At 69.0% G+C, this 40,813-nt stretch carries 43 protein-coding genes, 1 pseudogene and 1 CRISPR repeat array; of the genes and pseudogenes, 9 read left to right on the top strand and 35 right to left on the bottom strand.

Translation table 11 applies throughout. The annotated features are described in order from the left end of the window. Nucleotides 1-315 precede the first annotated feature (315 nt). Complete coding sequence (locus IE134_RS33355) at nucleotides 316-1,923, top strand: hypothetical protein (RefSeq protein WP_189432735.1); 1,608 nt, start codon at nucleotides 316-318, stop codon at nucleotides 1,921-1,923. A gap of 462 nt (nucleotides 1,924-2,385) precedes the next feature. Beyond that, nucleotides 2,386-2,760 (top strand): DUF6193 family natural product biosynthesis protein, encoded by a 375-nt coding sequence (locus IE134_RS33350; RefSeq protein ID WP_189432734.1) that lies wholly within the window; start codon nucleotides 2,386-2,388, stop codon nucleotides 2,758-2,760. 166 nt (nucleotides 2,761-2,926) lie between these two features. On the opposite strand, the gene IE134_RS33345 is transcribed toward IE134_RS33350, so the two are convergent. The 3 genes from IE134_RS33345 to fxsT form a co-directional block, all read right to left on the bottom strand. After that, nucleotides 2,927-4,039, bottom strand: a complete 1,113-nt coding sequence (locus IE134_RS33345; protein WP_189432733.1) for a ParB/RepB/Spo0J family partition protein — start codon at nucleotides 4,037-4,039, stop codon at nucleotides 2,927-2,929. Continuing rightward, nucleotides 4,036-5,280, bottom strand: a complete 1,245-nt coding sequence (locus tag IE134_RS33340; protein WP_189432732.1) for a ParA family protein — start codon at nucleotides 5,278-5,280, stop codon at nucleotides 4,036-4,038. Before IE134_RS33340 ends, IE134_RS33345 begins: the two co-directional genes overlap by 4 nt. A 588-nt stretch (nucleotides 5,281-5,868) precedes the next feature. Continuing rightward, nucleotides 5,869-8,058, bottom strand: a complete 2,190-nt coding sequence (fxsT, locus tag IE134_RS33335) for an FxSxx-COOH system tetratricopeptide repeat protein (protein ID WP_189432731.1) — start codon at nucleotides 8,056-8,058, stop codon at nucleotides 5,869-5,871. A gap of 200 nt (nucleotides 8,059-8,258) precedes the next feature. Between fxsT and IE134_RS33330 the strand changes: the two genes are divergently transcribed. Continuing rightward, the gene (locus tag IE134_RS33330) at nucleotides 8,259-8,705 is read left to right on the top strand and encodes a hypothetical protein (protein WP_189432730.1); all 447 of its coding nucleotides are present in this window, start codon (nucleotides 8,259-8,261) and stop codon (nucleotides 8,703-8,705) included. A gap of 261 nt (nucleotides 8,706-8,966) precedes the next feature. Here the strand turns inward: IE134_RS33330 and IE134_RS33325 are convergent, their stop codons facing one another. The 3 genes and pseudogenes from IE134_RS33325 to IE134_RS33315 form a co-directional block, all read right to left on the bottom strand. Further along, nucleotides 8,967-9,299 (bottom strand): hypothetical protein, encoded by a 333-nt coding sequence (locus IE134_RS33325; protein ID WP_189432729.1) that lies wholly within the window; start codon nucleotides 9,297-9,299, stop codon nucleotides 8,967-8,969. Between the two features lie 9 nt (nucleotides 9,300-9,308). Then, nucleotides 9,309-11,750 (bottom strand): DNRLRE domain-containing protein, encoded by a 2,442-nt coding sequence (locus IE134_RS33320; protein WP_229823832.1) that lies wholly within the window; start codon nucleotides 11,748-11,750, stop codon nucleotides 9,309-9,311. Between the two features lie 562 nt (nucleotides 11,751-12,312). Then, nucleotides 12,313-12,989, bottom strand: a pseudogene (locus IE134_RS33315) (GGDEF domain-containing protein). A 422-nt stretch (nucleotides 12,990-13,411) separates the two neighbouring features. Between IE134_RS33315 and IE134_RS33310 the strand changes: the two are divergent. After that, nucleotides 13,412-14,239, top strand: a complete 828-nt coding sequence (locus IE134_RS33310; RefSeq protein WP_189432736.1) for a hypothetical protein — start codon at nucleotides 13,412-13,414, stop codon at nucleotides 14,237-14,239. 465 nt (nucleotides 14,240-14,704) lie between these two features. On the opposite strand, the gene IE134_RS33305 is transcribed toward IE134_RS33310, so the two are convergent. The 10 genes from IE134_RS33305 to IE134_RS33265 all read right to left on the bottom strand — a co-directional run bounded on the left by IE134_RS33305 (nucleotide 14,705) and on the right by IE134_RS33265 (nucleotide 19,018). Continuing rightward, nucleotides 14,705-15,103, bottom strand: a complete 399-nt coding sequence (locus IE134_RS33305; protein ID WP_229823830.1) for a hypothetical protein — start codon at nucleotides 15,101-15,103, stop codon at nucleotides 14,705-14,707. A gap of 12 nt (nucleotides 15,104-15,115) precedes the next feature. Beyond that, on the bottom strand, nucleotides 15,116-15,292 hold the full coding sequence (locus IE134_RS34365; protein WP_229823829.1) for a hypothetical protein: 177 nt from the start codon (nucleotides 15,290-15,292) through the stop codon (nucleotides 15,116-15,118). An 87-nt stretch (nucleotides 15,293-15,379) separates the two neighbouring features. Next, nucleotides 15,380-15,850, bottom strand: a complete 471-nt coding sequence (locus IE134_RS33300) for a hypothetical protein (protein ID WP_189432727.1) — start codon at nucleotides 15,848-15,850, stop codon at nucleotides 15,380-15,382. After that, a complete protein-coding gene (locus IE134_RS33295; protein ID WP_189432726.1) occupies nucleotides 15,847-16,035 on the bottom strand; it encodes a hypothetical protein in 189 nt (62 codons plus the stop codon). Before IE134_RS33295 ends, IE134_RS33300 begins: the two co-directional genes overlap by 4 nt. 186 nt (nucleotides 16,036-16,221) lie before the next feature. Continuing rightward, nucleotides 16,222-16,500 (bottom strand): hypothetical protein, encoded by a 279-nt coding sequence (locus tag IE134_RS33290; RefSeq protein WP_189432724.1) that lies wholly within the window; start codon nucleotides 16,498-16,500, stop codon nucleotides 16,222-16,224. Beyond that, entirely contained in the window at nucleotides 16,497-16,937 is a 441-nt protein-coding gene (locus tag IE134_RS33285) for an ASCH domain-containing protein (protein WP_030815539.1), read from the bottom strand. The genes IE134_RS33290 and IE134_RS33285 overlap by 4 nt, the downstream gene beginning before the upstream one ends. Further along, the gene (locus tag IE134_RS33280) at nucleotides 16,934-17,611 is read right to left on the bottom strand and encodes a GGDEF domain-containing protein (protein ID WP_097894114.1); all 678 of its coding nucleotides are present in this window, start codon (nucleotides 17,609-17,611) and stop codon (nucleotides 16,934-16,936) included. Before IE134_RS33280 ends, IE134_RS33285 begins: the two co-directional genes overlap by 4 nt. Nucleotides 17,612-17,727: 116 nt before the next feature. Continuing rightward, nucleotides 17,728-18,051 carry a hypothetical protein gene (locus IE134_RS33275; RefSeq protein WP_030816043.1) on the bottom strand — a complete coding sequence of 108 codons (324 nt, stop codon included), beginning with the start codon at nucleotides 18,049-18,051 and terminating at the stop codon, nucleotides 17,728-17,730. Next, the gene (locus IE134_RS33270) at nucleotides 18,048-18,533 is read right to left on the bottom strand and encodes an ATP-binding protein (RefSeq protein ID WP_189432722.1); all 486 of its coding nucleotides are present in this window, start codon (nucleotides 18,531-18,533) and stop codon (nucleotides 18,048-18,050) included. The genes IE134_RS33275 and IE134_RS33270 overlap by 4 nt, the downstream gene beginning before the upstream one ends. A gap of 185 nt (nucleotides 18,534-18,718) precedes the next feature. Continuing rightward, the gene (locus IE134_RS33265) at nucleotides 18,719-19,018 is read right to left on the bottom strand and encodes a hypothetical protein (RefSeq protein WP_189432720.1); all 300 of its coding nucleotides are present in this window, start codon (nucleotides 19,016-19,018) and stop codon (nucleotides 18,719-18,721) included. A 31-nt stretch (nucleotides 19,019-19,049) separates the two neighbouring features. Between IE134_RS33265 and IE134_RS33260 the strand changes: the two genes are divergently transcribed. After that, a complete protein-coding gene (locus IE134_RS33260; RefSeq protein WP_189432717.1) occupies nucleotides 19,050-19,511 on the top strand; it encodes a YrhB domain-containing protein in 462 nt (153 codons plus the stop codon). Nucleotides 19,512-19,521: 10 nt separating this feature from the next. Here the strand turns inward: IE134_RS33260 and IE134_RS33255 are convergent, their stop codons facing one another. The 5 genes from IE134_RS33255 to IE134_RS33235 form a co-directional block, all read right to left on the bottom strand. Then, nucleotides 19,522-20,091: a DUF3885 domain-containing protein gene (locus tag IE134_RS33255; RefSeq protein WP_189432715.1), complete on the bottom strand. Its 570-nt coding sequence runs from the start codon at nucleotides 20,089-20,091 to the stop codon at nucleotides 19,522-19,524. A 78-nt stretch (nucleotides 20,092-20,169) separates the two neighbouring features. Further along, a complete protein-coding gene (locus tag IE134_RS33250; protein WP_189432713.1) occupies nucleotides 20,170-20,877 on the bottom strand; it encodes a hypothetical protein in 708 nt (235 codons plus the stop codon). A gap of 62 nt (nucleotides 20,878-20,939) precedes the next feature. Further along, nucleotides 20,940-21,083: a hypothetical protein gene (locus IE134_RS33245; RefSeq protein ID WP_158726956.1), complete on the bottom strand. Its 144-nt coding sequence runs from the start codon at nucleotides 21,081-21,083 to the stop codon at nucleotides 20,940-20,942. Nucleotides 21,084-21,379: 296 nt separating this feature from the next. Beyond that, complete coding sequence (locus IE134_RS33240; RefSeq protein WP_189432711.1) at nucleotides 21,380-21,760, bottom strand: hypothetical protein; 381 nt, start codon at nucleotides 21,758-21,760, stop codon at nucleotides 21,380-21,382. A gap of 63 nt (nucleotides 21,761-21,823) precedes the next feature. Beyond that, complete coding sequence (locus IE134_RS33235) at nucleotides 21,824-22,315, bottom strand: hypothetical protein (RefSeq protein WP_189432704.1); 492 nt, start codon at nucleotides 22,313-22,315, stop codon at nucleotides 21,824-21,826. A 163-nt stretch (nucleotides 22,316-22,478) separates the two neighbouring features. On the opposite strand from IE134_RS33235, the gene IE134_RS33230 reads away from it, so the two are divergent. Then, on the top strand, nucleotides 22,479-22,643 hold the full coding sequence (locus tag IE134_RS33230) for a hypothetical protein (RefSeq protein WP_189432702.1): 165 nt from the start codon (nucleotides 22,479-22,481) through the stop codon (nucleotides 22,641-22,643). A 9-nt stretch (nucleotides 22,644-22,652) separates the two neighbouring features. Here IE134_RS33230 and IE134_RS33225 read toward each other — a convergent pair whose 3' ends face one another. From IE134_RS33225 to IE134_RS33165, 13 genes are all read right to left on the bottom strand, one after another. After that, nucleotides 22,653-24,755, bottom strand: coding sequence for a chromosome segregation protein ParM (locus IE134_RS33225; protein WP_189432700.1), 2,103 nt, complete (start codon nucleotides 24,753-24,755; stop codon nucleotides 22,653-22,655). 81 nt (nucleotides 24,756-24,836) lie between these two features. Further along, nucleotides 24,837-25,250 carry a conjugal transfer protein TraB gene (locus IE134_RS33220; protein ID WP_189432698.1) on the bottom strand — a complete coding sequence of 138 codons (414 nt, stop codon included), beginning with the start codon at nucleotides 25,248-25,250 and terminating at the stop codon, nucleotides 24,837-24,839. 17 nt (nucleotides 25,251-25,267) lie between these two features. Beyond that, nucleotides 25,268-26,926 carry an ATP/GTP-binding protein gene (locus tag IE134_RS33215; RefSeq protein ID WP_189432697.1) on the bottom strand — a complete coding sequence of 553 codons (1,659 nt, stop codon included), beginning with the start codon at nucleotides 26,924-26,926 and terminating at the stop codon, nucleotides 25,268-25,270. A gap of 616 nt (nucleotides 26,927-27,542) precedes the next feature. Beyond that, nucleotides 27,543-27,776, bottom strand: a complete 234-nt coding sequence (locus tag IE134_RS33210; protein ID WP_189432696.1) for a carbohydrate ABC transporter — start codon at nucleotides 27,774-27,776, stop codon at nucleotides 27,543-27,545. Next, complete coding sequence (locus tag IE134_RS33205; RefSeq protein ID WP_189432695.1) at nucleotides 27,776-28,261, bottom strand: hypothetical protein; 486 nt, start codon at nucleotides 28,259-28,261, stop codon at nucleotides 27,776-27,778. Before IE134_RS33205 ends, IE134_RS33210 begins: the two co-directional genes overlap by 1 nt. Before the next feature lie 171 nt (nucleotides 28,262-28,432). After that, entirely contained in the window at nucleotides 28,433-30,640 is a 2,208-nt protein-coding gene (locus IE134_RS33200; protein ID WP_189432694.1) for a coiled-coil domain-containing protein, read from the bottom strand. An 88-nt stretch (nucleotides 30,641-30,728) separates the two neighbouring features. Continuing rightward, nucleotides 30,729-31,316 (bottom strand): DUF6197 family protein, encoded by a 588-nt coding sequence (locus IE134_RS33195; protein WP_189432693.1) that lies wholly within the window; start codon nucleotides 31,314-31,316, stop codon nucleotides 30,729-30,731. A gap of 105 nt (nucleotides 31,317-31,421) precedes the next feature. Further along, nucleotides 31,422-31,604, bottom strand: coding sequence for a hypothetical protein (locus IE134_RS33190; RefSeq protein ID WP_189432692.1), 183 nt, complete (start codon nucleotides 31,602-31,604; stop codon nucleotides 31,422-31,424). Nucleotides 31,605-31,716: 112 nt separating this feature from the next. Next, nucleotides 31,717-31,941: a hypothetical protein gene (locus tag IE134_RS33185; RefSeq protein ID WP_189432691.1), complete on the bottom strand. Its 225-nt coding sequence runs from the start codon at nucleotides 31,939-31,941 to the stop codon at nucleotides 31,717-31,719. Continuing rightward, the gene (locus IE134_RS33180) at nucleotides 31,938-32,120 is read right to left on the bottom strand and encodes a hypothetical protein (RefSeq protein ID WP_189432690.1); all 183 of its coding nucleotides are present in this window, start codon (nucleotides 32,118-32,120) and stop codon (nucleotides 31,938-31,940) included. Before IE134_RS33180 ends, IE134_RS33185 begins: the two co-directional genes overlap by 4 nt. Beyond that, entirely contained in the window at nucleotides 32,110-32,298 is a 189-nt protein-coding gene (locus IE134_RS33175; protein ID WP_189432689.1) for a hypothetical protein, read from the bottom strand. Before IE134_RS33175 ends, IE134_RS33180 begins: the two co-directional genes overlap by 11 nt. Then, on the bottom strand, nucleotides 32,295-32,687 hold the full coding sequence (locus tag IE134_RS34360) for a hypothetical protein (protein WP_229823828.1): 393 nt from the start codon (nucleotides 32,685-32,687) through the stop codon (nucleotides 32,295-32,297). Before IE134_RS34360 ends, IE134_RS33175 begins: the two co-directional genes overlap by 4 nt. A gap of 174 nt (nucleotides 32,688-32,861) precedes the next feature. Continuing rightward, nucleotides 32,862-33,641 (bottom strand): hypothetical protein, encoded by a 780-nt coding sequence (locus tag IE134_RS33165; protein ID WP_189432688.1) that lies wholly within the window; start codon nucleotides 33,639-33,641, stop codon nucleotides 32,862-32,864. Between the two features lie 299 nt (nucleotides 33,642-33,940). On the opposite strand from IE134_RS33165, the gene IE134_RS33160 reads away from it, so the two are divergent. The 3 genes from IE134_RS33160 to IE134_RS33150 all read left to right on the top strand — a co-directional run bounded on the left by IE134_RS33160 (nucleotide 33,941) and on the right by IE134_RS33150 (nucleotide 37,644). Next, complete coding sequence (locus tag IE134_RS33160) at nucleotides 33,941-34,687, top strand: GntR family transcriptional regulator (protein WP_189432687.1); 747 nt, start codon at nucleotides 33,941-33,943, stop codon at nucleotides 34,685-34,687. Nucleotides 34,688-35,620: 933 nt separating this feature from the next. Next, nucleotides 35,621-36,835 carry a cell wall protein gene (locus IE134_RS33155; RefSeq protein WP_189432686.1) on the top strand — a complete coding sequence of 405 codons (1,215 nt, stop codon included), beginning with the start codon at nucleotides 35,621-35,623 and terminating at the stop codon, nucleotides 36,833-36,835. Nucleotides 36,836-36,987: 152 nt separating this feature from the next. Beyond that, nucleotides 36,988-37,644, top strand: a complete 657-nt coding sequence (locus tag IE134_RS33150; protein ID WP_189432685.1) for a DciA family protein — start codon at nucleotides 36,988-36,990, stop codon at nucleotides 37,642-37,644. Here IE134_RS33150 and IE134_RS33145 read toward each other — a convergent pair. Further along, nucleotides 37,637-38,023, bottom strand: coding sequence for a hypothetical protein (locus IE134_RS33145; RefSeq protein WP_189432684.1), 387 nt, complete (start codon nucleotides 38,021-38,023; stop codon nucleotides 37,637-37,639). The genes IE134_RS33150 and IE134_RS33145 overlap by 8 nt on opposite strands. Before the next feature lie 1,189 nt (nucleotides 38,024-39,212). Beyond that, nucleotides 39,213-40,766: direct repeats of the CRISPR family, unit length 29 nt; unit sequence CGGCTCACCTCCGCTCGCGCGGAGAGCAC. Between the last annotated feature and the right edge of the window lie 47 nt (nucleotides 40,767-40,813).

The raw sequence follows: 40,813 nt of genomic DNA, 5'->3' as shown, positions 1-40,813 counted from the left end.
CGGCGATGACCACCGCACCCGCGACGACGACCCCGATGAGTATGCGGTGCGTGCGTGTCAGCTGCATCGCGGCCACCTACTGTCTCCCGCAGTCACCCGCCGGCCTTCCTCTGCACATGATCGGAAGCTCCAGGTTCCCATGCGGGACATCAGGGGGAACATCAGCATCGCGAATGAGCTGCCTCAGGAGCACTGACTGAGAGGTGGCCGCTCTGGGCGGTTCAGGGTGTCGATCGCGAGGCTGGTGGTGAGTCAACCTGGTGCTCTTGCCGGAACAGACCGCGAGGCCATGCGGAGCTGGGAGAGGATCCCGGCATGGCACGCAATCAGCTACCGCGACGGACTGACGAGGCTCAAATCCGGCTCACACCTCAAGACCTTGAGAAGCTCCGGGCAGTTGTGTTCGACGCCAATGCGTATGGACACGCGCGGCCGGACTTTGATCAGCTCGGCCGCTGGGCAAAGCGTCTTGCCGGCATGGAGATCGAGACGTGGGTGCCGGAGCCCGTCGCCTGGGAATGGGCGGAACATCTCGCTCGCGACTGGGAGTTCGTGAACAGCCAGACCCGGAATCAACGTAAGCAGCTGCAGAGCGCAGGCCTCGAAGTACCAGCGCCATCTGGGTACGCGTCTCGCGACGACGTGATCGCGGCGGTGCTGGCGAACCTCTCCGCCATCCCTCATGTGAAAGTCATCGCGCTGACGGGCCTCAGCGCAGTCGAAGGGCTGAAGGACCAGATTCTCCAGCGCCCCCCGGCGAAGACCAAGGGAGGCAGCGACCCAACGACGAGCACCAAGACGGGCGCGAGCGATGGCGCCTGGCTGCGCGACGTCCTTCAACTGGCAGAGCCAGACGAGATCCTGATCGTCACCAGCGACAAAGATGTCCCCGCTGCGTTCAAGGCGTGGGGCATACCCGCGCCCCATGTTCGGCCGCTGAAGGAGCTGCGTCCCACGCTCTTTGATCTAGCTGTGGATGACGGACATGCGCGCTCCGCGATCATCCGCTATCTGACTGCGCGTCTTCCTGCGGACCAGCAGAACCAGGATGTACTCGACATCGGGCGGGTTGTTGGGCTGCAGACGGCCTACTCCCGTATGTGGGAGTCGCAGGACTATGGTCTCGCCGCCTCAGATGTCTCGGGGGCTTCCGTTACCGGTCTCGTCGCGTTGGCCGGCATAGGCCTGGTTCGTGTGGAAGCAGGAGGAAGCACGGATCAGCAGGTGCACGGTCGGAGGGACGACCCTGGCACGTCGAGGCGGGAGACAGCCGACGCGGTCGTCTACTTCTTAGCGACCGGCGAGGCAACCGTCTCAATCGGCTCCCTCGTGGACGACCACGACGTGACAATGGTGCCCATCAACAATGTGCTGGTGTGTGCCAACCTCACCTTCCAGTTCGCTGACGGAGTTATCACCGCCATGTCGGCCGATACCGACTCTGCGGCCATGCTCGTTGAAAGGGCCTTCAACCAGAGCGAAGAGGCGGAAACCGAGCTCGTCCAGGCCCTCAGCCTCGTCCCCGGCATCACGTTGGAGGAGGGTGAGCTCGCAGAGCGACAGCGGTTCGATATCCCAGGAACGGACAACTTCGTCGTCATCACCGTGGGAGGCAACCACGGGATGGACTGGGGCACAGAGATCGACCTCTGGCTCGGCGACGACGAGGAGGAGGGGGAGCCGGTCGGCACAATCAGTTTGGAGTGCGAGTATGACCCGTCCTCCTGGTATGGCGGCGGCCGAGATGGCTTCCAAGGGCCCGATTCCTACCCCGTGGCCGTCGACGGCGATGGGCTGCATGGGCGCTACGGGATCTGGGCTCTCCCAGCTTGGCTACTTGAGCGCGTCGCCTGGCCCAAGTTCTCTGCTCCCCCGATGGCGACGCAGTCGCCGACAACAGGAGACGAACCCGCCAGCGTCTGACTGTAGGGACGGCGGACGGCTCCGGTGCCGTCGGTGCGGCCTGCTGGCCATGCCGCCGGTCCCGTCCGCTGAGACGACCAGAGCTACCGGGTACTCGGTTTCGGTGTCCCGCTCCCCTACCTGCTGGTGCCCGATCGTCAGAGCCGACGCGTCCCCGCCGTCACCGTCATGTTCGACTGCTGGGTTGACCGGATGTTCATCGATGGCGGCGAGGCCGGGCTCGCCAGTCTCCGCGAGCGGTACTCCGCACTCCAGCTGTCACCGACTCAGAGCACGTCATTACGGCGTAATAATTCCGCAGAGAAGGCGAAGCCTGGCATCCAGGCCTTGCCGACATGACCATCTCACCAAGAGCTGAGCAACAACAGCAAAGTTGGACCCGCCCGGAAACGTCTCGTCCGGGTATGGCCATCCCGATGAGACGGGTTGTGATGACCTGTCTCCGGGCGTCATGATCACGGGATGGCTGAGGAGACCGTGGCCGAGAAGACGTGGCGCGGGATACTGGACAAGCATCCCGGCGCGCGGAGGGGCGAGCCCGCAGTGATAGAGGCTGCCTATGCCGAACCTCGGCTGCGGGCCCTGTTTCCGTTTCCCAGCCATGGAGCGCTCACCCTCCACCGGAACACCGAGTTCCCGTGGAGCAACGACCTACCGTTCATCGTGGGCGACGCGCAAGAGTGCATCGTGTACGCGCCTCTGCACGCATCGGAACGTGTCCTGGGGGAGTCGCTCACCCCTCGAGAGGCGGCCGCGTTGGTGGTGGCCCACCTGCCTGACGACTGCGGGCCGGCCTTCGAGGGGCCGTGGCCCCCACCGAGTCACCTCACCGATTGAGCGAGCCGCAGACCGATCCTGCCCCCCATACACGGCTGATGCGACCCCGAGACGGGTCACAAGCTCCCAGCAAGGAGCCAGGTGGCGACCAGACGCAGATGGCGGGCCCCACATCGGTGGGGCCCGCCATCTGCCATGCGCTGAGTCCTTCGCCGCCTTCCGGCGGCTACTCCCCCGCGCGCAGACCTGTCGCGATCTGCTGAAGGATATCTGCGAGCGAGTTACGCGCGTCGGCAGGAAGGTCTCCTCGCATGTCCGCTGTGACGGCCTCGACCCCAGCGCTCCGCTGGAAGTAGCGGAGGATGAATGCACTTCGCTGCTCGTCGTTGAGCTGAGCGAACGCGGCGTCCATGAGCGCCTCGCCCTGCTGCCGGGACTGCGCGGAGGGAGACACCTTCTCGCTGTCGACGGCCCCTGCATCCGCGTCTGAGGATTCGTCTGCGACCTCTCCAGCGCCCACAACGTCATCGCTGCCGAAGGCGGGCTTCATTACGGCGTAATGAACCTGAGCTGGGGGAGCGGGCGCAGGAATGGCCGGAGGCTTGGGCGCCGCCTTCCTCCGTGGAGCCTCCTGCTCCTTCGCTTTGAGCTGGCGGAGGTGCTCTTCCTGCTCTTCGGGCTTCTTCTTCCCTACACGCCGCAGCAGTGCTGCCGACTCCTCGCCGGACTGCAGCCTTTCCTTCAGCTCCGGCGTCAGGCCGAGTAGGGCCAGGCGCTGTGACACCCATCCTTGGGAGCGGTGAAGGCGTGCGGCGAGGGCATCCTGCGTCTTGTGGATGGCAAGAAGTTGCTGGAGAACCTTCGCCTCGTCGAGGGGGTCGAGGTCCTGGCGGTGGACGTTAGCGACGAACGCGGACTCAAGGATCTCGTCGGGGTTGCTGCCGAGTTCGTCGTCCAGCATCACCTTGATCTCGGTGAGGCCGGCTTCGCGCGCGGCAGCGAGACGCGTATTGCCGTCGATGACGACGTACTTGGTCCCCTCCTCAAGATCATTTTTTCGGTCGGGGTTGCCCTCCAGGTAGGCGAACCGGCTCATGATGCTGATGGCGGTCTTCTGCCCGTGGTCGCGGAGGCTCGCTCCGAGATCGGTCAGGTCACCCAGCTCTTCACGGGGGTTGGCCGGGTTGAGGCTGATGACGTCAACAGGGAGCTTGAGCGGCGGGGGAGCGCCGTCGGTAGGGGCCGCGGCGGCGGCTTCGATCGCGGCACGGCGGGCGCTGATGCCTCCCCTGGCCTGGCCGAAGGACGCACTCGCGCGCAGGGTGTCTGCCTTGCTCATGAGATCTCCCTGGTGAGTGCGCGCATGCCGACGGCCTGGTCGCAGCGGGGGGCGTAGGCAAGAAGGGGCCGCTTCAGGCGGACGGCTTCCTTCTGCTCCTTGAGGTCTCCGATGACGCCGACGACCCGCGGATCCTTTATGTCAATCCAAGACTGGAGGGAGGAGGTGGCGATGTAGCCGCGGCGTGCATCGTAGTGGTTGACGACGATGCCGAGGTAGTCGAGTTCGAGGTGCATGTCGCCGCGGAGGTCCTCGATCTGGTTGGTGAGGAGACCGTAGGCGTCGGCGGAACTGTCTTCGGCCTGGACGATGATGAGGATGCCGGAGTTGCCGGGGGCTTCGCCGTCGCGGCGACGCCCGTAGTAGGCGGCGGCGTCCATGCTGAGGCCGAGGCTCGGGGGGCAGTCGATGATGACGACGTCGTAGTCGCCTTCGACCGTTCCCAGGACACGTTCGAGGGCTGCTTCGCGGGCGCGGACGCTGGAGAGCTTCACGTCGAGGAGGAACGCGTCGGTGCACGCCGGCAGCAGGTGCAGCCGGTCGCCGAAGCGTGCGTCCTCGATAGGGACGATGAGGTCCTTAAGTTCGCCCTTCGCCTCACCTGCCATGTGCTTGGTGAGGGAGTCTCCCTCGATGGGCAGCGGCTCGTGCCCGAGCTGGTTCGTGAGGTGACACTGCGGGTCGAAGTCGACGAGGAGCACACGCAGCCCGAGCCCGGGGAGATCCTCGTAGTCGAGGGGAGAGGTCGGTTCCGTGTCAGGATCGAGGAGCGCGGCGGCGAAGTGCTTGGAGATACGCACGGGGTGCAGCTGGTCGCTGTCCTCCGCGAAAGCTTCACCGACGCCCGCGGCGAGCGCGGTCTTGCCAACGCCGCCCTTCTGGTTGCAGATGATGATCCGCTTGGGATGCTCCGGCCGGACGACACCGGGGGCCGGGTTGGTGTCGAGCCAGAACAGGACGGACTGTGTGAGCCCCTGGATGAGCGAAACCCCGCGGGAGGCGCAGGCCTCACGGAACTCGTCCCACTGGCCTGCCGGGAGGAAGGTAGCGAATGGTTTGGCGCCCGCTGTGTCGGCAGCGGGGAGGTTCGCTCCGAGCCGGCGCCATGCGGTGATTCCGGCTTCGACAGCATGCTGGATGTCGGTGCCGTGCTGCGCTGCTCGGACCTTCAGGGCTTGCTGGAGGGCGGGGGGCAGCTTGGAAACGACCTTCTCGCGGTCGGCTGCTTCAGGAGAAGTCATGCGCATACCTTACTAACGACAGAGATCATTTTGACCAAGGACACGTTAGCTAATGCCCTGAGAGCCCGTCAGCGGGCGGATATTACGGCGTAATACTGTGGCCCCACATGCAGGACGACCAACACCCCATCAACACATACGGCCGTGCGCCCCCAGGCCCGTCCGATTATGAAGAGTCACGCTCCCTGCCTGTGCGGGCTGTTACGGAGGGCGAGCGCATGAGCTGAACCATCGCGCACAGGCCTCATGGGGGAGTGGCGAGTAGTGACAGGCGTGCCGCACTTCGTGGTGGCTCACTGGACACGATGGCTGGCGGTGAACGCCAGGCGGGTTGCGGCACCAGGTCCAAACCCGGGCGCGCGTGGGCTGAGCTCCTTCAGATCAGCCGTATGCGCGAAACACCCCGCGATGCTTAGGATCCCGTAGAGAGAAGAAGTGGCGGGCATCTCCACATAGGTGCCGGGCCGGCGTGCTGGCCCGGCGTGCATCCGCACCCCTTCCTGTGCTCCAGCTCAGGAACAGGTTTGCCCGGGACCGGCGGGCCCCGGGCATGACGGACGACTTCGAGCGGGGCCGAGTCAGCGTGGGCTACTCCGGCTCGCCGGACTGGTCCTCATCATGCCTCCAGCGCTCCAGCAGGCCAGTGGCGAGAGCGACGGCTTCTTCGGTCTTGGCGTGATCTTGGCCCAGCCGGGAGCCCAGGATGAGCGCGCCCCTGTGTGCAAGGATCGCGCCGGTGGGGTCGCCCAGAGCAGACATGACTTGGGCCTTGAGGAGCAGGGCGTACCCGATGTAAAGGTGGTCAGGTGCGTAGTGGGCCTCGCGGATGCTGAGCGCCCGGTAGATCAGCGGCGCTGCTGCACTCGGGTCATTGAGGTTGAGGTAGACGGTCGCAAGTGCGATCAAGTCGAAGCTGACATAGGGATCGTCCTGTCCGTACGCCGTCTCGTCGATACGCAGCGCGCGCTCGGCCAGCGGTACCGCAGCCTTGTGGTCACCGAGCTCACACAGGATGCGTGCCAGAGTCGCGAGATCCGTCGCGATGGCTGTGCTGCCGGATGGTAAGCAGGACTGGTGCAGACTCAGCGCACGTTCCGCCAGCGGACGCGCGAGCAGAGCGCTGCCGCGCTCGCGGTGGATTTGCGCGAAAGTGATCAGATCAAAGCCGATCTCGGCGTCCCTGTCATCAAGTGACTCGTCAATCACCAGGGCACGTTCACACAAGGGCATTGCCAACTGGTGGTCGCCGATCGACAGGAGATACACCGCTGCCAGCCTTAGCAGCAGCGCCGTCTCCGCAACGCACTCAGATGGCGGCTCGTCCCTGGTCAGCATCACAACGTGCGGGAGGAGGATCTGCCATCGCGAGCCCGCGTCAGGAACGCCGTGGATATCGTGGGGGACTGCCCGAAGCAACGCACGGCACAGCCGCACTCGAGCCTCGGCGCGCACGACGACCGGCATCGAGGAGCGAACGGCAGCCTGCACCAGCCGGTGCAGAACGAGGCAAGACCGGGCGCGTCCCGCAAGCCCGAGTCCGGCCAGAGCACCGACAGTCATGTCCCATGCCACCGGGTCTGCCACAGCGGTGACCCCCAGGTCGGCCCTGCTGCTGAAAAGATCCAGCGGGATCGGATCCGGGGCTAGCAGAGAACAGAGTTCCAGCAGCCGTTTCGCCTGTGGGCGCTCGCTTTCCAACCGTCGTACGCTCAGTTGCCACAGAGTGGCAACCACGACGGCCGGACGGTCAGCCAACTCGCCCAGCGCAATCATGTCCTCCAGCCGCGATGTCAGTAGAGCAAGGTAGTCGTCCGGCGGGGTGTGGTTGTAGTCCATGTACCCGGCTGCCTGCTCCAGGGCGAGCGGCAGGTCGCCCAGATGCTCGGCGATCCGGTCCGCCACCGCTGGGGTCATGCCGTCAACCCGCCGGCCCAGCAACTCCGTAGCTTCCCTCCTGGTGAACACGTCCAGGTCGACGACGCCGGCCCGCCCCGACCAGCCGCGTGATCTGGTCGTGACGACGACGTGACCGCTGCCCTCCGCATCGCCAGAAGGAAGCGCGTTCACGAGAGGGCCCGGCCTGTCCGCGTTGTCGAGGATGACCAGCCAGGGGCTGTGATCACGCAGTGCGCCATACACGCGTGGGACGACCTCGTCGAAGGGAACCTCCGCGAGTCCCAACTCCTGCGCGAGTGCTGCGAACTGCGAAGTGACAAGGCCGGGATCCTCAGCGTCCACGAAAGCTACGAACCGATACTGCGACCGGTAGCGGTAGGCGTACTCGACCGCGAGCTGGGTCTTACCGGCTCCGCCCAAGCCGCGCACGGCCTGCACCACAGTCCCGCCCGACGTGAGCCGCTGCCTCAACTCCCGCAGTACGGCGTTGCGGCCGGTGAAGTGAGGATTGCGCGGTGGTAGGCGGACGACCCGGAACCGCGAGCAGAGCGGCGTCGGTGCACATACCTCTGGGGCAGCGGTCTCGAGCAGGTCGGTGAGCGTGGCGTGATCGGCGCGCAGCCGCGCGAGTTCCTCCTCAAGAGCCAATGCGATTCTGCCGGTGTGCGCGGCACGGACGCATGCACCTACATATGCCGCGACCCGCTCCCACGGAGGCGGCTTGATGAACTTGCCTGCCAGCAGATCCGACAGGGACGACCGGGTGAGGACGTTGCTCCTGTCATGGGCCAGCAGTTGAGCCTGAGTGGGTGCGCCAGAGGAGACGTACAGCCGTCGCAGCCGGCCGACAAACCACTTCTGCGGTGCACTTGGTAACTCCACGTATACAAACCTCCCCCACCTGGCTCTCCGGAATCGTCCGGGATCCGCAAGCCCTGAAGGCAAGCCTTCCAACGTGGGAAGCCCGCTGAATCCGGGTTCCTCCGGGCCTGCCGCATCCGAACGACTGCGTCCCGCAACGTAGTCGGCGAAACACATAGCGAGATTCCTCGCACGAAGCATCAACGAGAGAACGGACAACAATGAGAAAGCTCATCGGTAGCCTGCTCGGCATCGTCGCCGGCACCCTTCTGGTCACGGCACCCGGAGTTCAGGCAGCGCCCATGGAGACCGCCGTGGCCAAACCCGCCGGTGCCCAGCAGTCGTGGAAGACCACGTTCTACTGCGGCTCAGCGGACACGTGGACTCGGTGCAGCTTGAACTCAAGCGACTTCCCCCGGCCGGCCGAGTGGCTTCCCGGCGGGTCCCCGAGCGCCCACCTCCTGGTCGACAACCACGCGGCTGGAGGAGAAGCCTGTCGCATCGTCGTCAACGGGGGCCGCTTCGACCCCCGGTACATCGACCCGGGATACAACCGCTGGACATGGCTGGGCAACACAGGAACCGATCCCGCAGTTCAGCTTGAATGCATCCGCAGGAGCCAGAGCGGCGACGCGGGGATCGGAGGATACATCCAGTTCAACTACTAGAAGCTATTCGCCGGACCACTGCACTGCGGCAACGAGACGCTGTTCCGCTACGCCAGGCCCCCGTAGCCTCGCCCACCGCCCGAGTCCCGGGCGACAAGCCGGACGGCCGGGCTGCTGCTTGAGGAGAGGCCGGGGCGCTCCAGGCCGTGCTTGCCGATGAGGTGCCGCGGCATCGCGATCACAGTTACGAGACAGCCCCCCAGGGTTCCCGTCGCACTGACACGGCCCGCCGCACACGAAGCGCGGCGGGCCGGGGAGGGGTCAGAGATAGGGCAGTGGCCCTTCGAGCAGCCAGGTGGTGGAGGCTGCTCCGCACAGGAGACATACGGCGTTCGGGACCCAGCGGAGGGCTCCAAGTTTCGCTGTGGCGTCAGCTGCTTCGGCTGTGATGAGCAGGCCGCTGAGGAGCACGAGGACGCTCGTGGACCAGGTGATTTCCGGGCGTCCGATGCTGAGCCAGCCGGCTGCGATACCGAACAGGCAGAGCACGGTGTACAGCACGGGAGGGTCGGGACGGGTGCGGACCTTGTTGACCCGGCGATGGGTGAGAATCACCGCGAACTGCGCGAGCAGTGCCGCAAGGGCGATCAGCATGGAGTGCTCCTAAAACTTGCAGGCGTTCTTGACCGCGGTGATCCCGAGCAGTGCCGCGACGGCCTTGCGGTGCGCCGAGGTCATCTTCCGTCGCTTGGCGTAGGTGCGGATGAGGTTGGCGGTCTTCTTCACGCCGATGCGCTTCACCAGGCGGACTGCGGTCCAGATCTTGGTGGAGGATCCGGCGGGGGTCAGGGCGAAGACGACACTCGCCACGGTCGCCGCACACTTGGTGATCTTCCAGGTGGTCGACCAGAAGCCGGGGTCGATGACGATCGGGAAGGCGCTGGAGGCGTTGAACTCCACGCTCTGGACGATTCTATTGCCGACGACCTTGTAGCTGGTGGGGATATCCCGGCCGTTGGCGTCCTTCGCCCAGGGGGCGTCGAAGAAGGCTGCGGCTTCCCTGGCCGGCGCAACGTCGGGGTTGGTGTCCCCCGGCGAGTAGAGGGAGACGGAACCGTCGTCGTGCGTCACCACGCTCATGCCTGCGGGGATCTGGAAGCTGGTCTCGTAGGTCTTGGGCGCCGCGCTGTTCTTCAGAATGTTCAGGGTTCGCGATCCGCCGTCAGCGGTGGGTTGGACCACGGTGTCCACAGGGCCGGAGGTGTTGTAGACGACGTTGCCGCCGACCTGCGTGCCCTTGGCGCCGGCCTCCGGGATGGAGAGCTGGTTGGGCATGATGTCGTTCTTGATGCTGATGGACTTGTTCTTGCCGTCCCAGGGGATCGAGACGATGTTGTCCTCGGTCACTGCGATGGAGGCGTACGTGGCGTCCGAGGAAGTCGCTGCGGTGATATCCGCAGCGTCGGAGTACGTGTTGGCCAGTCCCAGGGTGTTCTCCGCCGCCGTGGGCTTCCAGGCGGTGTCGACGGTGAACCGGACCGGCGCGGACCAGCCGTTCGCGTAGTGCTCCCCGTCGAAGGTGGTGGTGCGGAAACTGTAGGTCTTGCCGTTGGTCAGCTTGCCTGCGGGAACCTTGACCTGCGAGGTGCTGTTCGCGGCCGCGGGGGAGGCGTTGAGGGTGGTCACGACCTTCCCGGTCGCCGTGTCGGTGATCTCGTAGGTGCCCACGATGTTGTCGTCGCCGTTGGTGTCCTCGGTGGAGAACCTCAGCGTCGGGGTCGTGGAGTTGACCTTGAAGATGCCGCCGGTGGAGATGAACGGTGCGCCGGCCTGCAGGTTGGTGCCGTTGTAGGGGCGGTAGTTGTACGTCACCTCCAGGGTGGGGATCTTCGTCTGGTCGGCGACGTCGGCGGAGTAGAAGCGCTTCCAGGCGTAGACCTCGTCCTCGTTGGCGGCCTTGAGGGCGATGCTGCCCGTCTCCGCCCTGGCGGAGGACCAGGTCTTGGCGAGCGAGGTGACGTCGGCGGTGGCCCAGCCCTCGGTCTTGCAGGCCGCTGACTTCGTCTCCGAGGACGTGGCGATCTTGTCGGTGCGTGTCGGCTGCTTCGTCCAGCGGGTGTTCTTGTCAGCGGCACCCGAGGCCCACACCTCCCAGTCGCGCTTCTCGCACGACCAGGAGTGGTAGTTCCACATCTTCAGGCTGGCCTTCGACACGAGCGCGTCGGCGAAGTTCGAGGTCCGGAAGGTGAGGAAGGAACGGGCGACACGCTTGGTGCTTCCTTCGTAGTCACCGGGCCAGCCGACCTTCAGGTCGGTATTCACCGACTGGTCAGTGGTGTCGCCACCCTGGACGAACGTATCGAAGAGGACGTCGAGAGCATCAGTGGAGGGGTCAATCGTGACCGGGTACTGGGTGTGCTCGTCGGCCAGCCACCCCGTGTCGGGCCGCAGGGAGAGCTCCGCAGTATTGCCGTTCTGGGTCACCGTCATGGCGACCTTCTTGCGGTTGGTGTGCTCCAGCGAGCGAGCGTCGATCTGGCTGTCCCACATCGTGGGAGCGGGCATCGTCGCCACCACCTCACCGGACGCGGCGCGGAAGTCGACGCCTCCACCGGCACCCTGCTCGGCCTTCATGCCGTCGGGGAGAACCAGCGGCATGACCAGCGGCGCCCCGTCCTTGGGCTGCTTGCGCAGTTTCAGGTACTGCTCGAACCCTGTCCGGGTGGCTTCCACCACCAGGTCGCCGCCGGGCACCGCGTCGGGGTAGGTCGCCACGTTGTCGGTGAGCTGCGGAGCAGGCAGTCCGCCCTTCCACTGCAGCGCGACCTTCTGGTCACCGCTGCCGAGCGTGACCAGGTCGCGGGCGGCGTCGTCAGGTGCCAAAGCCGCGGCCTTCAGTGACCGCGCGATGCTCCCGCCCCCGCCGGCCATACGCAGGCCTTCGGGGTGCGCGGCGGCGGTAACGTTTCCGTCGGCGGAGCGCTTCAGGTCGAGATCGACATCGACCCAGCGCCCGTCCTTGATCATGCGCACAGGGCCTGCTGCGGATACGCGCGTGAGCGTTCCGTCCGCGTTGGCGTAGACCGTATCGGTCTCGGTGCGCATCTGGAGAACCTCTACCCGGCGGTCCTGCACCTTGGCGGCGGTCAGAGCGGCTTCGGGAGTCTCTGCCTCGGATATCGGATGCTCTTCGAGAGCCTGAACGGTCTCGAGCAGGTCCGAGACAGCTTGCTCGGCTTGCTCGGTCGGGCTGTCGGAGGCGTTACCGCGCTCATCCGCAGAGGCCAGGTACGGCGTGGACAGCAGAACTGCGCCAGCCGTCGCGATGGCGACGGTCCCCGTGCGCCAAGAGGTCTTCACTTATGTACTCCCCATCATCACGGTCAGGCGCGGACGCCTCGGTGACCGTGCGGTCTCATGATCAGGGAGGAACTTAACATGTTCATACTTATATGCCCTATATAGCCTCAGGTGACCATCTGGGGCATAGAAACCTAAGAGGGCAACTGTCCGTATTGAGTATCTAGTTGGCTCTTGCGCGGATAGCTTCTACTGGCTCGGGCATCAGTAGGCCACCGACAAGGTCAAGTCCAGACCCCCGAACCTCCCCGTGCCCCGCCGCAGGAGTACGGTCGGGCAGCCGCTGGAGTGCGCGCCGCCGTGGCGCTCATGCGGCCCGCCCCCACGCCGCCGTCCCCGCGCGGCCGGCCCGGCACCCGTTGATGGACGGCACGGTGGCGTGCTGCTTGGTCGCGAGGGCCGCGCGGCCGCGTGCTTGCCGTCGTAGAGCGCGGCGTCAGCGGTCCTCTGCAATGCGGTCAGGTCGCGGGTGCCCAGGGCGTCCGCGGTCGCGGCGCCGATCGAGGCGGCGACGGTGACCGTGCGGCCGTCGTCCAGGACGACCGGGGTATGCAGCATGCGGACCAGCTGCTCCAGGCGGAGCCGGCGGCGGCCCGGGGGCAGGTCCAGGCCTACGGCGAACTCGTCGCCTCCGAGCCTGCCCACGGCAGCGCGCGGGCCCGCCCACACGGTGAGCCGGGCACCGAAGGCGGCGAGTACGACATCGCCCGCCGCGTGGCCAAGGCTGTCGTTGATCTGCTTGAAGTGGTCGGCGTCGACCATCACGACGGCCAGGTCGTCGCCGTGGCGGGTCAGGAGACGGCGGGCGCGGGCGGTGTAGGCGTCGCGGCGCAGGAGTCCGGTGACCGGGTCGCGGCGGGTGGCGGCGAGGCGCTTGTGCAGGGCGACGGCGTGGACCGCCCAGCCCGTCAGCGGAACGGCGGCGGTGGTGATCAGGAGGGTACGCGGGCCGATCCGGCCCGGTACACGCACGGTGGAGTTCATACTGGGGTCTCCCTCTCGTCTTGTACGGGATGGGTGGCCCGGGACGGGCGGATGATTTGGACGTCGTGGCGTCCGTCCCGGGGTAGAACTACAGCTCGTAGGTCGTGGAGTTGAGCCAGCTGTACGAGCTCCTCCAGAGGCCGGCCGTCGCGGCGGACCAGTCGAGGTCCCAGCCGGGCCGGTATCCGCAGCAGCACCAGCCGTCCGCGCGCCCGTGAGGGACCTCGCGTCCGGCCTTCGTCGCGGTGCGTGCCGCGTCGTAAACCTCGTGGGCGATTCGTACGGCGGCGCTGCGGCTGTCGGCCCTGCCGGTGAAGACGTGCAGACCGCTGTGACTGAGCGCTCTATTTGGCCTGCCTGGTCAGATGCACGCTCAGAACGCGGTGGAGCCTGTCCGCGGCGTCCCGTACGGTCGGTCCGTGATGATCAAAACGGGCGGCCCCCGCACCGTCGGTGTCCCTTCTCCCGAGGCGCGGCTGCGCTTCGGGACGGAACTGCAGGAACTCGGCGGCGGGCCACGTCGCCGCTTGCTCATGGTCGACGACGAGCCGGCCTTCGAGCTCAGCTTCTACTGCGGAACGTGCCCGCTCCTCTTTCGCCGACTGGAGACCGCGAACGAGAAGTTGTCCTTGGAGGACATGCACGAACGGCTGGGCGGCCCGCTGGACAACCCGGACGACAACGGCGTGATCGAAGCGTTCGGAGCTTTGCTGCCGGAGGGCGAGTACCCTCCGCTCCTCCTGGACGTGGAACCCCGGCTGGTCCTCCCCGGCAAGGAGGGCGACTACTTCAGCGGCGAACAGGTCACGGCGTGGGGGATCGACCAGTTCTGGGGACTCCCGCAGTACCCGCACACGCCGTACTACCGGACCTTCGAGACCGTGGTCGATGCGAACGCCCACCTCTACGAATTCGTCGTGCCCATGGTTCCCCCGACCTGGAACGAGAGAGGGCGCGTCGAGGAGTACGTCGCGCTCATGGAGCAGGGAACGGTCCCCACAGCGGTGGCGATCTCCACGCTCGACGTATGCCAGTCCGCCCTCGGCCTGGCAGATGACCCCGCCGCGCACTGGGGCCTGACCCACTTCCTCCTCGACGGCCACCACAAACTGGAAGCCGCTGCCACCGCCCGCCGGCCGGTGCGCCTCCTCTCGCTGCTGGCCTTGGGCGAGAGCCTGGCCGGAGCGGAAGACGCCGCCCGGCTGCCTGCGCTGCGCGCGCAATCCCACTTCGCCCGAGCGACCGGATAGGTGGCCCGAGAGGTCCTGTCGGCACCAAACCGGGCCCCTCCCTCCCAGCGCTCGCCCACACGGCCCGATCGAGGCCCCGGATGCCGACCTATGACGCTCAGAGGCGAATTGGCACGCTCAGTCACACAGGCCCGCCTTGTAGAGCCATTCGAGTGAGCCAACTCCCTTTCAAGGGCGGCAAAAACGGCTGTGCGGCCCACAGGCGGCCTCTCGGGCTGTGCCGCATCCCATCACCCCGGCACTGCGGAGATCGTCCACACAAGGCCCGATGTAGCGCTTCGCTTTTCAGACGGAAAGTCACTTACGCGAAATGTGTCACCTGAGGAGCTGCGCCGAGGTCCGGGGTACGACGGATCGCGTGCGGGGTGCGGCAGACATGCGACGCCGTTGCCATACCCAAAAGAGGCCCGTAACCCCCCCTCGCGAGGGGGGGTTACGGGCCTGACGTTGCTCTCTGCAGAAAGCTCACCGACGCTTTCGGAAACGCTGAGACATCCTCCGGTACCACGAGGTCCGTCCAGGCCTATTGCCAGGGGAGGTAGCGAGCCACCGGTCGCGCTCGGTAACGCGCTTCTTCGCGAACCATTCGGGCTGGTAGTCCGCGCCCTCGCAGACGGGGCAGATGTGCGGGTGGTCGGCGAACTCGTACTGCGGTGGGCAGCCGACCTCTCGGCAGTCCGGCAGCGTGGGGTCCTCTCCGAGGCCACCACAGTAGGGGCACCGCGTGAAGCGGTAGTCGATGGGCGCGCCGTGGTGGAGGTCGGAGTGGAGTTGGGCGAGGCCGCGGACTCCGAGCTCGCGGAGCAGGGCGTCGGCGGCGAGGATCTGCCGTTCGATCGCGGTGTGGTGGTGGTCGGCGAGCATCTGTACGGCGGTTCACCAGGCGAGGGTGGTGCGGTCGACCGGCGGTGCGGGGTGGTTGCTGCCCCAGGGGTCGTCGGGGTCCGGCGGTGCTGCGGGGGTGAGGGGGGCGGTGAGCGGGATGCCCTGTGTGGTGAGTTGGGTGGTGATGTCGGCGATCCGCTTCAGGAACTCGGTGAAGAGGCGTGTCATGGGCTGGTCCTTGGGTGTGGGGCTGCTGGGTGCGACGCGGTGTCCGTACCGATAGGGGATGGCTGGTGGCCGCGTACGGTCGGGTGCTCAGGGGTGGTTGGTGTTCTCGAAGGCGCGGATGAGGTGTCCGATGCTTTCGGGGGTCGTGGCTTCGCCGACCCAGGTGCCGGCGGTGGTGAACACGGGGACCTCGTTGCGGTCGGCGTCGAAGACGAGGACGTAGTTGCCGTAGCGCTCCAGCACGGTGCCGCTGACGGTGGTCAGCTGTACGACGTCGAGGATGTCGACGGTGTGGACGCGCAGGTGCGGGGGAGTGCCGGGGGCGTCGGGTTCGGTGATGGTGCCGGTGACTCGGAGAAGGTCGCCGAGCCTCGCCTGGTGCAGGACCAGTTCGGCGGCCGCGGGGTGATCGGTGGTGCAGGCGTAGACCTGCTCGGGGGCGTCCGGGTCGGTGGCGTCCAGGTGGTCGGGGGAGTGGATCAGGTCGAAGCGGACGGTGGTGCCGGTGCCGGTCTCGGGGGTGGTGTCGATGTATCCGTCGAGGGTGACGAGGCTCATCGGGCTGCCTCCGTGGGGTTCTTCCGTGTGCGGCGGGGGCTCGGGGTGTGCTGGGCGAGAAGGAGGGCTTCGCGGTTGCGCTGCTGCTGTGCGGGCGTGAGGAGGCGCGGTGCGGGTCGGCGGGTGGTCCAGTTGGGGTGGGCGGCGGGTTCGGGGTAGGCGCGGTCGTGCGTGCTGGTGCTCATGAGGTGCCTCCGGAGGAGGGGGTTCAGGAGTGGACGCTGCGGTGGCGCTGTGGCGGGGCATGCGGTGAGTGAACCGGGGTGTGGTCACCGGTTCACTCACCGCGGCGAGCCGCTCGGGGTCACGACTCGGCGACGCCTTCTTGGTGAGTGGCGGGCGGAAACGGTGAGCCGTCCCGCAGGGGTGGTTCAGGCGTGGTCGTGGCCTCGGCGGCGGCCGACGTGGGCGTCCGAGGCGAACCGGCCGAGACGGGCCTCGACGGGGTTCGCCGCGATCCACGTTTCGGCGCAGCTCTTGTGAACGGGCTCGCCGGTGTGGGAGCGCATCGGGGTGGGCTGGTCGCACAGGGCGCAGGGGCGGTCCTGCCAGCGGTCGAAGTGGCTGGCGTCGCACCAGTCGAGGAGGTCGCCGGGGGCCGGGATCAGGCCCGGCTCCACCGGTGGCTTCTTGTTGCGGGTGCGGGTCACGGGCGGAAGCCGGGCAGCTGCTGGAAGACCTGGCCCAGCAGGTCGCCGGTCGGCTTCCAGGGGCCGAGCTGTCCGCGTGCGGGGACGGGCAGGGGGAGCTCCTGGACATCGGCGAGTTCCAGGTGCCATGCGCCGGGGTGCGCCCACGGGGAGCAGAGCGGGGCCCCGTCGGGGTCCTGGTGGCTGCCGGTGATCCGGGCGATGCCGATCACCGCGCCGGTGACCAGCTGACGGCCGTGGATCGTGCGGGCGACCAGCGGGAGACGCAGGGCGGGCTTATCGGTCTGCTGGCTCGCGTGCAGAAGCACCCAGCCCGGCTTCCATGGCCGGGGCCGGTTCTCGATGGTCTTCGCACCGGTCAGGATCGCGGCGGTCCAGGGCTGCTTGATGCTGATGCCCCGGATCCAGTCGTCCTCGGGCAAGGTCAGGGCGCTCATGCGGCACGCCCCCAGACCGCTGTCCCCGGGCGGCCGACGCGGCGTCCGTTGATGGACGGCGTGGTCGCGTGCGCGGCCGTGGCGACGACGGCCCGGCCGGAGTGTTTCCCGGCGTACAGCGCGACGTCGGCCGCCCTCTGTAGTGCGGTCAGGTCCCGGGTGCCCAGGACGTCCGGGGTCGCGGCGCCGACCGAGGCGGCGACGTCGACCGTGCGGCCGTCGTCCAGGACGACCGGGGTGTGGAGCATCCGCACCAGCTGCTCCAGGCGCTGCGCGCGGCGACCCGGGGCCAGGCCCAGAACGACGGCGAACTCGTCGCCTCCGAGCCTGCCGACGGCTGCGTGCGGGCCCGCCCAGGCGGTGAGCCGGGTGCCGAAGGCGGTGAGTACGGCGTCGCCCGCCGCATGGCCCAGGGTGTCGTTCACGGTCTTGAAATGGTCGGCGTCGACCATCACGACGGCCAGGTCGTCGCCGTGGCGGGCCAGGAGGCGGCGGGCGCGGGCGGTGTAGGCGTCGCGTCGCAGCAGGCCGGTCAGCGGGTCCTTGCGGGTGGCGGCGAGGCGCTTGTGCAGGGTGAGGGCGTGGGCAGCCCAGCCGGTCAGCGGTACGGCTGCGGTGGCGATCAGGAGTGCGTGCCGGCTGTACCGGCCCGGTAAGCGCACGGCGGCGTTCATACTGAGGTGTCCCTCTCTCGTCTCATGCACGGGTGGGGGTAGCTCGGGACCGCCGTTGCCTCGGCGGTCCCGAGCGTTTTCTGTTGTGGTGGTTGCGCGGGGTGCCTTTCGGGCCGTCAGCGGCCGGTGCGGGCGCGGGTCTCGGTGACGATGGCCCGGCCGTCGGGGTGGTCGCGTACGACGGAGCTCAGGGCTTGCCACCAGACGTTGGCGTACTCGTGGCGCTCTTCCAGGTCCCGCAGCCTGCCGGTGAGCCGGTCGAGTCGGGCGGTGAGGGTGTCGCACAGGCACTGCGCGTCGGGGTCCTGGATCCGGGCCATGCACCCGGGGGAGAGGCAGAGCGCCCCGTCGGGGTCGGTGAACCAGTAGCACGCGCCCGGCAGGGTGTCGGGGGTGGCGGGCACGGGGTTGTCGCGCGTGCCGATGCCGGTGCCGGTCATCGGGCGGAGTTGGTGAGGGTGGAGGCCAGGTGCACCGTGGGCCAGCCCTCTTCGTGCAGCTGCTCGGCGGTGGGCAGCTGGTGGTGGAACTCGCGAACGATGTGGGCGGGCACGACCCGGCCGCGGCCGGCGTTCTGTGCCTCGACGATCGCCAGGGGTACGTCGAACAGCACGGCTACGGCCGGGCGCTCCCAGTGGGCGGCGCGGGCCAGCAGCCCGGCCCGGACGGAAGCGCGCAGGTTGGTGGAGTCGACGATCGTGGTCAGGCCACGGGCCAGGCGAGCGCCCAGGAGCAGGTCCTGGATCTGCACAGCGACCGGTGTCGCGGACTGGTCGGTCTCGGTATCGGCGGCGAGCTTGCGATAGAAGTCCAGGGAGACCCGCCAAGTGTCGGGCCACTGGGCGGCGAAGGCGGACTTGCCGCAGCCCGGCGGCCCGATCAGGGTGCACATCGTGCCGGGGGCGAGGGTCAGGCGGTTCATCGGGTCCTTCCGGTTGCGGCGGGCGGCCCCGGCCGCGTGGCGGGGCCGCGCTCGGTGGCGTGAGGGTGGTGCGTCAACCTGGTGGGTCTCCTGATCTCGCGTGCGGGTGAAGGGGACGGGGCTGGTCGGCCACTTTGCCGATGCTGCGGCCGGCCCTCCCCCTCCGCCCCGGGGCGGAGGGGCGTTCAGGTGGCCGGGATGCTGTCGCAGTACGGGCCGCCGTTGTCGGCGCTGTGGACGCCGCGGCCGCCGGTGGCGCGCAGCTCCGCCAGGAGCTCCAGGAGATCCCTCTCGTCCTCCAGGAGCGAGGGGACGTAGCCGAGGCCGCAGGCGCAGGGCACGAGGAGGGTGAGGACGTCCCGGTAGTCGGCGTCCGCGGTGATCGTGTGGTGCAGCCACAGCCCGCCGTCGAGGTGCGCCACCGCGCTGGGCTGAACGTTGTTGTCCATCAGGGCCGGGAATCCGGTCCACGCGTCCTGGTCCACTGCCTGGCTCAGAGTGTCGGGATAGGCGGTGATGGCTGTGGTCCGTGTCAAGGAGCACGAGCTGGTGTGGATCGTTTCCTGGCAGTCCGAGGACTTCGTACGCACCCGGGACTCGAAGTACGCGCTGATTGGCAACGGGCCGTATCTGGTCGACCGCGTCGACGGAGGACTGCACCAGATCGGCGTCGTCTCCGCCGTAAACGGAGAGTGGGAGGCCGACTATCGGGCCCGGATACGCGGGCTGCCGGTGCGCACTGCAGTGGACGATCTACACGATGCGCTCCGCGGCGTCGCCGCTACGCGCGGACGCATGCATGCTGTGCGGACGCTGCGCCAAAGGCTGCCTGTGCTCTCGCCCGCGGAGGCCATCGAGTACGTGAGCGCGTTGCTGGAGGATGATGCGCCCGCGCGCCTCGTGGCCGTCGCGACCAAAGAGTTGGTGGAGCCCCTCAACCCGGTGCTTGCGGTAAAGACCATTCGAGCGGAGCGGTAATCCGAGCCGGTCAGAGACCCAAGGGGTGACTGGAAAGCCAGTCAGCGTGCCGATCGCGCATCCGGTCCCGTTCTTCGGGCGTGGCGAGGAAGACATCGGCGCCACCGTCGTAGGGGTGGTGGATGCGCTGCATGCGGGTGTCGGTGATGAGGATTCCCGCCATCTTGTCGTCGGCGATATCTCGGAGCAAGTCGTCGATGCAGCCGCGCTGCCAGGTCCGGCGGGCGGCAAAGAGATGGCAGTACGTGCGGAACTCAGGGTCAGGATCGTCCTCCACCAGCAGGCTCTGCCAATACCCCGTGACGGGTTCCAATGGCGGAACATCGGCCTCGGTCGTCCAAAGCGGAGTGATCACATACACGTCCGCGCCGGCGAACAACTCCTCAAGGACGGTGTTGTAACGCTCGAGGACGACGGTGTACTCGCTCGCGTCCTCCGCGTACCGCTTCGACTCCGGCAGGCTGTGAAAACGTACCCAGACATCCCGATACGGGTCGCGGAGCTTGTACCCAACCGGAGGGCAACTGGGCCAACGCTGCTGCCACAGCTCCGTCAGATCCGTCTGCCCATCTCCTGACACCCGCCGCACTCGTCCTCTCGCATGTGAACCTACCGACGCCCATGATGTCGCGGCTCACCCACGAGAGAAACCGACTTCTTAGCCGCCGATTCGCCGACTGCTGATGTAGCCGGTCCAGTCACGCTTGGCCAGCGTGGCCCACCGGGTCGCATTGCTCACGCTGGTGCCTGTGACTTCAGCGAGGATTGACGCAGGAACGTTGGCGGCGAGGGCGAGGCGGGCGGTGTTGCGACCGGCGAGCCCTTTGAGGTCGTGCTTGCGGAGTTGAATGTGGATCGACTGCAGGCCCAACGGACGAGCCGGGTTGTGGCCCGGGAAGAGCCATGGGGTTGTGCTGGCGGTGCGGTTGTTCTCCCAGGCCGCTTCCGCTTGCTCCAGGCGCTGCCCGACGAGGGCCGAGATGCGGGGCGGCAGGTCCACGTGGTGGTCGTTCAGATGCAGGCGCACGGTGCTTCCGTTCAGCGACACGTCCTCGGTGGTGAGCCGGAGGATCTTGCTGATCTGCAGGCCGAGGAGGAGGACGAGGCTGCCGACTACTCGCGCGGCAAGCGGGATGGTCTCGTCCTCTACGCAGCGTCGGAGCTGCTGTAGACGCTCGTCGTCTTCGATGAAGACGCTGGGCTGTTCCACCCGGCTTCTGGGCACATCTAGGCGTCGGGCGAGCTTGTGGCGATGTGCCCCCTGCATGAACTGGCGGATGTCTCGGCGATGTTGCTTGCCCTGGCACAGCCAGCGGTCGAGAGTCGGCTGGTTGAGGTCGGCCAGGGCGATGCCCTCGTCGTCCATCCAGGCCAACCGTTCCAGCGGGCGCTGAATGAGGGAGCGCGTCCGCGCCAGGGACGAAGGGCTCAGTCCTCAGCGGTGCGGAGGGTGATCTCCACCGTCGTCCGGTCGTGGGCGGTGCGGACGGTGATGGTCCCCGCCGCCCCGAGGAGCTGGGCATCGACCAGGACGGGGCCGGGACGGGCGGCGGTGAGGGTGCGAACGGGCATGGCAAAGCTCCCTGCGAGGGTGTGTTGGGGGTGCAGGCCGGGCGGCCTGGCCGGGCCTCACCCCCCGGATGATCCGGAAGAGGGTGAGGGCCGGGCAGGTGGCCGGGTCAGCGGTTGGTGCTGGGGAAATGCGGTGCCCCGTCGGCCGGAGCCGACGGGGCACGTTGAAGCGGTGGGCGGGCAGCGCCCCGGCCTGCGAGGCCCGGGGCGGAGGGGCGTTCAGGTGGCCGGGATGCTGCCGCAGAACTGGCCGCCGGTGTCGACGCTGTGGCCCGGGCTGGGCGGTACGGCGGGTGTCAGTGCTCAGTGTCGGTGATGGTGGCGCGGGTGGCTTCTGCCAGGCGCGCGGTGAGTTGGTGGCCGGTGTCGACGGCGGCGGCGAGGTGCTCGACGAGTTCGTGGCTCAGGTTCCTGGCGCGGGCGCCGATCAGGAGGCCTTCCAGGTAGTGGATGTCGGCGAGGATGTCGCGGCGGGCTTCCAGGAGCCCGGGTTGCAGGTGGAGTTCGTCGGCGTGCAGCTGGGAGGCTGCGGCGGTGTGGTCGGCGGCTTCCCGGTTGGCGGCCGCGGTCTGCTCCGTAAGGAGTTCGTCGAGGTCCCTGGGGCTGGTATAGGCGTAGGACCGGCCTGACGATGCGAGGCCTGCGAGGGCCTCCCGGGTGAGTCGGAGAAAAGACACCGTGACCTCCACGGGGTGGGGACTGGGCAGGATGTTGTGCATGGCGGCCAGGGGGCCGGTGAGTCAGCGGATCGTGTTGCGGGTGCGGGCGAAGAACATGCCGCGGGTGGTGGAGCTGTTGTCGATCATGGTGTGCTGGGTGACCGGGGCCTCGTAGACGTTCGTGGTGATGGCCGCCCGCGCCTTGCTGATCGCGCCTCCGATCGCGGTCACGGTCATCGCGAGGCCGGCGAGGGGCAGGGTCACCATCAGCACGCTGTTGAGCGTGACTGAGGCGAGGCCGTGGAGGACCAGCCAGGCACCGCAGCCGACGCCGGTGATCCCGGCTCCGACACCGATGCTCGCGACCGCGATCCCGGCTGCCCAGGCCGGGACGATCCGGTGGTCTTCCTGCTTCACGGGCGGGGTGGGGCCGAAGGCGGGCGGCTCGGTCTTGTCGCGGAACGAGGTGGGGTGGTGGCGTACGGGCCGGGACGCCCAGTCGTCGAGCAGGCGTTGGGCTTCGGCTGCGGCCTCGGACTCGTTCAGGCCGTGCTGGGTGTGCAGGGGGTCCACCGGGGGTCTCCGATCATACGGACGGGAAGGCATTTGGGCCGGGGGAAACCGGTCTCGGGGAATGCTGCAACCGGCCTCTGTGGGCTGGTGGTTGCCGTCAAGCTGGGGTCGTCCGGCGCCCACAGGGGGGCGCCGGACTGGTGTGGGGAAGTGGGGTTTCTGGATGTGGTTCCTGTTCGTGTGCGGGTGGTGCGGCGAGGACAACGCCGTGTTCTGCGCCCGCACCGGGTTCTGGGGGACTCGGTTCGAGGACCCCGAGGAGTTCGACTGCTGGTGGTGCGAGGGCACGTCATGGACACCGGACGGGCCCTGGACACCGGCCGAGTGAGATGCGCTCTCAGCTGCGGCTCAGCGCCTTGATCGCGTCGAGCGCCTGGCGCGGGGAGCTGACGGTGTCGCGGCGTGCGGCAGGCTTCCCGCCGCGCCCTTTCCCGCTCCTCTTCGGAGCGGTCTCCTCGTCGTCCTCGTCGTCGGGCTCGGGCCCGAACTCACCGGGCCGGGGCGGCTCGGTCCAGTCGAACCAGAGGTCGCGGGCTTCGAGCTCGCGGATCTCGTGGTCGCTGAGGCTGGCGATGGTGTCGGGGAAGTAGTCGTCCAGGCCCTCGGAGAAGCTCATGAACAGGGTGCGCAGGACCTCGGGCTGCTTCGCTTCGACGATCCACCCGGCGCCGCCCGTGTTGGAGTTCGCGGGGGGCTCGGGCTCCCCGGACATGACCCGCTCGATGCGCCCGCGCTCCTCGGGGGAGAAGGAGCGGGGGAGAGGGGCGGGCGTGTTCTCGGACGGAATGCCCAGTGCTTTGAACATCCCCACGACCTTGCCGGGGGCGACCTTCAGGACGACGGGGATGCAGTTCTCACGGAGGTTCTCGCACAGCAGCTGCGTGAACCCGTCCTGCACGAAGATCGACTGTCCGGCGACCTTGAGGCCGATGCCGTACTTGCGGCCCTTGACCGACACGAGCTCGGCCAGGTCCATGATCTCCGCCCCGTAGAGACCGTGACGGGCGGCGGAAAGGAACTCGTCCAGGTAGGCGGACAGCATCCGGTACGGGCAGCCCGGCTGCTTCGGATCCCAGTCGTGGACCCTCCCGTCCTCCCACACCATCTCGCCGCGGATCTCCATCAGCGCGTCCAGCGCCCGCAGGAGCCGGATCATGTAGAGCGCCCCGACGCCGTACCGGTCGGTGTACTCGCCGAGCATGGCGGCCTTCTCGTCCGGCGCTTCGGCCGCGAGCCACACCACGGCCCCGAACAGGGCGTCGGCGGCGATGTGCAGGCCCATCAGATGGGTCTTGCCACCGCCGGAGGGGGCGACGAACAGGCCGTGCGCGGCACCGCGGTCGGTGTAGACCCGGTTGCGGGCCGGCTGCCCATTGCCGAGATACCCGGTCACCCACCGACCGTCCGCATCGGGGGTGAGCAGCTCCCGGGTGGCGGGGAACACCTGGGCCAGCGGGGAGCTGTCCCACAGGGACACCAGGACCTGGTTGCCGTCGATGGTGACGAACAGACGGCCCTCGTCGTACTTCGTCTTCAACGCGGCCGCCAGACCGTGCAGGTTGACCCTCGGCTCGCCCATCTCGTCGGGCACCTGCCCGATGTAGTGGGTGACCTTGCGCCCCTTGTCGCGGATCTTCTTGATGAACTCCGAGCCCGGGATCGGGCCGGTCGCCGCACCGATCCGGTCGGCCCACCACTCCGGCACGGTCGGCGTCCTGCTGCGGCGCTCGGCCTCGTCCGGCGTGAGATGCACCTCCAGCCACCCCGGACCACCCTGACGGCCGCCGCTCCGTGTCACTGCGGCGAACTTCACGAACGCCTCGTCGATCCCGAACGCGGCCGCCACCGCGGCCTCGCTGATACCGGCGATCGGGCGGCCCGGCTCGCTAGCGCGCAGCAGCAGAGTCAGGTCGTGGTCGGTGCCGGGGTGCGGGACGGCGGTAACGACCTGGGTGCGCCCCGGGTCCCCGGCCCGCGCCCACAGCGCCCGCACCTGCCGGGTGAAGGCGTCGGCCCCGTCACCCGGGACCACCTGGGCCGTCGCGGCGGGCTGGAGGCGCGCGGCCTGGGTGCGGGAGGCGAGGGCGGGGCGGTGGCTGCGCCGGGTGTGCCGTGAGAACGGCGAGACGATCCATCCGGCGGCCGCCCATCCGCCGGCGAGCAGCCCGTCCATCCACCAGGGGCCGAAGCCGGTGGTCACTTTGGCGGTGACGTCGACGGCGGCGGCCAGGACCAGCGGGGACCAGCGCAGGATCTTGCGCCCGGTGCCGGGCCCGTCGCTCTTGGCGGCGAGGAACCACCCGCCGATCCCGGCGGCTCCGGCCAGCTGCACGACCTGGTTGACGGGGCTGTCGGGGTAAAGGTTCGGGGCCACGGCCAGCACGGGCGCGGTCAGGGTGTAGGCGAGACGCTCCAGCACGACACTGCGCGGCGTGGACACCGGTGTTCTCCTTCGGGAAGCGGACGGGCACCCCCGGGAGCGCGGAGCTGCGGGGGTGCCCGTGGCAGTGATGGGTGGGGGTCAGCGGGCGAAGAAGCCCGGCTTCGGGGTGCGTTCGGGACGTCCGGAACGCACGGTGTCCAAGCCCTCGTACAGCCGGGCGTGCGTCCGCTGCGCCCCGGTGGCCTGCACAGCCACCTCGTGGGCGGTCGCCTGGAGCGTCTTCACCTCGACGGCGGCGCCGCCCAGGGCGACGGACACCTGGTTGGTCATCGCGACGAACTTCGGGTCCAGGTCCGCGTGGGCGATGTCCGCGGCCAGGCCCTCGGTGCGCGAGGCGTTCAGGCGCATGTTGTGCAGCAGCTGCTGGAGTTCGTCGGACGCGTGGTCCATGGCGGTGGCCAGGGTCTTGAGTTTGTGCTGGATGGACTTGTAGCGGTGGTCGGCGTCCGTCGGCGCGGCGAACGTGCCGGGGCGCGGTACGGGAGTGCTCATTGGCGGAACTGCCCTTTCTAGTCGTGGTGGACGGCGGCGGAGGCGTCGGCGAGGCCTGCGTCGTCCTTGGCCTGCATGTCCTCGCCGTAGACCCGGCCGACGGAGATCGCGGCGAGCCGGGCGGCCTCGGAGGCGGTCTCGCACTCGGTGGCGCACCGCTCGGCCAGTGCCTTCATCCGGGCGGCCCCGTCGGCCAGGTCCGTGACTGCGTCGACGACCTCGGAGGAGACGTTGTGGTCGCCCACCAGGTCGGTGGCCATGTCGCGCAGCGCGTCCGCGACCCGCCCGAGCGAGGCGCCCAGCTCCTCGGCGCGTTCCTTGTCGACGGCTGCCTTGATCGCGATGTTCACGATGTCCGTCAGGAACTCGCCGAAGGTGATGTTCGTGCGGTGCTGGGCGGCCATGGCGTGGCCTGCGGCGGGTTTGGTCACCTGTGATCCCAAAGGGTCCTCCTGGTCGGGTTCGGCGGCCCTGGTGGTGCCGGGGCGCTGGGTGTGGGGTTCGGGGGCGGGCGGCAGGCCCGGGGCGCCGGTGGTCAGTCCGGGCTGGCGGATCCGGTCCGCGCCGAACGGGTCGGCCGGGTCGTCCACGATCACCGCGTCCACCACGTCGTCCGACGCTCCCGGCCGGGAGCCAGCGGTGTCGGAGCGGTGCCCCGCGGCGGGACCGGCCGCCCCGCGGTCGCGGCCGGGCCACTCGGCGGTGTACTCCGGCGAGTGGGAGGCGAACAGGTCCTCGTACGGGTCCTGCGGTCCACCGTTCGGCGAACCGGCACCGCTCCGGTCCGCACCCGGGGCGGTGCGGTGCCTTCCGGGCTTCCACCAGCCGCCCCGCGAGCCCCTGGAGGCCCCGCTGCGGGCCTTTCCGGAGGCCTCCGGACCCTTGCGGCCTTCGGGGCCCGTACGAGGCTTCGAGCTGCCGTCAGGGCCCTTGCCGGGGGAGGGGCGGCGCTTCCAACGCCCGCCCTTTCCGGCGGAGTTGTCCCGCTGGCTCTTCCCCGGGTCCGGCTTGCCGGCGGGGTCCTTGCCAGCTGAGTCCCTGCCCGGTGACTTCGGGTCCTTGTTCCGGCTGCCGTTGACCGGGGCGTCCTTCGGCGCCTTCTTCCACTTCCCCCACCCGGTCTTGCTCCCCGCCCCCGAGGAGTCCTGCGAGCCAGGCCCCTTCTTCCTCGGGTCGGAGGTCTTCTTCGGAGCTGGGGTCCGCTTCGGATCGGGCACCTTCTTGGGATCGGGGGCCTTGCGAGCGCTGCTCTCGGGACGCGGCCGGGGTGGCGGCGTCTTCGGATCCGTCCGCGTCCGCTTCTCGGCCCGCCCCTTCTTCGTATCCGGGCCCTTCCGGGAGTCCGGGCCGCGCTTCGGATCGGGTCCCCTCCTGGAGCCGGAGTCCTTGCGCTGCTCGGGTCCCCGCTTCGGGTCCGGGGCCTTCCTGGGCGGCGAGTTGAGCTGCTTGCCCGGGGGCTTGGGCGGGTGCGGTTTCGCGGGTGAACTCGGGTTCCTGGATCCGCCAGGACGCGAGCCGCCGCCGGAGCCGGAGCCGGAGTTGTTCCTGCGGCCCCGGTCACCGAGCCCGGTACCGCCGGACTTCATGGACGCCGCATCGGCTTTGCCCCGCGCGGAGGCCTTGTCGGCCCGGGCCCTCAGCATCGCCTGACGCAGTTTGCCGTTCTGCTCCATCATCGCGACTTCCGCAGCGGTGCGGCCTTTCAGCAGCTCCGCTTTCCGTGCGATCTCCGCCTCACGGAAGGCCGCCTCATCCTCGTGACGCGACCGTGCCCGCTCCAGCCGGAATTCAAGCCAGTCTCCGAGCCGGTCAGCCAGAGAACGGCGCTGACCCGATTCCTCATCAAAATACTCGGCTTCTTCTTCCGCTTCGGAATCGACGGAATCAATTCCTTCGGAGCGTAGGGCGAATTCCGGATCGGGCGGCTGAGGAATTGCGGGGAATTCCCTATCGGATTCTTCCGGGGGGTCGGGTGGGTCTTCCGTAGTCCGGGGTTCGGGGAAAAGCCGGGAGGGGTCGGGAAGTGTCGGGGGGCGTCCGATGACGTCGTCCCCGGTAGGGAAATTGATGAGCTGGCCGGCGCGGGGCGGGCCCTGGCCGGGGGGCGGTTCGGTGTCGTCGGACACGGCTCCTTCGACCTCCAAGGGGAGTTGACAAACAGTGACGGTCTCGCGTACGCGTGTGCGCGCCTGGGCGGGTGGGCGTGTGGGCGCCTGGGCGTTGGGCCCCCCTCCAGACAGAACCGGGGCCCGTCACGGTCTTCGTGACGGGCCCCGGGTGCAGCGGGCGGTGTTACTGGGTGTGCTTGAGGTAGATCGCGTGCAGGTCGTGCGCCAAGGCCCGCAGGGCGGTGACGTCGCCGCTCTTGAGCCTCTTCCTGCCGTGCGTCTGGATCAGCATCAGCAGGAAATAGAAAGCGCCGAGGTCTTCCCCGTGTTTCTGGATGAAAGAATCCCGCTGTTCCATCAGGTAATCGCGGGAGCGCTGGGCGGAGAGTTCCGCTTTCAGAAGCGGGCGGCCAGCCATTACGCCGACCGCCTGTCGCTACGCAGGTCGTAAATCGACGCGGGCTCATCGTAGCGCACATTCCCCTGCTGCGGCGACTGCCCCGTGTTTCCCTGGGTGCTATTCAACTGGGGCGGGTTCCTCTTCCGGGCCTTCTCCAGCACCTTTTCCTTACGCTTCGCGTCGGCGGCGGCAACAGCCTCGTCGTGTGCGCGCCGCTGATAGGCGCTCTTTTCCAGACCCTTGGTGACGCCCTCGACGCTTTTCAGGACGTCTTTCAGCGCCTTTTCGACGGGCCTGGAACGCATCCAGGCGTCGTAGAAACGGTCGCCCTCGACGTGAGTGTGGCGGCAGTGGAGATGGATCTCGCGGGCGAGGATCTCCAGGTTGCCGCCGATGTCCAGCAGGACCCGCTGGACATCGGCGAGGTAGCGGGCGGTGGCGTCGGGGCTGGCGGCGACGTCGGCCAGCGGATTCTTCGTCTCGCGGTTCAGGGGATCGCTCATGGGATGTCTCCGAATCGGGCGGTGCTGGGGGCCGGCCTGGCAGCCGTGGCCCGCCACCAGGTCCCGTCGCGCCCCGTCCGGCAGTGCGGAAGGGGGCGGAGCGGGTCTGGGTGCGGCCATGCGCGGCCAGGACATACAGGGGAGGGGCGCGCCGGTACGGGCGCGCCCCTGTCAGGTGAGGTACTTGTCCGCGTCCACGGGCCGCAGCAGCCCGGCCTTCGACAGCAGCCGGATCGCACGGTCCTGGTTGACGGAGAGCGTGGTACGGACGCGGCTGATGTTGACGAACCCGTCCGTCTCGCGCGGCAGCTCCTGTACGAGCGGGAGCAGTTCATCATCGGTACGGGCGCGGGTCGCCGTACCGGTACGCCCGCCGGAGTCGCCCCCGGTGGTACGCGGGGGCCCGCCCGCCGTACCGGTACGGGCGGCGGGGACCGTATCGGCCGGGCTCGTACGGGCGGTGACCGTACCGGTACGGGTCCGGCCCTCGTACGCGGCGGCGCTCGTACGACCCGGGCTATCCGTACCGGTACGCGCAGCCCCGTTACGGGTGCCCTGTACGCCGCTTGTACGGTCGCCGTATGCGCTGGTCACAGCCGCATTCCCCTCGGCGGGGCCCTCGTGGTGCGAGGTGCCCCGTACAGGCTCCGTACCAGTCGCGCCGTGGGCCGTGCGTGCAGCCGCCGTACCAGTCGTCCCGCCGTACACGCCCGTACCAGCGGAGCTTGTACGGGCGTGATGCGAGGCAGCGTTGCCGTCCGTCCACGCGTCCGTACCGGTACGCCCGTCCGCACCGGCGGCTGCGGCCGTACCGGTACGGCCGTCCGTCGCGGTGGCCGTGTCCGTACCACCGTGTCCGTCCGTACCGGTGTCGTGCATGAGCGCGTGGACGCGCCAGATGACGGCCACGAAGATCAGTACGACGAACGTCGTCAGCGGCCACGGAGCCGACGCACCTTCTGGTACGAGGTGCGCCTGCTCCGAGAGGTGGTACACGACGTTGGCCGACGCCATCAGTACGAGCGCCGCCGGGATGTCCCGCTTGGCGCGGAACGCGGTGACGCAGTAGACGTCAATGCTGACGGGCAGCAGCGGCGCGACGTACTCGTTGATGCCGACCATGCGGGCCAGCTCGTACTCACCGGAGGCAGCGAGACCGACGCCGGCTGCGAGCGCGACCCACGGAGCGCCCTTCCACGCCTTCGCGCTGACGTTCTGCTGCCAGCCGTTCCAGCGGGAGCTGGCCTTCTTCGCCTCCCGGGCCTCCTCCAGCATCCGGCGAGCACGGGAGATGTCGGCCTCGGCCCGGTCGGTGATGCCCTTGGCCTTGCGCTCCGCCTCGGCGGTGATGCGGGCGGCCTCCTTCTGCGCGGCCTCCCGCAGCTGCCCGGCAACGGTCTTGGCCTCCTCGCGCAGCCGCTCGCGCTGCTTGTCGCACGCAGCCTTGAGCCCGGCGAGCTCCCCGGCCAGCGCGGTGCGCCTCTCGGCGGCCGCCGTGTCGAACTGGTCGGTGAGCTCACGCAGCTTCTCGCGCAGCTCAGTCCGGGCCTGCTCCGCCTCGGTGTGCGCCGCCGCCACATGAGCATCGGCTTCACGGCGCCGCTCATCGGCCGCCGCGACGGCACCCGTGTAGAGCTGCTCCGCCTCCGCCCGGCGGCCCTCGTACTGCTCGGCCGCAGTCCGGGCCAGCTCGGCGAACCGCTCACGGGCCTGCTCGACCTCCCGTCGCGCCGCCGCGACCAGTTCGTCGGCCTGCTCCTGGGCGCGGGCCAGAATCGCGGAAGCGTCGGTGCGGCGCTGGTCGACCAGCACACTGATCTCGGCAAGGTCGGCCTGCGCCAGGCGTCCCAGCTCGGCGACCGCCGTCGCCGTCACCTCGCGTTCCGTGGCAGCCAGATCAGTGATCTCAGCGACCTGCGTACGGGCCTCGCTCACCAGCAGCTCGGCGCGGCTCTGCGCCTGAGCCAGGAGCCGGTCGGCCTCGCCCCGCGCTGCCTCCACGTCGGCCTCGGCAGCCGCGCGCTGGGCGGTGACGCTCTGGTCCGCATTGACGAGGGTGTCCTCGGCCCGGGTCTGCGCCTCGGCCATCATCACGGTGACCTGCTCGTGCGTCTCGCTGATGGTGCGCGCGGCCGCGCTCTCGGCCTCGGCCTGGAGAACGGCGGCCTGCTCGCGGGCGGTCTCGATGATGTCGGCGGACCGGTCGCGGGCATCCGCGACCCGGGCCAGCGCCTCGTCGCGCACCTCTGCCGAACCGGTCGCCGGGGGAACCTCGGCCGCGGCCGTCGGAGCGTCCGGCGCGGGGGGCTGGGGGACTGCGGTCTTGCGGGCCCGGTTCGGCTTGCGCCGGGCGGGCTTCGTACGAGCGGCGGTCGCCACGATGGGGCTCCTTCAAGAGGTTCGCGTACAGGTCGGCCCCGCCATGGAGCTGGCGGGGCCGACCTGCACGCGGCGGTGAACGGGAGGGTCAGGCGGCCCGCGCGTTGGAGGCGGAGGGGCCGTGAGTGCGGGCGAACCGGGCGCCTGCGGTGAGCAGGGCGGTGATGTCGGCGTGGGTGCGGTGCTGGCGCTCCGACCAGGCCGTGGCGCGGGCGGAGGGCGATCCGGTGTGGGCCTGGATCAGCCGGTCCAGGACGTAGCCCGCCACGGTGGCGGTGTCGGCGTCGGTGCTTCCGTGCGCATCGTCCTCACCGACGTGGCGCAGCGCGGTGTCCAGGGTGCGCCGCGGGTCGAGGCCGGGGCCGATGTCGTCGTGGAGGAACCGCAGGACCGCGCGGACCATCTGCTTGACCGTCAGGGACTCGTCGTAGGCAGGGCTGGCGTCGTTGGTCCGGCCCTGGTCCCGGTCCCGGAAGTAGGTGGTCACGCGGATCCAGCCGTCCTCGTCGAGCAGGGCGGCTGTGGCCTCCAGATGGCAGGCCACAGCCTCGCCGGAGGACTCCTCCCCCGACGGGCCGGTCCACACCGAGCCGTAGGACTGGGCCGCGAGTTCCTGCGCCTTGCGCAGCGTGGCCTCGGTGAACACGACGCCGGGGATGGGCGTGGTCTTGGGCATGTAAGCCTCTTCTCAGGGCTGGTGGGTCCGGGCTGTCCGGCTCCCCTCGGCCCTGCCCGTACCAGCTCGCGGCCGGGACGGGCAGGGGAGGCAGCGGGCAGGCCGTCAGTCTTCGAGTTCGCCGTCCGGGTAGTCGTGGAGGCGGGCGGCCTCGGCGAGCACCCGGTGCTCCTGGGCGTACTCGGCCTGGTGGCGGTGGCCCGGGGTCCCGGGAGTCGCCTGAGCGAGTACGCGCTCGGCGGATTCGGCTTCCTCGACGTGGTAGGCGATGGCGTCGGTGCGCTTCATGCCGGGGGTTCCTCTCGGCGGGGTGGTCTGGGCTGTCCGGCTCCCCTCACCGTTGAGCCCGCGCGACGTGCGGTGAGGGCGGGGCTCAGCGGATCGGGCAGCGGGCAGACCGTCAGGCGGCCAGGCGGAGCGGGCGGGGCCGGCGGAAGCAGGCCGCGGCGTGCTGCTGGGCGAAGGCGTGGTCGGCGGCGAGCGTCCAGGCGTACTCGCCGCAGCCGGTGCAGTCGCTGCTCAACGTTCCGTCGGGGTCCGTGTAGACGTACACGGTGGCCCCGGCCTGGGTGGACATGGCGCCCACGGTCCCAGAGGCAGCGATGGAGGTGATGGTGGCGGTCATGAGGCGCCCTTCTTACGGAGGTGGGTGAGGTAGGCGTCCTGCAGGCGGCTGAACCGCTCCCACAGCGGGGTGCCGTCCGGGCAGCCAGGCTGGGTGGGGGTGCAGGTGTCGCAGTCGTCGGCGTGGTCGGCCCAGGTGCGCCGGGCCTCCATGTAGCGGGTGTGCAGGTCAGCGGGCACGGCGAGCCTTCTGTGCGGGGTGGATCGCGTACACGGGGTGGCCCCGGTCCCACGCCCTGGCGGCCGCCGTGGAGGCGGCCGCCAGGAACGCGAGGGTGAGCGGGTGGGCCAGGCCGTGCAGGGTGATGGCCCGGACCGCGAGGTGCTGCGCGGTCCGGGCGGCGCGTATGACCGTCACTTCGGGCGGGACTCGCTGCGCTTGTTGGCGTCGCGGACCTTGTCGCTCAGGTCCTTGCGCTCTTGGTCGGTCAGCGCGGTGACGCGGGGGCAGTCGTGCCCGGTGCAGCCCCACCGGTGGCAGAGCCCGCAGGCGTCGTCGGCCATAGCCGGACGGTGCAGGATCAGCACGGGCTGCCGCTCGTAGCCGGGGTACATCTCCTGGAGGGTGCGCCGGGCCCGACGGCCGGCCGCGGCGGCGCGGTCGTCGCCGTCGACCACCAGCTGCTGCACGAGCTGCTGGAAGGTGTCGGTTTCGTCGCGCTCGAATCCGCGGCGGTTGTCGTCGCGGGTCATGTCGTCGGCGAGCCCGGCGCGAGGGTGCGTCAGGGTCGATGCGATGCTGTTCATTGCGCTACTGCCCTTCGATCGAGGGTGGTTGCGAAGACGCGCCCCCGGGGGCCTAAGCCCGGGGGCGCGTCGCTTTCCGGGGCCGGTGACCCCTAGTAGCTGCTGTACGAGCAGCCACGGCCCCGTCCGCCCCGAGTGCTCCCAGGCGGCCGGGACCGTGGTTGTTCGTCGAGGTCAGACCGCGATCGTCAGCGGGGCGAGCGGGACGTCCGGACCTCGATACTCTGAGATGGCACCCGCAGGGCGGGCCCGTACGGAGTTGTTGGCCTCCTCGATCGCCGTACCGGCGCGCTTCGCCAGGGTTGCCTTCGAGTCGCCGGTGGCTTCGGCGTGCCGGGACCAGATCCTCGCCGCCCGGCAGCGCGTGAGAAGGGCTTCGACCCGGGCCTCGCGATGGCGCTGCTGCTCGGTCCGCTCCAACTCCTCGTATGCGGCGGCGAGACGCGCTCCGCCCGCACAGCGGTAACTGCCGAGGCAGCGACTGCCGCTGGCGCTGGACCGGCACCGTCGCAAGTGATCGCGGTACGCGGCGAGAGCCTCACCCGACGTCGTCGGCATCGGGGACATCTGCATGACCGGTTTGGCCGGAGCCGGGATCGGCTTGAAGTGCTGAAGGGCGGAGCGGCGACCGGTGGCCGTGCTGTCGGCGGCGAGCATCGCTTCGCCCCACTGCTCGATGCTGATGTCGAGCCGGACCGGCTGGTTGCTGCCGGGGCAACGCGGGTGTTCCTCGCACTCGGCCGCGCGGCCGGTGCAACCGCGCGGGCAGTGCTCGCGGATCTTGAGCTGTGTTTCACCCATCAGCCTGCGCCAGGTTTCGCAGTCGGGGCAGACGATCGTCATGATCTCGCCCTCGCGGACGTTGATGTTCTGAGGCTGGATGGTGCTGAGCAGCAGCGGCTCGCGACGGTTGTCGCGCTTGGTCCGGACACGGCCGGGACGCTTACGGGACATGAGGTCTCCTCGTTCGGGCTGGAGCGGTGCTGCCTTCTCCGCCCGGCAGGCCACCGGTCATCCGGCAGTCCTGACGGGCAGACAGCGCAACAACGCTGTTCAGGGGTGGAACGGGTGGAGCTATTCGGTACAGGGGCCGTCGACCGGGGGAGCGCGGGCTCGACCCCTTGCCGCCACCTTGGGAGGTGGTGACGCCTGCTGTTTTGCGGTGCTACAAACCAAACAATGAACCCTTCTAGAAGGGTTGTCAACCCTTCTAGAATCGGGTTCACTGGAGCTCATCAACCAAAGGAGTCGTCGTGCCTTCGCCTAAGCAGCCGCCGAAGTGGCGACAGATCGCTGACGAGATCGCAGCGGAGATCAGAGACGGCCACTACAGTCCTGACCAGCGGCTTCCTTCAGTGCAGTCGCAGGTCGCCGCAGGTAGAGGAGCCACCGCAACGGTTCATCGTGCGTACCAAGCGCTGGAGGCGGAGGGGCTTGTGCGAATGGTGTTCGGGAGCGGAACAGTCGTGCTGGGCCCGGGCGATTCGCCGCGCACTGTGGTCACGGGCGCGGCTCGTCTGGATCGGCTTCGCCGGACCGGGCAGCCCCTCACGCCCGGCGAGACGTACGCGAACGCGCAGTCTGTGATCCGTTCATGTGCTGATCCAGAGGTCGCAGCACTCCTCGGTATCGAGCTGTACGACGAACTCGTCATCCGCAGCCGCACGTTCATGCGAGGCGAGCGAGCGATCACCCTGGCCCTCAACTTCATTCACATCCGCGCTCTGAGCGTTCTGCCTGAGCTGCTCGACGCTGGCCCCATGCCGAAGTTCCGTCACGACCTGTACGCGGAGCGCACCGGGCAGCAGCTGACAGCCGGCCCTCAGAAAAGTGCTGCCCGCTTCGCTTCGACTAACGAGCTCGCCGAGTTTGGTATCGACGTACCCCCGGACGCGCCCGTTCCTGTTCTCGTCCTCCGCACGGTCTACTCGGATGATGACGGTCCACTTGAGGTGTGGGAGGACATCCTCCGCCCCGGAATGTGGCACGCCACTCCGTGAACGGGATATGGCAGACAGACGCCATAACCGCATCCTCTCGGGGTGAAACGCCGTCAGCAGGCTCGGGGGGCCGCGGTATCGACACGTTGCCCCCAAGGCCCTGCGGCATGGGCGCGCGGCGGTATGGTGGCGTCTGACGTAGATCGAAAATGCGAGTGGCCCCTACGACCGGCTTGGCAACCGGGAGGGACCACTCGGGCCAAAGACCTTGTGGTGGAGGTCGTTTGGCCGACGCTCACTCCTAGGAGACAGGAGGCAGCGACGTGATCAGGGTACCCGTACCCACACGCGCACACACTGCACCCCGCCGCGGGGTCAGCGACCTTGTCGGTCGCTGGTCCTTCGACGGGGTGTTCGTGCTGCCTGAAAGCGCCCCGGCCCGCACCTCTGCCGAGGGGGTCGGGATGACGTAGGTCCTTCTGGGGCGGCACCCATACGGGTCTGCCGCCCCGGGCCTCCGAGCCGCGAGGTGATTGCAGTCGCCTCAGCTGGAGCGCCCTTCTGACACCGGGGAGCTTTGCAGAGCTTCCCGAAGGGATTGCCCGTCCGGTTGCCGCCGGTCGAGCAGTTCAACAAGGTTTCTCCCAGAAACCGAAGCCCTCCAGGGGCTTTGTCGTGCCAAGAGGCGAGCCCCTTCAACACGGGAGCCATTGTGCACGACGTTTCGTGCTGCGGCCAGCTTCGGCATGCCCGCACAACCACTTCCCGCCCTGAATTCGCGCTGCGGTCCGGCCCCAGAGTGACGAAGCTCACTACTGGACTCCTGCTCAGCGGGCGTGGCGGGCGGGGTCGCTACGCCCGTTCGGGTGTTTCTTCGGCCTGTGCCGGGGCGGTGCTCCGATGAGTCTCCTGGCCCCGCCGAGAAGTCGGATCCCGTCCCCGCGTACGACCGAAAGCCCTGAGATCGCCGCCACGGTCGATCTGCTCGTCGAGATGCCGGACGAGCAACTGGTGGCGGAGGAGGACCAGGACGTGGTCCGGACGCGGTCGCGGCGCGCGGAGCCGCGGGCGTGGATGCGCGCGGTGGTGTGGCTCGTGGCCGCCGGGCTGCATCCCGGCGCCGGGCCGTCGACCGTGTTGGTCGCCCGTGATCTCTCGGTCCGTATGGACTACCGCCGCGGCATCGTCGTCTACGGCCTGGCAGGGGTTGTTAAGCGGACCGGGCTGTCGCCGGCGACGGTCAAGCGGCACGTACGGGTGCTGCGGGAACTCGGTGCGCTGGTCTGGATGGTCCATGGCAGCAAGCGCAACCTCGCGGCCCCGGGCGAGAAGTACATGGCGACGGCGACGATCTACGGTGCGGTGATTCCTCCGGCGTACGACGACGCGCTGGGGCACCGGCTGACCGGGTCCGGGTACGCGGCCCGGGTGTGCGGCGTGACTCCGGCGGGCCGGGTGCTCGCGGTCGCTGGGGCGTCGGCACGGGCCGAGGACCGGCAGGAGCAGCGTCGTACGAGCCGGTCCGGCCAGGGTGTTCGGCGCGGTGTCCGTACGGCCCGGCCTGGGGATATCTCGGCTGTGGACAAGGCCTGCTCAGCGGAGCGTGAGCCCCATTCTCCTGGTCGCTACCACCGAGCACCTGCAGTTGATGTTGAGAGGGGTTGTAACTACATTCCGCGCGAGCGCGCGAGCTGCCGCAAAGCACCCGTCTCCGCCCCGAAGATCAGCTTGAACTGCGACGGTTCCCGTCGTACGGCCGCTCAGACGCGGGCCGGGATTGCGGTCGTTCAGCAGGTCAGGCCGCTGGTCAACTGGACTCAGCGGGAAGGCCTCCGGCAGTTGGAGGTTGCGCTCCGGCCCCTTACGGACGCTGGGTGGGATGCGCACATGATTGCGGCGGAGCTCCACTCCTGGATGCTGACCTGGAGCCCTGCCCGGCCCGCCGCCTACATCCGGGTCCGCTTGGCGCGGCAGGCCGCCGCCGAGCACGCTGCGGCGGCCTACGACGAGGCCGAGGGCTGGGACGAGGTGGTCGCCACCAGGGCGTTCACCGTGCCGCGGCCCGAGCTGGCGCTCGACGTGATGCGGGGCCTGGTCGAAGGGATGGCCGCCTATTCCGCCCGCCAGGCCGAGCAGGGACTCGATGACCTGTCCGACGCTGACGCGGCCGCCGACATGGCCGCCTTCCTCGAAAGGGTTCCGGCATGACCGACACCGCACCCGCAGAAGCGAGCGGCGTGGACCTAGCCCGTGTCGCGCTCCGTGCCGCCCTCGCGGCCGCGAAGTCCGCACCGCGGCAGCGCCCTCGCCGTACCGGAGCGTCTCCGTCCCGCCAGTCCCGTTCCGGAGGGCGGGAGCCCGTGGCCCTGGGCGCGGCCGTCAGCCGGATGATCGCCGAGCAGGGCCTTGAAACCGGGGCAGCTGGCGGGCAGGTACGACGCACCGTACTCAGCCAGTGGGACACCATCGCACCCGAGCTGCAGGGCAAGGTCCAGGCCGTCCGGTACGACGACGCGACCCGCACCTTGCACCTGCGCCCCTGCTCACCGGCCTACCGAACCCAACTCGTTCTACATCAGAAGGAGATCGTCGCCCGTGTGAACGCCGTGGCCGGCACGGGCACCGTGTCCTGCCTGGAGATCCTGCGGCCCGGCGCTCCCGACCCGCAGGTGCGGGCTGAGGGCTCTCCGGCGGCCCTCGCGCCGCCACCGGCTGCGCGCCCAGCCCCAGGTGAGCCGACAGAGCCCTGGGCTCGGGACCCGAGATACCTCGAAGCCCTGGCTGCGCACCAGCAGACCTGGCCGGGACGGCAGGAGACGGATCAGGTCATCCGTGCGAAAGCGGAGCGGCAGATCCGCGACCGCCTCCGCGAGCCCGAGCGCTGGTTCATCGAAGGCCGTCGGGCGGCGCCCGACCGCCCTGCCGCGCGCGACCGGGCCAGCGGAACCCGGTCCAGCGACGTGGCTCGGGCACGAGCTCTGCAACGGATCGCCGCCGAACGCGCCGCCCTCAGGTAAGGATGCTGTCGGCGATCTTCGAGACGTCGGGCGACAGGAAGCCCCCGTGCTCGTCGTAGCCGATGTGCCCCGCAGCGAAGAGCCTGCCGTGCGACTCGATGAACTCGTCGAGGGAAGTCTCGTCAGGGTCCAGCAGCCCGTGACTCTCCTGGTGGGAGGCGATGAGGGCGGCGGCGTACCGGGCATCAGTCCCTGTGATCCGGCCTTCGGCGATGCCGCACATCGTTGCGATGGCGTCCAGGGCGAACGAATCGCCTTCGATGGTCAGCTGCGTGGTCGGCGGGTAGACGCGGCCGTCGATGACGGTGGCCTCTTCGCGGAAGACGAGCGGATACAGCGGGCGGCTGGCGACTTGGCGGGAGACCCGGGGCTTGGGCACCTTCCGCTTCTTGGCCGCACGTCGAGCTTGATTGTTCTTTCCCACGAGGACATCAACGACAAGACCGGCGCTCCGGATGTGGTCGGCACCAGCACCCTGGCCTGATGGACTAGTGCTGGTCTGCCGTGGAGAGCGGTGTGGGAGCCGACGCGCTCGCGCTCCAACACGTCACCCATACCCTGCAACGACTCGCTGCCGAACGAGCCGGGCTGAACAGCCCCACTCCAGAGCCGCGCCCGGCCTCTGGACCGTGTGGCGTGAGCGCAGGATCATGGAGCCGGGAAGGTTCTCTGGGACCAGTGCCGGAGGCGTGTCAGCCTCGTTGTGCTGGGGGGGAAGGCACCTGGGAGAAGAGGACGGACGCGCCGAAGAAGCGTAAGAAGAACCGCAAGGCATCTCGGAGTTCAACGCCCACGATGACGTCACGAGCCTCGCAGCTTGCCCACTCCCCAAGGATCCCGGCGAAGAACCCGCCTATGGTGATGGGCACTTCGACGAAGACGCAGAGTACGACGGCGACGAGAACTACCCCGAGTCTGACTTCCGCACGCACTTCGTCCGGCCGGCCGATGCCGTCGCGGCGGTGCGAGCGAGCGACCAGTGGGAGTGGGTCGGATGCATCGACGGCTCTCGAAGAGATCCGCGGCTTTGGGCACATCGAAACGTTCGATGGCCAGCTGCAGTTCGGTGAGCGTCCCGTTCAGCGAACGACGGATCCTCGCTATATCCATCGCGCTCATGCTTGGGCGGCCTGTTGTCCGGCGCTGGAAATCGGTCTGCCATGCTGTGCCGCCGCTGGGTCGCACGCGCCCGCTAACCATGAGCTGCCCCCGAATCCCCTAGCACCACGGTGTCACTACCCGACTATGGAGTTCAGCAACCCATCGGTGTATGGAGCGCTGCGCGCCAGATTCCTGGCCCACGGCAGGGGAGCGGGGCCGACGTCGTGGAGGGGCTATGCCCGCCGACGTGGGGAGCACACGTGCCGTTGCCCAGGCCGGCGGAGGCCGCGGGACTATCCCCACATGCGGGGAGCGGGCCTTCCGACGGCGAAGTCCTCGCCGGTCTACGGTCCATTCCCGCGTGTGGGGAGCAGGCGGGCATCCGCGCGACGTGGCTGTACCAGCGGGGATCATTCCCGCACGCGCGGAGAGCACGGCGCCGACGAGGACCCCGTTGCTCCAGTGGCCGACTCACCTCCGCTCGCGCGGAGAGCACCGGTACCTCGACTGGCTCTTCTGCGGGTGGTACGGCTCACCTCCGCTCGCGCGGAGAGCACTCCAGCACGGCGCCCAAGACGCTCACCATCATCGGCTCACCTCCGCTCGCGCGGAGAGCACCGCGGAGGTGAGCGCGTCGTGAGCACGACGATCGGCTCACCTCCGCTCGCGCGGAGAGCACGCCGGGCTGGACGGCCAGCACGGTCTGCCGGCCGGCTCACCTCCGCTCGCGCGGAGAGCACCGCCGAGTGGGCGCAGATCAACGCCGTGCGGGCGGCTCACCTCCGCTCGCGCGGAGAGCACGACCGCCTCTGTGGGCGCTCCACCATGTACGGCGGCTCACCTCCGCTCGCGCGGAGAGCACCTCAACCTCGCCGATCCGGCGATGGCTCAGCACGGCTCACCTCCGCTCGCGCGGAGAGCACGGCAGCGGGTAGGGGGCGACGAGCATCGGCTGCGGCTCACCTCCGCTCGCGCGGAGAGCACGTCTCCTTCGCGAACGCGTTGGCCTGTGCGATCGGCTCACCTCCGCTCGCGCGGAGAGCACGCGGCAACCTTCGCCGCCGGTCTCCCCATCGGCGGCTCACCTCCGCTCGCGCGGAGAGCACGCGGCAACCTTCGCCGCCGGTCTCCCCATCGGCGGCTCACCTCCGCTCGCGCGGAGAGCACACGCAGTCCCGTGCGACGAACCGCCGGTCGGACGGCTCACCTCCGCTCGCGCGGAGAGCACCATCATGCGGGTGATCTCCGAGACCGGGTCGGCGGCTCACCTCCGCTCGCGCGGAGAGCACCATCATGCGGGTGATCTCCGAGACCGGGTCGGCGGCTCACCTCCGCTCGCGCGGAGAGCACGGATTCGGCGGCCAGTGCCGCACCGTGCGGAACGGCTCACCTCCACTCGCGCAGAGAGCACGTGGTCACCGACAACCCGCGCTACGCCGCCTACGGCTCACCTCCGCTCGCGCGGAGAGCACCGGCGGGCCCTTAGGCTCCATGCGCAGGACGCCGGCTCACCTCCGCTCGCGCGGAGAGCACTCACTGACCGTCTCAAAGCAGCGCTACATCAGCGGCTCACCTCCGCTCGCGCGGAGAGCACGCAGCCGGTCTCGTGGCAGGTGCCCGGGCCGCCGGCTCACCTCCGCTTGCGGGGAGAGCACGAGTTCGGGGACATCGACTACATCGAACTGGACGGCTCACCTCCGCTTGCGCGGAGAGCACGAACTCTCCGGCCCCGACGGTGGCGCAGTCCCCGGCTCACCTCCGCTTGCGCGGAGAGCACCCAGCCATGATGCCGTTGGTCCTGGCAACCCACGGCTCACCTCCGCTCGCGCGGAGAGCACTGTGACGGTCAGGTCCAGGCCGGGCAGCTGGACGGCTCACCTCCGCTCGCGCGGAGAGCACCTGCGGAGTTCCGGTGTCAGGTTGACGAGCAACGGCTCACCTCCGCTCGCGCGGAGAGCACGCCTACCGGGCCGGGGCGCGGATGGCCGTGCACGGCTCACCTCCGCTCGCGCGGAGAACACGACTGCCAGGCCATCGGCAACGGGGCCAACGGCGGCTCACCTCCGCT

Origin of the sequence: Streptomyces rubiginosohelvolus, assembly GCF_014649875.1 — a bacterium.
Lineage (GTDB): Bacteria > Actinomycetota > Actinomycetes > Streptomycetales > Streptomycetaceae > Streptomyces > Streptomyces rubiginosohelvolus.
This window is presented reverse-complemented; position numbering and strand designations above follow the sequence as displayed.

Coding starts and splice junctions, on each gene's coding strand:
- IE134_RS33355 (WP_189432735.1), top strand. CDS start 316: ATGGCACGCAATCAGCTACCGCGACGGACTGACGAGGCTCAAATCCGG.
- IE134_RS33350 (WP_189432734.1), top strand. CDS start 2,386: ATGGCTGAGGAGACCGTGGCCGAGAAGACGTGGCGCGGGATACTGGAC.
- IE134_RS33345 (WP_189432733.1), bottom strand. CDS start 4,039: ATGAGCAAGGCAGACACCCTGCGCGCGAGTGCGTCCTTCGGCCAGGCC.
- IE134_RS33340 (WP_189432732.1), bottom strand. CDS start 5,280: ATGACTTCTCCTGAAGCAGCCGACCGCGAGAAGGTCGTTTCCAAGCTG.
- IE134_RS33330 (WP_189432730.1), top strand. CDS start 8,259: ATGAGAAAGCTCATCGGTAGCCTGCTCGGCATCGTCGCCGGCACCCTT.
- IE134_RS33325 (WP_189432729.1), bottom strand. CDS start 9,299: ATGCTGATCGCCCTTGCGGCACTGCTCGCGCAGTTCGCGGTGATTCTC.
- IE134_RS33320 (WP_229823832.1), bottom strand. CDS start 11,750: ATGCGCACCGAGACCGATACGGTCTACGCCAACGCGGACGGAACGCTC.
- IE134_RS33310 (WP_189432736.1), top strand. CDS start 13,412: ATGATCAAAACGGGCGGCCCCCGCACCGTCGGTGTCCCTTCTCCCGAG.
- IE134_RS33305 (WP_229823830.1), bottom strand. CDS start 15,103: ATGCTCGCCGACCACCACCACACCGCGATCGAACGGCAGATCCTCGCC.
- IE134_RS34365 (WP_229823829.1), bottom strand. CDS start 15,292: ATGACACGCCTCTTCACCGAGTTCCTGAAGCGGATCGCCGACATCACC.
- IE134_RS33300 (WP_189432727.1), bottom strand. CDS start 15,850: ATGAGCCTCGTCACCCTCGACGGATACATCGACACCACCCCCGAGACC.
- IE134_RS33295 (WP_189432726.1), bottom strand. CDS start 16,035: ATGAGCACCAGCACGCACGACCGCGCCTACCCCGAACCCGCCGCCCAC.
- IE134_RS33285 (WP_030815539.1), bottom strand. CDS start 16,937: ATGAGCGCCCTGACCTTGCCCGAGGACGACTGGATCCGGGGCATCAGC.
- IE134_RS33280 (WP_097894114.1), bottom strand. CDS start 17,611: ATGAACGCCGCCGTGCGCTTACCGGGCCGGTACAGCCGGCACGCACTC.
- IE134_RS33275 (WP_030816043.1), bottom strand. CDS start 18,051: ATGACCGGCACCGGCATCGGCACGCGCGACAACCCCGTGCCCGCCACC.
- IE134_RS33270 (WP_189432722.1), bottom strand. CDS start 18,533: ATGAACCGCCTGACCCTCGCCCCCGGCACGATGTGCACCCTGATCGGG.
- IE134_RS33260 (WP_189432717.1), top strand. CDS start 19,050: ATGGCTGTGGTCCGTGTCAAGGAGCACGAGCTGGTGTGGATCGTTTCC.
- IE134_RS33250 (WP_189432713.1), bottom strand. CDS start 20,877: ATGGACGACGAGGGCATCGCCCTGGCCGACCTCAACCAGCCGACTCTC.
- IE134_RS33245 (WP_158726956.1), bottom strand. CDS start 21,083: ATGCCCGTTCGCACCCTCACCGCCGCCCGTCCCGGCCCCGTCCTGGTC.
- IE134_RS33230 (WP_189432702.1), top strand. CDS start 22,479: ATGTGGTTCCTGTTCGTGTGCGGGTGGTGCGGCGAGGACAACGCCGTG.
- IE134_RS33220 (WP_189432698.1), bottom strand. CDS start 25,250: ATGAGCACTCCCGTACCGCGCCCCGGCACGTTCGCCGCGCCGACGGAC.
- IE134_RS33215 (WP_189432697.1), bottom strand. CDS start 26,926: ATGATGGAGCAGAACGGCAAACTGCGTCAGGCGATGCTGAGGGCCCGG.
- IE134_RS33210 (WP_189432696.1), bottom strand. CDS start 27,776: ATGGCTGGCCGCCCGCTTCTGAAAGCGGAACTCTCCGCCCAGCGCTCC.
- IE134_RS33205 (WP_189432695.1), bottom strand. CDS start 28,261: ATGAGCGATCCCCTGAACCGCGAGACGAAGAATCCGCTGGCCGACGTC.
- IE134_RS33195 (WP_189432693.1), bottom strand. CDS start 31,316: ATGCCCAAGACCACGCCCATCCCCGGCGTCGTGTTCACCGAGGCCACG.
- IE134_RS33190 (WP_189432692.1), bottom strand. CDS start 31,604: ATGAAGCGCACCGACGCCATCGCCTACCACGTCGAGGAAGCCGAATCC.
- IE134_RS33185 (WP_189432691.1), bottom strand. CDS start 31,941: ATGACCGCCACCATCACCTCCATCGCTGCCTCTGGGACCGTGGGCGCC.
- IE134_RS34360 (WP_229823828.1), bottom strand. CDS start 32,687: ATGAACAGCATCGCATCGACCCTGACGCACCCTCGCGCCGGGCTCGCC.
- IE134_RS33165 (WP_189432688.1), bottom strand. CDS start 33,641: ATGTCCCGTAAGCGTCCCGGCCGTGTCCGGACCAAGCGCGACAACCGT.
- IE134_RS33155 (WP_189432686.1), top strand. CDS start 35,621: ATGCCGGACGAGCAACTGGTGGCGGAGGAGGACCAGGACGTGGTCCGG.